53 protein-coding genes, 3 tRNA genes and 1 pseudogene (2 of these 57 cut by a window edge) are annotated in these 55,109 nt (G+C 66.7%); 24 read left to right on the forward strand and 33 right to left on the reverse strand.

Annotation, left to right across the window (positions count from 1 at the left end):
• Positions 1–585, reverse strand: partial view of an IclR family transcriptional regulator gene (locus tag ACR65K_RS14710; protein WP_440153631.1) — the 5' portion only. 210 nt of this gene lie to the left of the window's left edge; 585 of the gene's 795 nt are visible here — the first part of the coding sequence; its start codon is at positions 583–585; the stop codon falls past the left edge of the window.
• 164 nt (positions 586–749) lie between these two features.
• On the opposite strand from ACR65K_RS14710, the gene ACR65K_RS14715 reads away from it, so the two are divergent.
• The 4 genes from ACR65K_RS14715 to ACR65K_RS14730 are packed head-to-tail and all read left to right on the forward strand — an operon-like array spanning position 750 to position 4,857.
• Positions 750–1,466, forward strand: a complete 717-nt coding sequence (locus ACR65K_RS14715) for a CoA transferase subunit A (protein ID WP_440153632.1) — start codon at positions 750–752, stop codon at positions 1,464–1,466.
• Between the two features lie 59 nt (positions 1,467–1,525).
• Positions 1,526–2,965: a short-chain fatty acid transporter gene (locus tag ACR65K_RS14720; protein ID WP_440153634.1), complete on the forward strand. Its 1,440-nt coding sequence runs from the start codon at positions 1,526–1,528 to the stop codon at positions 2,963–2,965.
• Between the two features lie 30 nt (positions 2,966–2,995).
• On the forward strand, positions 2,996–3,667 hold the full coding sequence (locus ACR65K_RS14725) for a CoA transferase subunit B (RefSeq protein WP_440153635.1): 672 nt from the start codon (positions 2,996–2,998) through the stop codon (positions 3,665–3,667).
• Positions 3,664–4,857, forward strand: coding sequence for an acetyl-CoA acetyltransferase (locus ACR65K_RS14730; protein ID WP_440153636.1), 1,194 nt, complete (start codon positions 3,664–3,666; stop codon positions 4,855–4,857). The genes ACR65K_RS14725 and ACR65K_RS14730 overlap by 4 nt, the downstream gene beginning before the upstream one ends.
• A gap of 120 nt (positions 4,858–4,977) precedes the next feature.
• Here ACR65K_RS14730 and ACR65K_RS14735 read toward each other — a convergent pair whose 3' ends face one another.
• Positions 4,978–5,694, reverse strand: coding sequence for an ankyrin repeat domain-containing protein (locus ACR65K_RS14735; RefSeq protein ID WP_440153638.1), 717 nt, complete (start codon positions 5,692–5,694; stop codon positions 4,978–4,980).
• A gap of 9 nt (positions 5,695–5,703) precedes the next feature.
• Entirely contained in the window at positions 5,704–6,288 is a 585-nt protein-coding gene (locus ACR65K_RS14740) for a GlcG/HbpS family heme-binding protein (RefSeq protein WP_056337129.1), read from the reverse strand.
• Positions 6,289–6,484: 196 nt separating this feature from the next.
• Here ACR65K_RS14740 and ACR65K_RS14745 point away from each other — a divergent pair, with 196 nt between their 5' ends.
• The 3 genes and pseudogenes from ACR65K_RS14745 to ACR65K_RS14755 all read left to right on the forward strand — a co-directional run.
• Entirely contained in the window at positions 6,485–7,711 is a 1,227-nt protein-coding gene (locus tag ACR65K_RS14745) for a sensor histidine kinase (protein WP_440153640.1), read from the forward strand.
• On the forward strand, positions 7,708–8,334 hold the full coding sequence (locus ACR65K_RS14750; protein WP_056337126.1) for a response regulator: 627 nt from the start codon (positions 7,708–7,710) through the stop codon (positions 8,332–8,334). Before ACR65K_RS14745 ends, ACR65K_RS14750 begins: the two co-directional genes overlap by 4 nt.
• A gap of 131 nt (positions 8,335–8,465) precedes the next feature.
• Positions 8,466–8,540 (forward strand): annotated as a pseudogene (locus tag ACR65K_RS14755) (cold-shock protein); the annotation flags it as partial.
• Here the strand turns inward: ACR65K_RS14755 and ACR65K_RS14760 are convergent.
• Complete coding sequence (locus tag ACR65K_RS14760) at positions 8,515–9,804, reverse strand: ABC transporter substrate-binding protein (RefSeq protein ID WP_440153642.1); 1,290 nt, start codon at positions 9,802–9,804, stop codon at positions 8,515–8,517. The pseudogene ACR65K_RS14755 and the gene ACR65K_RS14760 sit on opposite strands and share 26 nt — an antisense overlap.
• Before the next feature lie 140 nt (positions 9,805–9,944).
• Here ACR65K_RS14760 and ACR65K_RS14765 point away from each other — a divergent pair, with 140 nt between their 5' ends.
• The gene (locus tag ACR65K_RS14765) at positions 9,945–11,750 is read left to right on the forward strand and encodes a glycoside hydrolase family 13 protein (protein WP_440153644.1); all 1,806 of its coding nucleotides are present in this window, start codon (positions 9,945–9,947) and stop codon (positions 11,748–11,750) included.
• A gap of 13 nt (positions 11,751–11,763) precedes the next feature.
• Here the strand turns inward: ACR65K_RS14765 and ACR65K_RS14770 are convergent, their stop codons facing one another.
• The 9 genes from ACR65K_RS14770 to ACR65K_RS14810 all read right to left on the reverse strand — a co-directional run bounded on the left by ACR65K_RS14770 (position 11,764) and on the right by ACR65K_RS14810 (position 16,814).
• A complete protein-coding gene (locus ACR65K_RS14770) occupies positions 11,764–12,375 on the reverse strand; it encodes a hypothetical protein (RefSeq protein ID WP_440153645.1) in 612 nt (203 codons plus the stop codon).
• On the reverse strand, positions 12,372–13,010 hold the full coding sequence (locus ACR65K_RS14775; protein ID WP_440153646.1) for a hypothetical protein: 639 nt from the start codon (positions 13,008–13,010) through the stop codon (positions 12,372–12,374). Before ACR65K_RS14775 ends, ACR65K_RS14770 begins: the two co-directional genes overlap by 4 nt.
• Positions 13,007–13,387 carry a hypothetical protein gene (locus ACR65K_RS14780; RefSeq protein WP_056337071.1) on the reverse strand — a complete coding sequence of 127 codons (381 nt, stop codon included), beginning with the start codon at positions 13,385–13,387 and terminating at the stop codon, positions 13,007–13,009. The genes ACR65K_RS14775 and ACR65K_RS14780 overlap by 4 nt, the downstream gene beginning before the upstream one ends.
• Positions 13,384–13,575: a hypothetical protein gene (locus tag ACR65K_RS14785; protein ID WP_056337068.1), complete on the reverse strand. Its 192-nt coding sequence runs from the start codon at positions 13,573–13,575 to the stop codon at positions 13,384–13,386. Before ACR65K_RS14785 ends, ACR65K_RS14780 begins: the two co-directional genes overlap by 4 nt.
• Complete coding sequence (locus ACR65K_RS14790) at positions 13,572–14,021, reverse strand: Asp23/Gls24 family envelope stress response protein (protein ID WP_056337066.1); 450 nt, start codon at positions 14,019–14,021, stop codon at positions 13,572–13,574. The genes ACR65K_RS14785 and ACR65K_RS14790 overlap by 4 nt, the downstream gene beginning before the upstream one ends.
• Positions 14,022–14,231: 210 nt before the next feature.
• A complete protein-coding gene (locus ACR65K_RS14795; RefSeq protein WP_440153648.1) occupies positions 14,232–15,824 on the reverse strand; it encodes a glycoside hydrolase family 68 protein in 1,593 nt (530 codons plus the stop codon).
• A 628-nt stretch (positions 15,825–16,452) separates the two neighbouring features.
• Positions 16,453–16,528, reverse strand: a tRNA-Phe gene (locus ACR65K_RS14800).
• 48 nt (positions 16,529–16,576) lie between these two features.
• Positions 16,577–16,650: transfer RNA gene (locus ACR65K_RS14805), tRNA-Asp, on the reverse strand.
• Between the two features lie 91 nt (positions 16,651–16,741).
• A tRNA-Glu gene (locus ACR65K_RS14810) sits at positions 16,742–16,814 on the reverse strand.
• Positions 16,815–16,978: 164 nt separating this feature from the next.
• Here ACR65K_RS14810 and ACR65K_RS14815 point away from each other — a divergent pair.
• Complete coding sequence (locus tag ACR65K_RS14815; protein ID WP_440153650.1) at positions 16,979–17,995, forward strand: PHP domain-containing protein; 1,017 nt, start codon at positions 16,979–16,981, stop codon at positions 17,993–17,995.
• A 44-nt stretch (positions 17,996–18,039) separates the two neighbouring features.
• Here the strand turns inward: ACR65K_RS14815 and ACR65K_RS14820 are convergent, their stop codons facing one another.
• Positions 18,040–18,723, reverse strand: a complete 684-nt coding sequence (locus ACR65K_RS14820) for a DsbA family protein (protein WP_440153652.1) — start codon at positions 18,721–18,723, stop codon at positions 18,040–18,042.
• A gap of 78 nt (positions 18,724–18,801) precedes the next feature.
• On the opposite strand from ACR65K_RS14820, the gene ACR65K_RS14825 reads away from it, so the two are divergent.
• The 4 genes from ACR65K_RS14825 (at position 18,802) to ACR65K_RS14840 (ending at position 22,819) form a co-directional block, all read left to right on the forward strand.
• Positions 18,802–19,773, forward strand: a complete 972-nt coding sequence (locus tag ACR65K_RS14825; RefSeq protein WP_440153654.1) for a DMT family transporter — start codon at positions 18,802–18,804, stop codon at positions 19,771–19,773.
• 9 nt (positions 19,774–19,782) lie between these two features.
• Positions 19,783–20,211: a metallopeptidase family protein gene (locus ACR65K_RS14830; protein ID WP_440153655.1), complete on the forward strand. Its 429-nt coding sequence runs from the start codon at positions 19,783–19,785 to the stop codon at positions 20,209–20,211.
• Positions 20,212–20,221: 10 nt separating this feature from the next.
• Positions 20,222–21,142 carry a cation diffusion facilitator family transporter gene (locus ACR65K_RS14835; protein ID WP_440153656.1) on the forward strand — a complete coding sequence of 307 codons (921 nt, stop codon included), beginning with the start codon at positions 20,222–20,224 and terminating at the stop codon, positions 21,140–21,142.
• Between the two features lie 183 nt (positions 21,143–21,325).
• A complete protein-coding gene (locus ACR65K_RS14840; protein WP_440153657.1) occupies positions 21,326–22,819 on the forward strand; it encodes a C40 family peptidase in 1,494 nt (497 codons plus the stop codon).
• Between the two features lie 66 nt (positions 22,820–22,885).
• Here ACR65K_RS14840 and ACR65K_RS14845 read toward each other — a convergent pair whose 3' ends face one another.
• From ACR65K_RS14845 to ACR65K_RS14865, 5 genes are all read right to left on the reverse strand, one after another.
• Entirely contained in the window at positions 22,886–23,692 is an 807-nt protein-coding gene (locus tag ACR65K_RS14845) for an ABC transporter permease (protein ID WP_440153716.1), read from the reverse strand.
• Between the two features lie 67 nt (positions 23,693–23,759).
• Complete coding sequence (locus ACR65K_RS14850; protein WP_440153659.1) at positions 23,760–24,749, reverse strand: ABC transporter ATP-binding protein; 990 nt, start codon at positions 24,747–24,749, stop codon at positions 23,760–23,762.
• Between the two features lie 45 nt (positions 24,750–24,794).
• On the reverse strand, positions 24,795–25,898 hold the full coding sequence (locus ACR65K_RS14855; protein ID WP_440153717.1) for a LolA family protein: 1,104 nt from the start codon (positions 25,896–25,898) through the stop codon (positions 24,795–24,797).
• 87 nt (positions 25,899–25,985) lie between these two features.
• The gene (locus tag ACR65K_RS14860) at positions 25,986–28,874 is read right to left on the reverse strand and encodes a PEP/pyruvate-binding domain-containing protein (RefSeq protein ID WP_440153660.1); all 2,889 of its coding nucleotides are present in this window, start codon (positions 28,872–28,874) and stop codon (positions 25,986–25,988) included.
• Between the two features lie 64 nt (positions 28,875–28,938).
• Positions 28,939–29,979, reverse strand: a complete 1,041-nt coding sequence (locus ACR65K_RS14865) for a universal stress protein (protein ID WP_440153661.1) — start codon at positions 29,977–29,979, stop codon at positions 28,939–28,941.
• 427 nt (positions 29,980–30,406) lie between these two features.
• On the opposite strand from ACR65K_RS14865, the gene ACR65K_RS14870 reads away from it, so the two are divergent.
• Positions 30,407–31,045 carry an NAD(P)-binding protein gene (locus ACR65K_RS14870; RefSeq protein WP_440153719.1) on the forward strand — a complete coding sequence of 213 codons (639 nt, stop codon included), beginning with the start codon at positions 30,407–30,409 and terminating at the stop codon, positions 31,043–31,045.
• 55 nt (positions 31,046–31,100) lie between these two features.
• Here the strand turns inward: ACR65K_RS14870 and ACR65K_RS14875 are convergent, their stop codons facing one another.
• On the reverse strand, positions 31,101–31,754 hold the full coding sequence (locus tag ACR65K_RS14875) for a copper resistance CopC family protein (protein ID WP_440153721.1): 654 nt from the start codon (positions 31,752–31,754) through the stop codon (positions 31,101–31,103).
• 111 nt (positions 31,755–31,865) lie between these two features.
• Here ACR65K_RS14875 and ACR65K_RS14880 point away from each other — a divergent pair, with 111 nt between their 5' ends.
• A complete protein-coding gene (locus ACR65K_RS14880) occupies positions 31,866–33,305 on the forward strand; it encodes an NCS2 family permease (RefSeq protein WP_440153662.1) in 1,440 nt (479 codons plus the stop codon).
• A gap of 55 nt (positions 33,306–33,360) precedes the next feature.
• Here the strand turns inward: ACR65K_RS14880 and ACR65K_RS14885 are convergent, their stop codons facing one another.
• The gene (locus ACR65K_RS14885; protein ID WP_440153663.1) at positions 33,361–34,665 is read right to left on the reverse strand and encodes a cation:proton antiporter; all 1,305 of its coding nucleotides are present in this window, start codon (positions 34,663–34,665) and stop codon (positions 33,361–33,363) included.
• A 189-nt stretch (positions 34,666–34,854) separates the two neighbouring features.
• On the opposite strand from ACR65K_RS14885, the gene hutG reads away from it, so the two are divergent.
• Positions 34,855–35,835 (forward strand): formimidoylglutamase, encoded by a 981-nt coding sequence (hutG, locus tag ACR65K_RS14890; protein ID WP_440153665.1) that lies wholly within the window; start codon positions 34,855–34,857, stop codon positions 35,833–35,835.
• Between the two features lie 19 nt (positions 35,836–35,854).
• Here hutG and ACR65K_RS14895 read toward each other — a convergent pair whose 3' ends face one another.
• On the reverse strand, positions 35,855–36,523 hold the full coding sequence (locus tag ACR65K_RS14895; RefSeq protein ID WP_440153666.1) for a response regulator: 669 nt from the start codon (positions 36,521–36,523) through the stop codon (positions 35,855–35,857).
• On the reverse strand, positions 36,520–38,109 hold the full coding sequence (locus ACR65K_RS14900; protein ID WP_440153723.1) for a sensor histidine kinase: 1,590 nt from the start codon (positions 38,107–38,109) through the stop codon (positions 36,520–36,522). Before ACR65K_RS14900 ends, ACR65K_RS14895 begins: the two co-directional genes overlap by 4 nt.
• Positions 38,110–38,405: 296 nt before the next feature.
• Here ACR65K_RS14900 and ACR65K_RS14905 point away from each other — a divergent pair, with 296 nt between their 5' ends.
• The 4 genes from ACR65K_RS14905 to ACR65K_RS14920 are packed head-to-tail and all read left to right on the forward strand — an operon-like array spanning position 38,406 to position 41,907.
• Complete coding sequence (locus ACR65K_RS14905) at positions 38,406–39,416, forward strand: Bug family tripartite tricarboxylate transporter substrate binding protein (protein WP_056337012.1); 1,011 nt, start codon at positions 38,406–38,408, stop codon at positions 39,414–39,416.
• Positions 39,413–39,916 (forward strand): tripartite tricarboxylate transporter TctB family protein, encoded by a 504-nt coding sequence (locus ACR65K_RS14910; RefSeq protein WP_440153667.1) that lies wholly within the window; start codon positions 39,413–39,415, stop codon positions 39,914–39,916. Before ACR65K_RS14905 ends, ACR65K_RS14910 begins: the two co-directional genes overlap by 4 nt.
• Positions 39,917–41,455, forward strand: coding sequence for a tripartite tricarboxylate transporter permease (locus ACR65K_RS14915; protein ID WP_056337006.1), 1,539 nt, complete (start codon positions 39,917–39,919; stop codon positions 41,453–41,455).
• Positions 41,456–41,514: 59 nt separating this feature from the next.
• The gene (locus ACR65K_RS14920; RefSeq protein WP_056337001.1) at positions 41,515–41,907 is read left to right on the forward strand and encodes a universal stress protein; all 393 of its coding nucleotides are present in this window, start codon (positions 41,515–41,517) and stop codon (positions 41,905–41,907) included.
• On the opposite strand, the gene ACR65K_RS14925 is transcribed toward ACR65K_RS14920, so the two are convergent.
• On the reverse strand, positions 41,904–42,785 hold the full coding sequence (locus ACR65K_RS14925; RefSeq protein WP_440153670.1) for a fumarylacetoacetate hydrolase family protein: 882 nt from the start codon (positions 42,783–42,785) through the stop codon (positions 41,904–41,906). The two genes, ACR65K_RS14920 and ACR65K_RS14925, sit on opposite strands and share 4 nt — an antisense overlap.
• Before the next feature lie 207 nt (positions 42,786–42,992).
• Here ACR65K_RS14925 and ACR65K_RS14930 point away from each other — a divergent pair, with 207 nt between their 5' ends.
• A complete protein-coding gene (locus ACR65K_RS14930) occupies positions 42,993–43,253 on the forward strand; it encodes a hypothetical protein (protein ID WP_440153672.1) in 261 nt (86 codons plus the stop codon).
• A gap of 117 nt (positions 43,254–43,370) precedes the next feature.
• On the opposite strand, the gene ACR65K_RS14935 is transcribed toward ACR65K_RS14930, so the two are convergent.
• The 6 genes from ACR65K_RS14935 to ACR65K_RS14960 form a co-directional block, all read right to left on the reverse strand.
• Positions 43,371–43,607, reverse strand: a complete 237-nt coding sequence (locus ACR65K_RS14935) for a hypothetical protein (protein ID WP_142030029.1) — start codon at positions 43,605–43,607, stop codon at positions 43,371–43,373.
• Positions 43,608–43,769: 162 nt separating this feature from the next.
• Positions 43,770–45,473 (reverse strand): histidine ammonia-lyase, encoded by a 1,704-nt coding sequence (gene hutH, locus ACR65K_RS14940; protein ID WP_440153674.1) that lies wholly within the window; start codon positions 45,471–45,473, stop codon positions 43,770–43,772.
• A gap of 100 nt (positions 45,474–45,573) precedes the next feature.
• Complete coding sequence (hutU, locus tag ACR65K_RS14945) at positions 45,574–47,340, reverse strand: urocanate hydratase (RefSeq protein ID WP_440153675.1); 1,767 nt, start codon at positions 47,338–47,340, stop codon at positions 45,574–45,576.
• A gap of 140 nt (positions 47,341–47,480) precedes the next feature.
• Entirely contained in the window at positions 47,481–48,305 is an 825-nt protein-coding gene (locus ACR65K_RS14950) for an IclR family transcriptional regulator (RefSeq protein ID WP_056336985.1), read from the reverse strand.
• 132 nt (positions 48,306–48,437) lie between these two features.
• Positions 48,438–48,683: a hypothetical protein gene (locus ACR65K_RS14955; RefSeq protein WP_440153677.1), complete on the reverse strand. Its 246-nt coding sequence runs from the start codon at positions 48,681–48,683 to the stop codon at positions 48,438–48,440.
• Between the two features lie 71 nt (positions 48,684–48,754).
• Positions 48,755–49,729, reverse strand: a complete 975-nt coding sequence (locus tag ACR65K_RS14960) for an NAD(P)-dependent alcohol dehydrogenase (RefSeq protein WP_440153679.1) — start codon at positions 49,727–49,729, stop codon at positions 48,755–48,757.
• A 240-nt stretch (positions 49,730–49,969) separates the two neighbouring features.
• Here ACR65K_RS14960 and ACR65K_RS14965 point away from each other — a divergent pair, with 240 nt between their 5' ends.
• The gene (locus tag ACR65K_RS14965) at positions 49,970–51,460 is read left to right on the forward strand and encodes an amino acid permease (protein ID WP_440153680.1); all 1,491 of its coding nucleotides are present in this window, start codon (positions 49,970–49,972) and stop codon (positions 51,458–51,460) included.
• A gap of 65 nt (positions 51,461–51,525) precedes the next feature.
• On the opposite strand, the gene ACR65K_RS14970 is transcribed toward ACR65K_RS14965, so the two are convergent.
• Positions 51,526–52,389 carry an SDR family oxidoreductase gene (locus tag ACR65K_RS14970; RefSeq protein ID WP_440153682.1) on the reverse strand — a complete coding sequence of 288 codons (864 nt, stop codon included), beginning with the start codon at positions 52,387–52,389 and terminating at the stop codon, positions 51,526–51,528.
• Between the two features lie 140 nt (positions 52,390–52,529).
• On the opposite strand from ACR65K_RS14970, the gene ACR65K_RS14975 reads away from it, so the two are divergent.
• On the forward strand, positions 52,530–52,916 hold the full coding sequence (locus tag ACR65K_RS14975) for a winged helix-turn-helix transcriptional regulator (RefSeq protein ID WP_440153683.1): 387 nt from the start codon (positions 52,530–52,532) through the stop codon (positions 52,914–52,916).
• Positions 52,917–53,084: 168 nt separating this feature from the next.
• Positions 53,085–53,351: a hypothetical protein gene (locus ACR65K_RS14980; protein ID WP_440153684.1), complete on the forward strand. Its 267-nt coding sequence runs from the start codon at positions 53,085–53,087 to the stop codon at positions 53,349–53,351.
• Between the two features lie 28 nt (positions 53,352–53,379).
• Here ACR65K_RS14980 and ACR65K_RS14985 read toward each other — a convergent pair whose 3' ends face one another.
• Both ACR65K_RS14985 and ACR65K_RS14990 read right to left on the reverse strand, forming a co-directional pair.
• Positions 53,380–54,129, reverse strand: a complete 750-nt coding sequence (locus ACR65K_RS14985; RefSeq protein ID WP_440153685.1) for a 3-hydroxybutyrate dehydrogenase — start codon at positions 54,127–54,129, stop codon at positions 53,380–53,382.
• A gap of 94 nt (positions 54,130–54,223) precedes the next feature.
• On the reverse strand, positions 54,224–55,109 hold the 3' portion of the coding sequence (locus ACR65K_RS14990) for an MFS transporter (protein WP_440153687.1). Its footprint extends 494 nt past the window's final position; the window shows 886 of its 1,380 coding nt (coding positions 495–1,380); its start codon lies off the right edge, out of view; its stop codon occupies positions 54,224–54,226.

Raw genomic sequence — 55,109 nt, forward strand, 5'->3', positions numbered from 1 at the left:
CACCGAATAGCCGGCCAGCCGGGTGCGGGCCAGGTTCTCCCGCACCAGTTCGGGCGTGTGGTTCCCGGCAAACTCGCCTGCGTGTTCGCCCCAGCGGTCCAGCAACTCCTCCTGCTCGCTTTCGGGAAGGAAGGCCATGATGGCCGTCCCGGCCGATGCGACTCCCAGCGGGAACCGGACACCCTCGTGCAGGACGAAGGACCGGACCGGAAAGCTCCCCTCCTCACGCAGCAGGCAGACCGTCCCGCCGCCACGGCGGATGGAGAAGAAAGCGCTCTCGCCGGTGGCCTGCGCCAGCCGGCGGAGGCTGGGCCGGGCGATGTCCTCCATGGGGAACCGCGCCGAGGCGACCGAGCCCATGAGCAGGATTTCCGGGCCCAGCACCCAGTTGCCCGTGACGGGATCATGGTCCAGCAAACCTTCCGCGGCAAGGGATGTCAGGAGCCGGTGGACGGTGGGACGCGTGAGGCCCGATTCGCGCACGAGGTCCACCAGCGGCATCCCCTCCGCGCTCCGGCCGACCAGCCTCATCAGCCCGGCGATCCGCGTCACCACCTGCGCTCCCTGCACCGGCATGACCGACATAAACCCTCCTAATGTCCACATTATGGATAGGTGCAATGCTACTGTCCACACTGTAAATGCGCCATCGTCGATCCTTGACAGGCCCGCTGGCCGGCCCGTAGTCTCCAAACTCAGATCCCCGGTATCCACTTAGTGGACACCGCCGCGCTCAATGAGGAGACGACATGAAGAAACTCCAGGCTTCTGCCGCCGGCGCCCTGGAAGGGGCACTGCAGGACGGCATGACCCTCGCTGTAGGAGGCTTTGGCCTGAGCGGCATTCCTGCCGACCTGATTGAAGCTGTCCGTGATTCGGGCGTCCGCGACCTCACCGTGGTGTCCAACAACATGGGCGTGGACGGCAAGGGGCTGGGCATCCTGATCGAGGCAGGCCAGGTCCGCAAAGTCATTGCGTCCTACGTGGGCGAAAACAAGCTGTTCGCCGAGCAGTACCTTGCCGGGAGGCTTGAGGTGGAATTCACCCCGCAGGGCACCCTGGCTGAGCGGCTCCGCGCCGGCGGCGCCGGCATCCCGGCCTTCTACACCAAGACCGGGGTGGGCACCCTGGTTGCCGACGGCAAGCCACACGAAGTGTTCGACGGCGAAACGTACGTCCAGGAACGTGCCATCAGGGCCGACGTCGCGCTGGTCCACGCGCACACCGCTGACACGGATGGCAACCTCATTTACCGCTACACCGCCCGGAACTTCAACCCCGTGGTGGCCACCGCCGGCAAACTGACCATCGCAGAGGCGGAAGTGATCGTGGAGCCCGGCCACCTGGACCCGAACCACATTGTGACCCCCGGCGTTTTTGTCCAGCGGCTGGTGCAGGCCACGGACCGGGTCAAGGACATCGAGCAGCGGACCGTCCGGCAGCGCGCCGGCCTGGTCTCCGCCTGACCGCCGCGCCGTCCACCCCACCCCCGGAAGAACATCACTCAATGGAGAGAAACGCCGCAATGACCACTACGCAGTTCAACCACCAGGACGTCCGCCAGAAGGGTTTGGCCCTGATGGCTGAAAAGTTGGCCGGATGGACGCAGAAGTGGTTCCCGGACGCGTACATTTTTGCCCTGGCGGGCGTGCTGCTGGTGGCCGTCGCAGCCTTGGCCATCGGCGCCTCGCCCAAGGCAGTGGTGGATTCGTTCGGCAACGGCTTCTGGGACCTCACCGCCTTCACCCTGCAGATGGCCATGGTGGTGCTGACCGGCTACGTCGTGGCAACCTCGCCGCCCGTGGCCCGGCTGATTGACCGGCTGGCACAGGTGCCAAACTCCGCCCGCACCGCTGTCAGCTTCGTGGCCGTGCTGTCCATGTCGGTGTCGTTCGTGAACTGGGGCCTGAGCCTGATCTTCGGCGGGCTCCTGGCGCGCGCTGTGGCCCGCCGGGCGGACCTGCACGTCGACTACCGGGCTCTGGGCGCGGCTGCCTTCATGGGGCTGGGCGCAGTCTGGGCTTTGGGCATGTCCTCCTCCGCGGCCCAGCTCCAGGCGACAAAGGCCTCCATCCCCCCGGCGCTGCTGAAGATCACCGGCGTCCTGGACTTCGGCACCACCATTTTCACCTGGCAGTCCCTGCTGACCCTGGTCATCCTGATGCTGCTGACCACCGTCATCGCCCACTTCTCAGCCCCCACCGGCGGTGCCGTCAAAACCGCGGCCGATCTCGGCGTCGACCTTGATGACCAGCCCGAGCCGCCGGCCGAAAAGTCGCGGCCCGGCGAGTGGCTCGAATACAGCAGGGTCCTGCCCATCCTGGCCGGGGTACTGACCCTGGGCTGGCTGGTGTCGCAGCTGCTGACCCTGCCCATCCTGAGCGTGGTCAGCTCGCTGAACGGGTACCTGCTGGTGTTCCTGATGCTGGGGCTGGTGCTGCATGGAACCCCGCGCAAGTTCCTCCAGTCCGTGACCAAGGCTGTACCCGCCACGGCAGGAATTTTGGTCCAGTTCCCGCTCTATGCCGCGATGGCGGCCATCCTTACCAAGGCCACCGGCGCGGGCGGGCTCTCGGTCTCCGAGCACCTGGCACACTTCTTCACCAGCATCGGCGGCAACGGGGCGTTCGCAGTCATCATCGCCATCTACACAGCGCTCCTTGGGATGTTCGTGCCCTCCGGCGGCGGAAAGTGGCTGGTGGAGGCGCCATACGTCATGCAGTCAGCCACCGACGTGAACATGAACCTGGGCTGGACCGTGCAGATCTACAACATGGCCGAGGCCCTGCCCAACCTCATCAACCCGTTCTTCATGCTGCCGCTGCTGGCCGTCCTGGGCCTGCGCGCCAGGGACCTGGTGGGCTTCACGTTCCAGCAGTTCCTGTTCCACCTGCCGGTGGTGCTGCTGCTCGCCTGGCTGCTGGGGATGACGTTCGATTTCGTGCCGCCGGTAATACCCAACTAAGTAGAGCCAAGACCACTTAAGGAGAACCCCATGGGATGGACCAGGGATGAAATGGCTGCGATCGCGGCCGAAGAATTGAACGACGGCGACTACGTGAACCTGGGGATCGGCATCCCCACGCTGGTGGCCAATAACCTGCCCGAGGGCGTGCGGGTGGTCCTGCAGAGCGAGAACGGGCTGCTGGGCATGGGTCCGTTCCCGTACGAGGGCGAGGAGGACGCTGACCTCATCAATGCCGGCAAGCAGACCGTCACGGTGCTGCCCGGCGGAAGTATTTTCGACTCCGCCACTTCCTTCGGGATGATTCGCGGCGGGCACGTCAAGGTGGCCATCCTCGGCGCCATGCAGGTGTCCGGCAACGGCGACCTGGCCAACTGGACCATCCCGGGCAAGATGGTCAAGGGCATGGGTGGCGCCATGGACCTGGTGGCCGGAACCCCGCGCGTGGTGGTCCTCACGGAGCACAACGCCAAGGACGGCACGGCCAAGATCGTGCGCGAATGCACGCTGCCTTTGACAGGGCTCAGCTGCGTGGACCGGATCATCAGCGACCTCGCGGTCTTTGACCTGGTGAAGGACGACGACGGCGGGCGGCAACTCACGCTGGCCCGCCTGGCGCCAGGGGTCACGGTGGAGGAGATCCGGGAGAAGACGGAGGCGGACTTCGAGGTCCGCCTTGAGAACGAGGAAGTGGCGGCATGAGCCTCAAGGAACAGTTCGGCAAGGACGTCCTGATCACCGGCTGGGGGCACAGCAAATTCGGGAAACTCAGCGACGATACCCTGGAATCCCTGATCGTGCAGGTTGCCACGGACGCCATCAGTGGCGCAGGCATCGAACCGGGCCAGATCGACGAGGTCTATGTGGGCCAGTTCAACTCCGGCATGATGCCGCTGGCCTTCCCGTCCTCGCTGGCCCTGCAGGTCTCGCCCGATCTGGCCAATGTCCCGGCCACCCGTGTGGAGAACGCCTGCGCCTCCGGTTCGGCCGCCTTCCAGCAGGGCACCAAATCACTGCTGGCCGGCACCGCCAGGACTGTCCTGGTGATCGGCGCCGAGAAGATGACCCACGCGGGAGCGGATGTGGTGGGCGCCGGACTGCTGGGCGCGGACTATGACATGGCCGGCAAGCCTTCCACCACCGGCTTCACCGGGCTCTTCGCCGAGGTCGCGAAGCACTACGCCAAACGCTACGACGCCGACGGGAACCTGGGCGACGTCCTGGGCACCATCGCGGCGAAGAACCACCGCAACGGTGTGGACAACCCGTACGCCCAGCTCCGCAAGGACCTCGGCGAGGAGTTCTGCCAAACCGTTTCAGACAAGAACCCGATGGTGGCCGATCCCCTGCGCCGCACGGACTGTTCCCCTGTCTCCGACGGAGCGGCCGCCGTCGTGCTGTCCGTTTCACCCACCGGCGGCGCCACGGCCCCCGTTCGGCTTGCCGGCTTCGGCCAGGCCAACGATTTCTTCCCCGCCGCACGCCGCGACCCCACCGCCTTCGAAGCCACCCGCGTCTCGTGGCAGCGCGCCCTGGCGATGGCCGGCGTCGGGCTGGAAGACCTGGACTTCGCCGAGGTGCACGACTGCTTCACCATCGCCGAACTGCTCATGTACGAGGCCATGGGCCTGACCGAACCCGGCCAGGGCTCCCGCGCGCTGAAGGAAGGCTGGGTCTTCAGGGACGGCAAGCTGCCCATCAACGTCTCCGGCGGCCTTAAGTCCAAGGGCCACCCCGTGGGTGCCACCGGTGTTTCCCAGCACGTCCTGGCAGCCATGCAGCTGACCGGGACAGCCGGGGACATGCAGCTGGCCGCCCCGCGCCGGGCTGCCGTCCAAAACATGGGCGGCGTGGGCATCGCCAACTACGTGAGCATCCTCGAAGCCGTCTAGCATCCTGCGGTGGGGCCCGCCATCGTGGGGCACTTTGACGCCGCCGGCGGCCCTTCCCGGCAATAACGACGGCGTGTCCGTGCCAAAGTGCCCCACGACGGCCAGTGGGGCCCGGATAGGTTAGGCAGCGCCCCGGATCACCGCCGCGAGCTCCTTGAAACCGAGCCGCTCCGCGTTCTGCAGAGCGGTCCGCCCTTCCGGATCGCGGATGGCAGGGTCCGCCCCGGCTTCCAGGAGGAGCCGAACTACCTCCTGCTGCCGGGGGCCGCCGTTGTTGAGCAGCACCGCCTCCTGCATGGCGGTCCACCCCAGGTTGTTCACGTGGTTGACGGGGACGCCGGCCGCAATGAGCATCCTGACCGTCTCCACGTGCCCGTGCTCGCTGGCGGGGATCAGGGCAGTGCCGCCGTAGCGGTTGGTTGCGGCCACGTCCGCCCCGGCCGCCAGGGTCAGCTGCAGCACCTCATTGAAGCCCTCGGCACCCGCATACAGGAATGCCGAATCCTGGATGGAGTCCTTGGCGTTGACGTCCCCTCCGCGGCTGATGAGTTGGGCTACCAAGGGCGCATTGTTGGCTTTCGCGGCAGCAATCAACTCCTGGTCGAGCTGCGACTGCTCAGCGGTTGAAAGGGCAGCAGCGGAGGTGGCGGGAGCCGACGTCGGGGAAGTGCCGTCACGAGATGGCACGGCGGTGCCCGGGCCGCCGGGACTTACAGAGACAACGGATGGCGGAGAGTCTACTTCTTGAGGTTCACCGGGGCTGGCCTGGCAGCCGGCCAGGAACATGGCCAGGCCCATGCCGGTAATGAGCAATGCCCCGGTGCGGTTCCGCCCCATAAGCGCAGCCTACTTTGCAGTTCCGGCGGCGGCGATGGCGTCCGCCCCGGCGGTGGCGCAGGCTTCATCCAGGGCACCGTCGGGCGCTCCACCCACACCGATGCCGGCCACGGAAACGCCGTTGACCTTCAGCGGGACGCCGCCGGCCAAAAAGAGGGTTCCCGGCAGGTCCGCGATCGAGGGGCCGTTGCCGTTGACGCGCTTGGCCAGCTCGCTGGTGGGGGTGCCGAAGGCCGCGGCGGTGTAGGCCTTTTGCTTGGCGGCCTCAATGGTGTGGGCAGCGGCGTTGTCTCCCCGCAGCAGTGCCTGGACGGTGCCAAAGCGGTCAACGAGTGCAACGGTGACGAACGGCAGTTTGTCCGCCTGGCACTTGGCGAGCGCCGCTGAGACAGCCTGGGCGGAGGCTGTGGCAGAGATGCGGTTCTGCTGCACCACCGTCTCCGGCGCCGGCTGGACATCAACGGCAGGTACGACGGCGGGTGTTTCAGGGCCGCTGACACGGCCAGTACCGGCGTTGGCGGCTGCGGTGGCTCCGGCCGTCACCAGGATTGCCCCGGCTGCTGCGGCGGCGAGTACTTTGTGGGACTTGTTCATGATGCGTTCCTTGGGTTGGGTGGTCCTTGTTGCCGGTTTCCATCCTTCAGGGCCGCGGTTGGCGCCGCATCGGGCGTTCGTCTGTCCCTGGCTGGCCCGAAAGGCCAGCCGTATCAGCCAAAAGGCTGAGGGACCGGACCGCCCTGGAGCCCTAGCATGGAAGGCAGTGAATCCAACCATGAGATCCGGACCCCGCATGCCTGGCAGAGACACCATCCCAACCACGGGCCCCGCGGCCGCCGTTGCAGCCGACGGCAACGGGTCCCGTCCGGCGCCGCCCACGTCCAAGGAACGGCTGGGCGGCATCGAGGCCGCAGTCCATCTCGGCTTCGCAGTGCTCCTGGTGGCATCGGTGGTGCGGTACGTCATGAGGCACTCCCCGGCGGACAACCTTGTGGTCCTGGGACTCGCCGCCGCCGCCTGCCTGCTGTACGCCGTCGTGGCCCTGCTCCCGCTGCGGGACCGGCACCCTGCCCCGTGGATGGTTGCGCTGGTGGCGGTCTGGGCGGTCCTGGTAGTGGCAGCTCCGAGCTTCGCGTGGTGTTCCTTCGCCCTTTTCTTCCTGTGCAGGAGTGTGCTGCGCGGGGCCGCGTCCTACGTCCTGGCGGGTGCCATCACCGTGGCAACCGCGGCCGGACTGTTTCGGTTGGGCAACGGCACAGACGTAGCCATGCTGCTGGGACCTGTGGCAGTCGGAGTGATGCTGACGCTTATCTACGACCGGATACAGCACGACGCCGAGGAGCAGCGCCGCCTGAACGCGGAGGTTTCGCTTGCCCAGGGCCAGCTGGCGGCGAGTGAACGCCGTGCGGGCACCATCGCTGAACGGGAAAGGGTGTCCCGTGAAATCCACGACACCGTCACCCAGGGCCTGGCCAGCAGCCTGCTCCTGCTCGAAGCGGCGGGCCGTGGGTGGCCGGGCGCGGCAGCGCAGGAGGATCTTCACCAGGCCGCCGGCCTGCTCCGCACCAACCTGGCGGAAACCCGGAGCCTGGTACACGAGCTTGCCTCCCCCGGGCTGGAATCAACGCCGTTGCCGGAGGCGCTGCTGCTTGCTGCCCGGCAGTACGTGCCGGCAGCCACCCTCACGGTGACGGGCGCGCCGGGGCCGGTCCCGCCGGACGTACGGCACGCGCTGCTGCGGGTGGTTCAGAGCGCGGCCTCCAACATCGCGCTGCACGCTTCGGCAACAGTTGCGGCCCTGACGGTGGGCTTCCTGCCCGACTCCGTCACTTTGGACATATATGACGACGGCGCCGGTTTTGACCCAGCGGCGGCCGCTCCGCCGTCGAGCGCCGGAGGGTACGGCCTGCGGGCCATGCGGCAGCGGGTGGAGCAGCTGGGTGGCCTTTTCTCAGTGCAAAGCACTCCCGGCGAAGGGACCATCGTGGCCGCGCAACTGCCGTTGGAGGTTGGTAAATGAGCAGAATCACGGTCCTGCTGGTGGACGACCACCTGGTGGTCCGGAGCGGCCTGCGTGCGCTGCTGGGAACCCAGCCTGACATGGAAGTCGTTGCCGAGGCATCTTCGGGCGGGGAGGCGTTGGAGCTGGTGCGCGTGCACTCCCCGGCGGTGGTGGTGATGGACCTTGCCATGGGCCCGGGCATGGATGGAATCGAAGCGATCAGGCGGATCCGGGATCTCGACAGCAGGCAGGCGATCCTGGTTTTTACCACCTACGACTCGGATGCCGATATTGTCCGGGCGGTGGACTCAGGGGCCATGGGCTACCTCTTGAAGGATGCCGCCCCGGAGGAGATTTTTGCCGCCATCCGGGGCGCGGTGCAGGGCAGGAGCGTGATGAGCCCGCCGGTGGCCTCGCGGTTGTTCCAGCAGCTGCGCAACCCGGACGAGGTGCTCACCCCCCGTGAGGCCGAACTGCTCAGTCTGCTCACCGAGGGCCTGAGCAACCGCGAACTCGGGCGGCGGCTCTTTATCTCCGAGGCCACCGTCAAAACCCATCTGGCGCACATCTACGCCAAGCTCGGTGTGGATACCCGGGCGGCCGCGATTGCCACCGCGATCCGCCGCGAGGGGATGCGGTAACAGGGCTTTATGGCCAATACCCTTGCACCATGGCCCCGCGCCCCGTACGTTGGGGACTGCGGGGGACGTTCTCCGCACACTCCGGGATGATCCCCGGAGAGAGAATCAGAGTCACATGAAGGAATGCAGCCATGGCAACAGGCACAGTTAAATGGTTCAACGCCGAAAAGGGTTTTGGCTTCATTGCCCCCGATGACGGGTCCGCTGGGACTTCTGCATATCAGTAAGCGCGCTTTCCACTGACTTTTCTCCCTTGATGGCCGGGTATGCGTTGTCTTGGATTGCCTTGGTGACTGCCGGGTAGAACGGCGTCACGGGACGCGGTACGGCGTTCTGGATCGAGGTCTGGAGAACAGACAGATAAGGCAGCTTGGCCACAAGTGCCTGGTCTTCGTACAGCGACGTCAGGATCGGAGCCAGCGAGGCCTGGTTCGCAAAGAACTTCTGGTTTTCCTCGGTCTCAATGAACTTGATGAAATCCAAGGCCGTGGCCTTGTTCTTGGAATACACACTGATGGCTGCGTTGTGCCCGCCAAGGGCGGAAGCGCCGGGGCCGTCCTTGCCCGGCAGGGGCGCCATGCCGAACTTGTCCTTGACGGCAGAAGAGCCTTCAGTGCTCATCAGGCTGTAGACGTAGGGCCAGTTGCGGAGGAACAGCAGCTTGCCGCTCTGGAAAGCCTGGCGGCTGTCCTCTTCCTTGAAGGTGATGGCTTCCTTGGGGATGTTGCCGTCCGCGTATGCTTTGGCCAGGTTCTCCAGGCCGGCCTTGGCTTCCGGCGTGTTCAGGTTCGGCTTGCCGTCCTTGTTGAGAACCGAACCGCCGGCAGAGTTGATGGCCTCGGAAGCGTTAACGGTGAGGCCTTCGTACTTACTGAACTGGCCGGAGTAGCACCCGATGTTGTTTTGCTTGGCGATGGAGCACATGCCCATCATCTCGTCCCAGGTCTTGGGCGCGTTGGGGACCAGGTCCTTGCGGTAGAAGAGGATGCCACCGTCGGAATCCTTGGGCGCAGCGTAGAGCGTGCCCTTGTACGATGCCGCTTCCACCGGTGCCTTGAGCATCTTGGAAGTGTCGATAGCCATTTTGTCCTTCAACGGCTGCAGCCAGCCCTTGGCCGCAAACTCCGCGGTCCAGATAACGTCCACGCTGACCACGTCATAGTCGGACTGCTTGGCCTGGAAGTGCTGGACGAGGTCGTCGTGCTGCTGGTCCGCCTGGTCGGTCTGCTCTTTGAACGTGACCTTTTCATCAGGGTGGGCCGCGTTCCACTTCTCAATGAAGGGGCGCACAACGTTGTTGTTGTCCTTGCCCTGGACGTAGGTGATGGGGCCGCGGCCGTCGAGGTTGGCTTCAGCGTCGCTGCCACCACCGCCCGTGGTGCCGCCTCCACCTCCACCACCGCAGGCGGTCAACGTAAGGGCCAGAATGCCGGCAGTGGCAGCCGGAAGCAGGAATCTCGGGGTTTTCATTAGCTTGAAGCTCCTCGCTGAGTGACAAGTAAGTCGACAGTGCGCTTGCTAGGTGAGGTTGATGTGGTGACCATCACACTAGTAAGGTTGCTGTCGGGAATGCAAGCGTTTACATCAAAAAGTTATCAGAGGGGAACCAAATGCCCGACATATCCGTTCCGGCGCCCCAACCACAGCCATCACCCTGGTGGGCCGACGCCGTGGTCTACCAGATCTACCCGCGATCCTTTGCCGACGGCAACGGTGATGGAATGGGCGACCTGCGCGGCGTCCGGGACCGGCTCCCCTATCTCGAAGGGCTGGGCGTGGACGCCATCTGGCTGTCGCCGTTCTACAAGTCGCCGCAGGCCGACGGCGGCTACGACGTTGCGGACTACCGGCAGGTGGACCCGCTTTTCGGTTCGCTGGCGGACTTCGATGCCATGTTGCAGGAAGCTCACCGCCGTGGGCTGAAGGTCATCGTTGACCTGGTGCCCAACCACACTTCGGACGAGCATGCCTGGTTCCGGGAGGCGCTGGCGGCAGCGCCGGGAAGTCCTGAACGCGACCGCTACATCTTCCGGGACGGCAAGGATGAGATCCCTGGATCCGGGGACGGCAGGAGGCCGCCCAACAACTGGAAGTCCATTTTTGGCGGCCCGGCCTGGACCCGTGTGACCGCGGCGGATGGATCTTCCGGCCAGTGGTACCTGCACCTCTTCGACACCAAGCAGCCGGACCTGAACTGGGAGAACCCGGACGTGCACGAGGAGATGCGTTCGGTACTGCGCTTCTGGCTGGACCGCGGCGCGGACGGCTTCCGTGTGGATGTTGCCCACGGCCTGGTCAAGGAGCCAGGACTGCCGGACTGGGAGGGGGCAGCTGCGATGGTGGAAGGAACCTCCGCTCCGCGCCGGGAGAGCCACCTGCCCGGTGATGCACCCCACGCCCACACCGACGCCGAGGAACCGCACCGGGCTGTCTCCCCGATGTATCCGCCGTCACCGTTCTTCGACCAGGACGGCGTCCATGCCATCTACCGCGACTGGAACCGGGTCCTGGGAGAATATGGCGGGGACCGGATGATGGTGGCAGAGGCCTGGGTGGAACCAGCCGAACGGCTCGCCAGGTATGTCCGGGCCGATGAGATGCAGCAGGCCTTCAACTTCGATTTCCTGCTGGCCGGCTGGGACGCCGAACGCATGGCTGAGGCCATCGAGGCATCCCTGGCAGCCGCAGCATCCGTGGGGGCGCCCTGCACGTGGGTCCTCAGCAACCACGACACAGTCCGGCACAGCACCCGCTTTGGGCTCAAGGATCCCACCACTTTCCCCAAGGGCATTGGTGCCGCAGACGACCAGCCCGATGCAGCCCTGGGCCTTGCCCGCGCCCGGGCCGCCACCATGGTTGCGCTGGCGCTTCCGGGGTCGGCCTACCTTTACCAGGGCGAGGAGCTGGGTCTTCCGGAGCACACCACCCTTCCCGACTCCGCCAGGCAGGACCCCACCTTCTTCCGCACCCAAGGTGCGGAGATCGGCCGGGACGGCTGCCGCGTCCCGCTGCCGTGGGCTGCGGACCAACCCGGCTTTGGTTTCTCTGGAACACCGTCCGGAGACGCTCCCGGCCCGTGGCTCCCCCAGCCGGAAAGCTTCGGTCCCCTGGCCGCCGACCAGCAGGACGGCGAGGATGGCTCAACGCTGGAGCTGTATCGGGCCGCCCTGGCCTTCCGGTCAGCCCGGCAGCTGGGCCGCGGCGGCGTGGAGTGGACTGACGGGCACGCGCCGGACAGCGGTCTGCTGGCGTTCCGGAACGGCCAGGTGGTGGTGCTGTCCAACATGGGCTTCGCCTCGGCCCCCGTGCCCGAAGGTTACGCGGTGGTGCTGTCCAGCGGTCCCGAACCGGCCGAAGACTGGGCCGAAATGCGTGAGGTCCCGGTGGACTGCACGGTGTATCTGCAGAGGATGTAGCGGCAAAAAGACTTCAGCGGACCCGCTCGGCGTGGCCGAAGCGGGTCCGCGCCCCGGCCCCGATGTGGACAAGGACGGGGACCTCCTTGCCCACGACAGTTTCCAGGGCGTCCAGCAGCCCGGCGACCTCGGCTGCGAGCAGGTGCGGGGCCACGCCCTGGCGCGGCAGGAGGCGCACCTTCAACGCCGGCGAGCCTTTCACGTCGTATGTGGTGACGGTTGCACCGGCAAGGTCCGGTCGTCCCTCGAGGGCCTGCCTCAGCGCCTGTTCCGCTACCCCGCCGCCAATCCGGACATCGCCCGGGGTGTCGCCGGGATCGTATTCGGTGGCCAGCAGGTTTGACCGCCCTTTTCCTTGCTGGGCAATCCAGGCCACCATCAGCCCCATCAGTGCCAGAAGCGCCAGTGCCGCCACGATCCACAGCCAGCTTTCCGGGCGGCCGGGGAACCGGGTGGAGTCAAAGAGCCGGTTAATGCCGTTCCACGCCCCGGCGGACCAGGAGTGCCACCAGGAGGCCGCCGGCGGAAGGGTGGCCAGCAGCACAAGCAGGACGCCTGCCCCCAGCAGGATCAGGCCCAGCACGGTGAGCAGGATGCGGTTGAGCAGCGCCGGCGTGCTGTTCATGCTCCGATCACCCCGGAAGCAGTGACATTGATGCGGGGAACCGGTGCCGGTTCCAGCAGCATCTGGTCCAGCTCGTCGCGGACGGCTTCCAGCACCCTGCCCTGGTCCACGGGAACACCGGAGGTGGGCCGGACGTTGACCAGCACCTGTCGCTGGGAGACAACCACCATGACCTGTTCGGGAGTGACATTGGCGGCCAGCCTGGCGCGGCGGGCGAGGGAGGAGGCGATAACCTCGTCGTCCACCACCACGGCCGGGAGCCTCTCCCCCCGTCCGCCGCCAAGGAGATGGCGGGCCCGCTTTCCCGGGAGGATGCCATTAAGCAGGAAGATCAGGCCCACCATCGCCAGCACGGCTCCGAGCGAGGCAAGCAACAGCGGTGAGGTTCCGGCAGGAAGATCCACCATGCGCTGGGCCGCCACCTGCGGCTCAATCAGCCACGCCGGCTGGCCCACGGCGTGGACTCCCGCTTCGAGGACACCGTAGGCGGCCAGCACCAGGACAAAGACAGCGGCAACAACGGACACCGCGGCCCTTGCGGAATGGGTTTCGCGGAACACGATCCTGCGCATGTCCGGTCCGCTGCTTCTGCCCGGTGTGCCGTCCGCCCGGCGGTCTTCCACTGTGCTGCTCACCGCACCCGTCCTCCTGTGCTGATCCTTGCCCCGCTGATGCGGATGTCCACCCGGCTCAACCGGGAACCACTCAATGCCGAAACCGTGGCCAGGATGCTTGCCTTGGCCCTGACGGTACGGTCCCAGATGGACCCGCCGAACGCGTCCACCCTTGCGGGATCCAGTACCACGGACTGCAAAGGCGGGACGCTGATGGGGCTGACGAGGGACAAAGCCAGCAGGCCGTCGTCGTCCGCCCAGTCCGCCCTCACGTCCTCTGCGTCCACGCCGAGCGCCTGCGCCGCAGCCGCTTTGGCAAGGCTTGTCAGTGCCTGGGTGCTGATCCGGTTATGGCCGCTTTGCGCCTGCCCACGCACAACGGGCGCGGGCGAGCTCATGAGGACGAGCGCCGGCCGGTGATGGCATCGAACACCCCGCGCAGGTCAAGTTTCCCTTCGGCGGCACGGCCCAGGAGCGCGCCGATGGCCATGAAGAGCAGGGAGACCAGGAAGCCCCACAGGCCGAACTGCAGGGACATGAAGGCCACGAAGGCGCCCACGGCGGTGCCTGCCACGGTGAGGTTCACAGCAGCGCCTCCCGTTCGGGTGCAGCGGGCGCGATCGTCTTGACCGGTGGCGGCACGTAGACGTCGGTGATCTCGACATTCACTTCGATGACCTGCAGCCCCACGAGTTCCTCGACGGCGCGGTATACAGCGGCGCGGACATCGTTGGCCAGCGCATGAAGCGGTGTTCCGTAACTTGCCACCAGGGTGATATCAACAGCCACCTGCGTTTCGCCCACTTCCGCGTGGACGCCGGCAGCGTGGTCGGAACTTCCAACGGCGTCGCGGATGGCGCCCAAGGCACGGGACGGGCCCGAACCCAGGGAGTAGACGCCGGGAACCGAACGCGCGGCGATTCCCGCCACCTTGGCCACGGCAGTCTCTGAAATTACCGTCCGGCCCGGACCCGGAGCCGGGCTTGCCGCAGGACGGTTTGGCACCACGGGTTGTGGGTTCTGGTATTCCATCAGGCACTCCCCCTTCTGTTGTTTCCACCCTATCCCCAGGCCGCGGCACATGCGCTGGAAAGTCTGCGGCCTGCCGTCAAGGAATCGGGCCGCAGCCCGCGGGGAACAAACGGGTTGAAAAGGAACAGGCGGGGAGCCCCGAAGGACTCCCCGCCTGGATCAGTGCCGCATGGAGCTCAGTGCCCCATGGACCGGCAGGGACGGTGCGGCCTACTTGTAGAGGCCCTCGCCGCCAACCCTGACGTTGGTGGGCAGGTAGCCGAAGGGGCCGAGGCCGTTCCGGCCAAAGCTCCTGTCCACCTGGGATACGCCGTCACGGAAGTTGATCTTCACCGTCGGCGACAGGGAACCGCCGCGGACGCCGTTGACGTTGTCGATGAAGGACTGCACCAGGCCACCGGGCTGAACATAGTGCGAATATGCCTGGAACTGCCGGCCGTTCTGCTTGGCGGACGGGCTCTCCGGGGCGTTGGCGGGCAGGTTGAGGTCGGTGGGGGACCCCAGCGCCAGTCCGCTGTTGTTCATGGGCTGGTAGTCCGAGCGGACGCCATCGCCCACGAAGCCGTAGACGCCGTCGGGGCCGCGCATGCCGGCTGCGTAAGTGAACTGGTGGCTGATGGTGAACAGGTAGTACTTGTTCTTGCCGCCCTCATTCTGGATGAAGATCTGCGGACGCTCCGTCTGGTCGTTCACGCAGTTGGCGGAGAGGATGGGCGGCAGGAAGGACCACTTGGTGAGGTCCTTGTTGTCCGCCACGGCCAGGCCCACGTTTGCGGTCTGGTAGTACGCGCCGCTGCTCTGGACGTCGTTGACGTTCTCGGCGTGGGGGTCGCCCGGCTGGTAGCCGAGGTCCTCGCCCTTGCACTGGTAGTCGCCGCGGTTGCCGCCCGTGTTGCCTTCGAACACCATGAAGGTCTTGCCCGGGTGGGCCGGGTCGGCGAACGTGTAGGGGTCGCGGAAAGCGAAGCCGGGGTTCTGTGCCTTGGTCTGGTACATCTTTCCGTCCGGCTCCAGCAGCTTGGTGTGCTCGAAGCCGTCGAACGTGACGCCGTTCTGGTCCGCGTGGATATTGCCCAGCGCCTTGGCAATGGCTGCGTCAGGAGCAATTCCGCCGCCGCCTGCGTTCCGCTCGGCCACGTCATAGAAGGTGGTGGCCGTGTAGAAGACGTTTACGTGGTTGCCCTGCATGAGGCGGGTTGACCCGGACCACTCGGTGTTGCCGATGGAGGTGTTATCCAGGAACAGGTGGCCGCCGTAGTTCCACTTGTCCTTGGCCGGATCCGCGTTGGTCTTCCGGAAGAAGTAGCCGATCCTGGCGTTCCAGTGGCGCTGGTCGAAGCCGTAGCCGGCATGGCGGTCAGCCACCAGGGAGAAGATGACGTCCCAGCCCTTGTAGCTGATCTGGTTGGCGTTCTCGTCCGTCAGGGACCAGGTGTCCCAGACCCAGACGTCGTCGTTCATGGTGGGGAAATCCTCGGGGATTTCCGGCATGGTGACGTCCGGGCTCATGGAGTTCGTGCCCGGGGAGACCGATTCGTCGCTCTGCGCCATGATCTGCTTGGCGTCCGCGCGGGTCCACTTGGAGGTGAAGTCCGACGCCGGGTCGAGGGCCTGCTGGGTGTGTTGTGTCGGCAGGGGGAAGCCGGGAGTGGGGGCCGGCATCTGCTCGACGGCGGGCGGATCAGAGGGCTCGTTGGCCTGGGCCGAGGGGACGGCCAGGAAGGCCGAGGCCGCAACGGCTGCCGCCAGTGCCGCGGCGGCGGGGCGCCACCGCAGCAGCCGGTGTTGGGGGTGCTTGTGCATTTCTTGCTCTTCTCGCGGAGTTGTAACTGTTCGTGGAAGACGGGCGTATGCCCATGCCCCGGAACAACCGCGGACCCGGCAACACCGCAGGCGTCATCAGGGACGCCGTTGTGTTGGGGAATCAGGGCCTGGGTGCGGCCCTGGTGGCCGATGGAAAGCATGCTTCCCCTCTGCCGCGCTCCACGCTAGACGGGGCGCCGCGGGCAGTTCAAACCCTGTTTCGTGGGCCGGAACGGGCTACCGGCGAGTAGAGTGCAAGCGCTTACGCAACCCAACGCGCGCGCGTGCCACATCGGTTTGGCACTAATCAAATGTTTCACCGGCGGCTCAAAGATTTCCTTACCGGGAGCCCCCGTTGTTGCCGCGGTCACAACTGCCGCCCGCGGTTCAAGAGATCGGGAGCCTGGTCTGGGGCTTGGCGCTTCGGGTCATCGTTGGTGCACGGTGCAGGCGCGGGCCTCGACGGGGGCGAATAGCCGGCTAACCCGGTCGACTGTGACCCCGTCGACCGCCCGTCGATTGCTCCGTAGGTGTCGTTTAGGACCTCGAAAACGACACCTACGGAGCAATCGATGAAGAGGGGTTAAACGAAGAAAAGCACCAGTTCCGAAGAACTGATGCTTCCCAGTGGTGGCTCCGACCGGCGTCGATCCGGTGACCTTTCGATTTTCAGTCGAACGCTCTACCAACTGAGCTACAGAGCCTAGGTGACTAGTCACCATGACAGCCGGAATTTCTTCCAACAATCAGAGCGACCCTGACGGGACTTGAACCCGCGACCTCCGCCGTGACAGGGCGGCGCGCTAACCAACTGCGCTACAGGGCCTTGCGTTTCTTGCTTTCGCGGTATCTCTACCGCTTTTTTCAAGGCTTCCAGCCTACCAGACTTTTTCAGCCTGCTTGACCAGTTCCTTGCGTACCCCCAACGGGATTCGAACCCGTGCCGCCGCCGTGAAAGGGCGGTGTCCTAGGCCGCTAGACGATGGGGGCCAGAACCCGTTCGGAACAAAATAAAAGGCGTCAAGCGAGGCTTTCCGTCTTTGTCCTTTGCGTTTCTCCGAACTGGACTCTAAAACTATAGGGCCTCATCAGGAATTATCCAAAATCGGCGAAAAACCGCGCCGTTTGGCCGCCGTACAGGCCAAGATGGACGGATGGATGCCGTCGCAGCGCTCAATGAGATTGCTTTCTGGCTGGAGCGCGGACGCGCCGCCACCTTCAAGGTCCAGGCCTTCCGGAAAGCGGCGGCCGCCATCAGCCCGCTTGGCCCTGATGAAGTGGCCAGCAGGGCCCGGACCGGGCGGCTGAAGTCAATGAAGGGCATCGGCGACCGCACCTATGCAGTGATCAGGCAGGCGGTGGAAGGCGAGGTCCCCGACTACCTGGCGGACCTGCGGGAGAAGGGCGCCCAGCCGCTGGCCTCCGGGGGGACGGAAATCCGTGAGGCGCTCAGAGGGGACCTGCACAGCCACAGCGAATGGTCCGACGGCGGCTCCCCCATAGAGCTGATGGTGGCTGCGGCGGAGGTGCTGGGCCGGGAGTACCTGGCCCTGACGGACCACTCCCCCAACCTCACCATCGCCAACGGACTGTCGGCCGAACGCCTGCTGGACCAACTGGACGTGGTGGCGGCGGTCAACGGCAACGGCGGCAGCACCCGGCTCCTGACAGGAATCGAAGTGGACATCCTGGAGTCCGGCCAGCTGGACCAGGAACCGGAGCTGCTGGACCACCTGGACATCGTGGTGGCCAGCGTCCACTCAAAGCTGCGCGCGGACAGGAAGACCATGACCGCCCGGATGCTCGGCGGCATCCAGGATCCGCACACCAACGTTTTGGGCCACTGCACGGGCCGGCTGGTGGAGGGTTCACGCGGAACCCGGCCGCCGTCCGAATTCGACGCCAAGGAAGTGTTCGCCGCATGCGCGGAACATCACGTGGCCGTCGAGATCAACTCGCGCCCGGAACGGCAGGACCCGCCGGATGCCCTGATCCAGCTGGCACTGGAAGCCGGCTGCCTGTTCTCGATCGACAGCGACGCCCATGCACCCGGGCAGCTGGATTTCCTGCGGTACGGCGCCGAACGGGCCGCCCGCAACGGCGTGCCGGCCGAGCGGATTATCACCACCTGGCCGGTGGAAGAACTGCTTGCCTGGGCGGGCAAGGGATAGGGCCTGCGGCGGAGGCCCCCGGGTGATCCGCCGGGGAGTGCAGGCTACTTGACGGCGTCGGCCAGCTTCTGCCGGAAGTCCGCCTTGGTGCTCAATGTCAGCTTCTCCCCGTTGAGGAAGAAGGTGGGCGTGCCGCTGACGCCCAGGGCATTGCCGTCGGCGATATCGGCCAGGATGCGTTCTTCGGTTTTCGGGTCGGCGACGGCGGCATCGAACTCAGCGAGGTTGAGGCCCAACTGCCCGGCATAGGTCCGGAACAGGGGCGCCTGGGATTGCTGGTTTCCGGCCCACTGGGCCTGGCTGTCGAACAGTTTCCCTGCCATCTGCTGGTACTGGCCCTGTTGCGCGGCAGCCTCCGCTGCCAGTGCGGCCTGGCCGGAATTGGGGTGGGCAGACAACGGAAAGTACCTGTTGACGAAGGTGATCCTGTCACCGAACTCGGCTTTGAGCTCCTCCACGAAAGGATGGATGGCGCCGCAGGACGGGCACTCGAAATCCAGGAATTCCACCAACTGCGCCTTTTCCTCGCTTGGCGTGGTGAGCCTGTGGCTGTCCGCCCGGACCAACTGTTCCACCCCGGTGGCCGGGGCTGCGGCCTGCGGGGGTTTGGTGGCGGTGAAGAGGGCGTACCAGGCGACGCCGCCCACCACAATGACGGCCAGCAGGATCCAGATGATCTTCCTGACAAGGCGGGGGGTATTACGGGCAGGAGCCTGGGGGGAGGACATAGTGGGCATCCTAGCCGAGGACACCGGCGTGACCGATTTCCGCCAGCCAGCGGCCCGTTGCCGCCGTACATTTGTCTCATGCCGCAAACCAGTCCCCATGAACCGCTGACCACCGCACAAGCAGCAGTGAAGCCCGTGACGGCCCTTGGCCTGGCCGCCATGGTGGTCACGGTGGTCCTGTGGGCGTCGGCGTTCGTTGGAATTCGGGCCATTGGCCCCCACTTCTCCCCCGGCTCCCTGACCCTGGGCAGGCTGGCGATTGCCGCCGTCGTGCTTGCCTTCCTGGTGGTACCGCAACTGCTCAGGAGCCGGGTCCTGCCGCGGGGACGTGAATGGCTGCCCATTCTTGCTTATGGCGTGATGTGGTTCGGCGGCTACAACGTGGCCCTGAATGCCGCCGAGCACATCCTCGACGCCGGTACCAGCGCCCTGCTGATCAACGTCAACCCCATCCTGGTGGCAATCATGGCCGGCATCTTCCTCAAGGAAGGCTTCCCACGCTGGCTGCTCATCGGCAGCACCGTGGCATTCGCAGGCGTCGCGCTGATCGCCCTGGGGTCCGGGCAGCCACGTTCCGGGGAAAGTTCGACGGCGGACCTGGCCGGCGTGGCGCTTTGCCTCCTTGCCGCGGTGCTCGCCGCAGTCAGCGTCATCATCCAGAAGCCGGTGGTGCGGAAGTTCCCGGCGGCCCAGGCAACCTGGTTTGGCATCGTGGTGGGAGCTTTGTGCTGCCTGCCCTTCGCCGGCCAATTGGCGTCCGAAGTGCAGGCAGCCCCGCCACAGGCCACGCTGGGGCTGGTGTACCTGGGTGTCTTCCCCACCGCCATCGCCTTCACCACCTGGGCGTATGCGTTATCCCTGGTGGACGCAGGGAAGCTTGCCGCCACCACGTACCTGGTCCCCGGCACCACGGTCTTCATTTCCTGGCTCCTGCTTGGCGAGATCCCCACCGCCTGGGCACTGGTGGGCGGCCTGGTGTGCCTGGTGGGAGTGGGGCTCACCCGGCGCCGGAGCCGGGACCGCGGATGGCAGCGGCCACTTCGGCGCTAGAGTCGGAGTATGCCAGCCAGCCTTCCGCCGGGGCTTCCGATTGTGCCCTCCGGCCCGGGTGAGCCGTCCGGGTTCACCATGTCGCCTGACGAGTTCGAGGCCGCCGTCCAGGATGCCCTGCACAGCATTCCGGACCGACTGGCGCGCGCCATGGACAACGTGGCCGTCTTCATCGACGACGACTACGTGCCGGGACCGGGTGAAGACCCGGACACGGTGCTGCTGGGACTGTACGAAGGGGTCCCGCTGACGGAACGTGATTCCTGGTGGGAGGCCGGTTCCCTGCCGGACCGGATAACAATCTTCCGCGAACCCATCCTCGAGATCTGCGGGTCCAGGGACGACGTGATCCACGAAGTGGCCGTCACCGTGGTGCACGAAATTGCGCACCACTTCGGCATCTCCGATGACCGGCTGCACGAGCTGGGCTGGGGCTAGCCTTGTAGGCATGGGACACGACCACAGCCACAACCACGGAATCACCGCCACCGGGCGGCACCGGAAACGCCTCGTGGCCGTCCTGGGGATCACGCTTGGCGTGGTGGTCATCCAGATCATCGGCGCTGTACTGTCCGGATCGCTCTCGCTGCTCGCGGACGCAGGACATATGCTGTCGGACGCGGCCGGCGTCACCATCGCCCTCCTCGCCTCCTGGATTGCGGTCCGCCCGGCAAGCGCCCAGCGGACGTACGGCTATCAGCGCGCAGAAGTCCTCGCGGCCCTGGCCAATGCACTGATCCTGATCGTGATCTCCGTGGTCATCTTCACCGAAGCGGTCCGCCGGTTCGGTGCGCCGCCGGAAGTGCAGACGGACATCATGCTTTTTGCCGCCATCCTCGGCGCCGTGGCCAACCTGGTGTCGCTCGTCATCCTGCGCACGGCACAGGATGAGAGCCTGAACGTCCGCGGCGCCTACCTGGAAGTGCTGGGCGACCTCCTTGGTTCAGTGGCCGTCATCATCGCGGCGGCGGTGATCATGCTGACCGGCTTCCAGGCGGCGGACACCATTGCTTCTGTCCTGATTGCCCTGATGATCCTGCCGAGGGCCTGGAGCCTGCTGCGGGATGTGGTGGATGTGCTGCTGGAAGCCAGCCCGAAGGGAGTGGAGGTGCAGATGATCCGCGAGCACATCCTGTCGGTGGCCGGCGTGACGGACGTGCATGACATCCATATCTGGACCATCACGTCCGGTGTCCCCGTCTTCTCGGCCCACGTTGTTGTGGAGGACGGAGTGCTCAACGCACGGGGCGCCGACCAGTTGCTGGACAAGCTCATCACCTGTCTGGGCTCGCATTTTGATACCGACCACTGCACCTTCCAGCTGGAACCCGCCAGCCACTCCGAGCACGAGGCACACCAGCACGCCTAAGCGCGACACACCCCGCCGGCCAGGCTCCTAATGACACTGTTGTGGTTTATGTTATTGATGTGACTGCTGTTGCTAATGTGCATGTTGTCACGTAACCTCGGACTGCTGGGGAGCAGCTGAGGGGCATCGTCATGCCGCATCCAGAACCTCACTCCCGGCCTTACCGTTGCGAGGTCTCTGCAGATGGCTTTATCCGGATCCGGCCGCAGGACTGCGGTGCTCTGCGCCGCCGTCGTCCTTTTTGCATCCGTGGCAACACCGGCAGCCGCTGTACCGGCGCCATCTGCCCCGCTGGCCGCTCCGGCCTCGCCTGACATCCCATCGCCCGAGGACATTGCTGCAGCAAAGACCAGCGAGGCCGCGACGGCGGACCAGGTCAGTGCGATCGAGCGCATCCTTGCCGACGCATCCACCGCCCAGCAGGCAGCGTTCGCGGTGGCCATGCAGGCCAACAACTCGTACAGCGAGGCGCTGGTTGAGCTGCAGCAGAGGACGGAGGCAGCATCCGTTGCCTCTGCCAGGGCGTCGTCCGCCCGGGAACAGCAGGACAAGGCCCGGAAGCAGGTGGGGCAGCTCGCCGGGGACCTGTACTGCAACGGCGGCCTGAACCCCACCCTCGGAGCCCTTGCCAGCGGCGGGGAAAGCCTCCAGCAGGCAGCAACGCTCGAGGCCCTTTCAGCCAGCCGCAGCCGGGCCTTTGAAGCCGCGGACACCGCAGCCACCGCTTACCGTTCCCTCACCGCATCTGCCGAAGACGCCACCAAAGCCGCAGACGACGCCGCGAAGACCGCCGAACAACGCAAGTCCCAGGCGGAACAGGCCAACGCCGCGCAGGTCAAGGCCGTGGCCGACGCGAAAGCGCAGCGGACCATCCTGGTGGACCAGCTGGCACAACTCCGCAACACCACAGTGGCGCTCGAATCGGCGCGCGTTGACGCACTGGAGAAGCAGCGCGAAGAGGCACGGCTCGCGGCCTTGTCCGCCGCCGCCGACAAAGCCGCACAGGAAAAGGCGGCGAGGGATACCGCCGCACAAAATGAGGCAAGCCGGAACCAGGCTGCACAGAACCAGGCAGCGGGCCAGAACAGCCGTGCACAGGAAGCGGCACCTGCTGCTCCGGCACCCGTTGCTCCCGCGCCCGCACCGGCTGCTCCTGCTCCGGTTGCCCCGGCCCCGGCTGCACCGGCCGCCCCGGCTCCAGCTGCTCCTGCGCCGGCGGCCCCCGCCCCGGCCCCGGCACCAGCGGCTCCTGCACCCGCGCCTGCACCGGCCCCTGCGCCTGCTCCCGCCCCGTCCACCGGATCAGGCACCTATGAGGCAGCCATCTCCGTCGCTTTGGGTAAGGTGGGGGCCCCGTACTTTTACCAGTGGGGCGGTACCGGCCCCTATGGCTTTGACTGCTCCGGGCTGGTGCAGAACGCCTTTGCGGCAGCCGGCAAGAACCTCCCCCGCACGGCTTCACAGCAATACGCCGCCGCCCCGGTCCACGTCCCCCTTTCGCAGGCGCGCCGCGGCGACCTGCTCGTGTGGGGTTCGGCGCCTAATTTCTACCACGTGGCCATCTACCTGGGTAACGGCCAGGTGGTGCAGGCACTCAACCCGCAGGAGGGCATTACCGTTTCCACCATCAGCTCCATGGTGGGCATGGACCTCTACCCCTATGCCGCCCGCTACTGACCGGCACGGCTGACCTTACCCATTGCGGGTCCCGCCTGAAGGGCCTAACTTTTCGCGCCGCCGTCGTCAGCTCAAAATGTCCTTGGTGACGAACCGGCCGTAGGCGAGCGCCCCGAACACTGCCACGTAGCCGGCCTGCAGGAGGGCGTTGCTGGCGAAGGAATCCCACACCAGCGGCTGGCGCAGCATGTCCCCGAAACCAAGCCAGTAGTGGCTGAAGAGCCACGGATGCAGCCACTCCAGCTGCGGCAGCTGGTCCGCGATCTGGGACACCACCGAAACCACCACCGTGGCGGCCATCGCTCCCACCGGCACCACGGTGAGGGTGGACAGGAACAGCCCGATTGCGGAAAGTCCGGCGAGCGAGACAGCCAGGTACGCGGCAATCAGCACTATGCGCAGGGCGGCTTCGGAGGGCTGGACCACCCCGCCGGAGAGCAGTGTCACGGGACCTACCGGGAAAAGGGCCGCGCCGATGGCCGCGCCCGCAAGGCCAACGGTCAAGGGAGCGGCGATGCAGAAGGCCAGCGCGCCCGCGTATTTGACCAGGAGGAGCCGCACGCGTCCGGCCGGCGCCACCAGGAGGTACCGCAGGGTTCCCAGGCTTGCCTCCCCGGCGATGGTGTCGCCCGCAACCACACCTACCGTGAGTGGCATGAACAACGGCACGGAAACCAGCATGGCGGTGAAGGCCACGAACAGGCCGTTCTGGGTAATCCGGTCAAGGAAGGCGGGTCCCCGCCCGGGGGGAACCGCGGACGAGACCTTCACCGCAACGGCAATCAGGACCGGGATGGCGGCGAGCGCCAGGAGCAGCGCCCACGTCCGCCGCCGGCCGAACAGGACCCTGAGTTCCGACGCCAGGAGGGACATCCCCGAGCTGCGTGGCGTCGAGGCGGGGATGGCAGTTCCGGCAGCCTTCGGAATGTCCGCGGGCACACTACTGGGCAACGTCGAATCCTTCCCCGGTGAGGGCAACAAAGCGGTCCTCGAGGCTTTCACGCTCGACGGCGAATCCACGGACGCGGACGCCGGCCTGGACCAGGTGCGCCACAACGTCCTCGGGAAGCACTGCCGGGGACGGGGCGCCGCTTGGCAGCGCCGCCAGGATTGTCCCGCCATCCGGCTGTGCCGGTTCAGCCTGCCCGGGTTCAGCCTGTGCAGGTTCCGGTACGAGCCCCAGCCGTGCAAGGACCTGGCGGGCAGCGCCGGCGTCGGGCGTCACCAGCCGGAGCCGGGTGCTCCCGGCCTGCCGCAGCTCGGCAAGGGGCCCCTGCGCCACCAGTTTCCCGGCGCTCATGACGGCAGCGTGGGTGCACATCTGGTCCACTTCGGCCAGCAGGTGGCTGGACACAAAAACGGTGGTGCCCTCATGCGCCAGCGATCGCACCAGGTTGCGGACTTCCCGGGTGCCTTGCGGGTCCAGCCCGTTGGTGGGCTCATCCAGGACCAGCAGGTCCCGTGGCGAGAGCAACGCGTTGGCAATGCCCAGCCGCTGCTTCATTCCAAGGGAGTATGCGTGCACCCGCTTCCCGGCGGCATGCTCCAGGCCCACGCGCTCCAGCGCCTGCTGCACCCGCCTTCTGCGCGTGGCGGGGATGGTGTGGGGGCTTGCGCTGTCGAGCCGGTGCAGGTTGTCGGCGCCGGACAGAAAGGGATAGAAGGCGGGGCCTTCCACCAGCGCGCCCACGCGCGGCAGCACGTCATGGAGCTTGCCGGGCATTTCCTGTCCGAGCAGGTTCACCGTTCCCTCGGATGCGGCAGCCAGGCCGAGCAGCATGCGGATGGTGGTGGTCTTGCCGGAGCCGTTGGGCCCCAGGAAACCGAAGACAGTTCCGTGCGGGACGGCAAGGTCCACATGGTCGACGGCGGCCTGCCGGCCAAAGTGCTTGCTGAGCCCGCGCGTCTCGATCGCCAGGCCGGAGTTCACCGGGCCGGGCCCCGTCCCGCCACCACTCCCCCGTCGGTCCACCACTTACTGGGCCGCTGCTGCTGCGGCCTGCAGCCTCTCCGGCGGCACCATTCCGGCGAAGATCCGTCCGTCGTCCGTGACCAGGACGTTGAGCAGGGCGGTGGAGAGCAGCCGGCCGCCGGGGACGGCGACGGCGGCCTGGGACAGCAGCGGGTCCTGCAGCAGTGACTCGGCTGCCGCAGCGGACCCACGCGCCGTGCCCAGCACGGTCTCCCAGCCAGTGCCGGTCACAGACACGTCCTTCCTGGCGTCTGGATGCATGCCGCCTGGGCTGTGCACATCCGGGGCGTCACGGGGCTTGTCCGGAACGGGAAGTTCCTTGACCGTGCTGCCCGGGGGCGGGGTGAAGTTGAAGACGGACTGGTCCGGGGCGTCCAGCGAGAGGCTGGTGAACCCGAAGCGGAACGCGGGGTTGTCCGCCCCGCGTGCGGTCACCTGGACGGACAGGGGCATGCCGTTTTCACCGTCGACGGCGATGGCCACCTTGCCTACCAGGGTCGCGTCGGTGCGCGGTTCAATGAGCAGGTTGTAGGCGGCGCGTCCGGCAACGGAAACGTCCGGTCCCACCGAAACAGCGGTGGTGGGGTCAACCTTGGCCAGGAATTTTTGCGCGATTTCTGCCGGCGTGGGCATTACGCCCGCCATGTGGTGGTCCTTGGACAGCGACGGGTCCTGGGCATGCTGCGGCAGGGTCACGTGGGCGGCCGTGTTGTCTTTGGATGAATAGAACCAGACGTCGCTGCCGTGGCGGACTACGTCCCGTTCGGCCAGTTGGTCCATCACCTGCACGCGGGCATTGTCCTTGCCGTCCAGGTAAACGCGAGCGGTGTGCTTGCCTGACAGCAGCTCAATGACGGAGGCGGCGCTCCCGGCAGCGGCGGGAGCGGATGGCTTGCCGGCGGCCGGCAGCCCGGGAAGTCCCAACTCAGCGGACTGTTCCACCGTCCCGGAGAACGAGTGCACCTGGTGGCTTGCCGCCAGTTCCAGGACCTGCGCGGGCGTCTTGGCCGGGAGCGGGTTGCTGGCACCGGCCGGAAGGGAGCCGGCCAGGGCGCCGGCAGCGATCACCAGCGGGGCCGCGACGGCGGGCAGCCACCGCAGCCACATCCGGCGGCCGTCCGTGCCGTTCCGCCATGACCGTTTTTCCTGCGATCGTCCGCTGGAATCCAGCGTGTTGGAGCCCATAGGTAAAGACTACGCCGGTGCAGGTGGATGGGGGCCACCCGCAGCGCCCCCGTCCTGCACCGCGGGCCCTGGTGGCTCTGGCACCACGGTGCCCGCACCGCCGTCGACCGTTATTTTTTGGCCGGTGCTGATCAGGCCGGTGGCGTCTGCGACCCCAACGACCGCAGGGATCCCGTATTCCCTGGCCACCACGGCGCCGTGTGAATTGGCTCCGCCCATCTCCATCACTAGTCCTCCCGCCGTCAGGAAGAGCGGTGTCCAACCGGGGTCTGTTGACGGGGCTACCAGGATTTCACCCGGCTCAAGGCGCGCTCCGACCGGATCCAGGATGACGCGTGCCGCAGCAGTCACGGTTCCCGCCGAGGCAGGGCTGCCGGTGAGCGTATCTTCAGCCGAGATCCCGACGCCGGTCCGCACCGCTTCGGGTTCGGTCCCGTCCGAGAGCAGCACCCGGGGAATGTGCCGGCGCCTGAGCTCCTGGGCGTAATCCTGGCGGCGGCCGGCCACGAGCGCCCGGAAGTCCTGGACGGCCACTCCGTTGGCCGCGGCGGTCCCGGACAATGGGATCCCGGACAATGCCTGCCTGGCTTCAATGAAGTCCAGGAAGAACACGTCGTCCTGCCGTTCGATGGCTCCGGCCTGCGCCAGCTCGCTGCCCACCAGCAGCAGTTGCCGGCGGACTTCAGCAAGGCCTGCAACCAGCTGGTACTTTGGCAGCTCGCGCAGGCCGGCCAGCAGCCGTGCCCGGTGCAGTGCGGCACGCACCAGCCTTCCCCTGATCCAGCCGCGGGCGGCGGCGCGGGCAACGAGCCTGTCCACCTGCGCTTCCGCGTCTTCGATGGCCTTGCTGAACTGGGCATCGGGCGCCAGGGCAGGGTCCTCCAGCCGAAGGTAGTTGGCAAGGATTCCCAGGATGTGTGCCGGCTCGTCCGACCACCGCGGCAGGCCGACATCAATTTCAGCCACCGCGCGGTGTCCGTATCTGTCCAGGAACCGGGCCAGGCCGGCGTCGAGGCGAGCCGGCAGTTGCCCGGCCTGGAACGCGGCCGCCAGGAGGTTGGGGTCACCCGTCATCAGCGCGTCACGTGATTCACGGTCTTCCCGGATTTCCTTGGCAAGATGCCACAGTTCCAGGTCCATTTCGGTGGTGACGTTGTTGGGCAGGCCCCGGATCACGGGCTGCAGTTCGTCCCAGGCATTTCCGCCCACCAGCTTTCCCGCAACGCCGAGCATCGCAAAACCCACGGCGGGGAGGGGGAGAATGGCTGGAACAATCGGGAACAGGCGCCGCCGCAGGAGCAACTCGGCGTGGTCAAGGCGTGACAGCGCGCCCTCACCGCCGCCGAAATGCAGCGACGCCTCGAAGTCCTGCGTGAAGCGGTCCAGCCGCCGGAGGGCTGCCGCCGGCCGGAACAGCGCCCGGAGGAAGGTGGCGGGAACCTTGGCGCGGGCGGCTGCGGGGGCAACGTGACGCAGCAGCCCGAAGGGCGTCTTCGTAGTCACCGAAAAAGCGGGGTCCTCGAACAGCTGCCGCATGACCGTCGCGGTCCGGGCTTCCATGATGTCGAAAACCCGGGGAACCAGCCAGCGGCCCGCCGTGCTGCGGATGGGAGTGGTGAAGTCGACGTAGATCCGCTGCCCGGCTTCCGCGTAGGGGGATGGCCCGCCCCGGGGATCAGGAACCGGGAAGCCGGCAGCTGTTGCTATGGAGGAGGCGATGAGGCGCACCGCCGCGAGGCCCATGGGGGTAAGCGGCCGGGTAAGCCCCTGGGCCAGGCTGAAGCAGAGATAGGCCCTGGTCCCCCGGGTGGCGGACCGGCCCTCAGGGATCCTGCCGGCGGTGCCGTTGCTCCTGGGGACCGGGTACAAAGTGGTGATCGGCCTGGACTGCGTGAGCCACATGCCCCCGGAACGGTCGATGGCCCACTCCGTGTCCTGGGGGGCGCCGAAATGATCCTCGGCCTGCAGGCCGAGGCGTGCCAGACCTGCAATGTGCCAGTCCGTCAGGCAGGCAGCGCCAGTGGCCGAGGAAACATTCCGGGTCTGCGTCCCACCACCCGGCAGGGGCCGTACCTCCACGCCCTTGTCGCCCAGCGTCCGCTCCAGGACCTTGCCGCTCAAGGCATCCACCACGAAGTGGTCCGGATTGACGGCGCCTGAGACAACAGCCTCACCCAGGCCCGGGCTGGCATCGATGACGATCTGCCGCCTGCGGCCGGTCAGGGGGTTCGCCGTGAACATGACGCCGGCCGCGTCAGCGTCCACCATCCGCTGGACCACTACCGCGAGCGCCACGCCTGCGGGGTCGATCCCGAGGCTTGCCCGGTAGGCGGTTGCCCGGTCCGTCCACAGCGACGCCCAGCAATTGCGGACGGCTTCGAGCAGAGCGGGTACGCCGATGACGTTGAGGTAGGTGTCCTGCTGGCCGGCGAAGCTGGCGAACGGCAGATCTTCTGCGGTGGCCGAGGATCTGACCGCCACCGGAACATCAGGGCCGAGGGCCGCGTAGGCCTCTTCCACCGCCTGCGAAACGGCCGCCGGAATCGGCGTTGCCCGGATCGCGGCACGTGCCGCTCCAGACAGCCCGGCTATGTCGGGCGGTTCCGCAGCCCTGGTCTGTGCTGCGTCCCGTCGTGCGGCCGGCGCTGGTTCCACGAACGCCGCATGGACCGCGGCCAGCGCGGGAGGCAGGGATCCGGGGACGCCGAGTGCCTGCCGGTAGGCGTCGGTGGTGAGGCAGAAACCGTCCGGGACCGGCAGTCCGGCGGACAACAGCTCTCCGAGGTTGGCCGCCTTGCCGCCTGCCAGGGGCAGCATTCCGGCATTGAGCCGGCGCAGATCCAGGACCAGTCCGGCGTCCGTGCCGGTGCCGGCTGTCCGCAACCCTGCCTGCTCCATGTTCCAGATCCCTTATCCGAGGGGCCGGTATTCCGGTGGTGCCTTGCTGCCGGGCCGGTGCCGGCTAGGCGGCGTCGCCCAGGATGGGACCGAACCGCGCACGGTCCGCCAGGCGGGGGTCCTCCCGGTCCGGGACCACCATCACCGGTCCCTTGGCGTGGTGGAGCACCCCGTCCGATGTTGAGCCCAGGAGCATTCCGGTGAAGCCGCCGCGGCCGCGGGTACCCACCACCACCAGCTCCACGTGCCGGCCTTCCTCCACGAGCACGTCCACCGGCGAACCGTCCTTGAGTTCGTAGCCGGCCTGCAGGTGCGGGTAGTGGCTGCGGAGCCACGCCATGCCGGCTTCCAGGGTGACCCGGATATCGTCAAACAACGCTTTCCGGTCCATGGGTGCGGGAACCCACGCCAAGGAACCGCTGTACTGGGGGACGGCGCAGATCACGCGGAGCGAGGCACCGAGCCGTTCGGCCTGGTCGGCTGCTTCCAGGACCGCAACACGTGCCTGCTCGGAGCCATCGACGCCGACCACCACCACGTTCTCCACGGGCCTGTGCCCGGACTTGGCCTGCTCTGCCTTGACGCGGCGGTCCTCCGTGCTTTCGCCCAGCCGGTCGGAGCAGAACAACGGGACCGTCACCGTGGGGCATTTTGCATGGGCCGGCAGGGCGCTGCTGACGGATCCCAGGAGGCGGCCCACGAAGCCGCCGCGGCCGCGGGTGCCCACCACCAGGAGTTCGGCGGTTTCGGAGATTTCCAGCAGCACTCCTGCGGCGTCGCCGTTCTCCACCGCGGAACTGACGTCGATGTCGTAGGCGGAAACCTTTTCCATGGCCTGCTTGGCGATGGCTTCGGCACCCTCACGGATGACGGAATCGTCCACCGTGGCATAGCCTCCGTCCAGTCCGGAAGCGGCGAAGATCGGCACGGAATAGGCGGTGACGATATGGAGCGGACGACGACGGCGCTGGGCTTCCCGTGCGGCCCACACCAAGGCGCACTGGCCATGGTCCGAACCGTCGACGCCCACCACGATGCCGTGCGGAGCGGCAGAAGCACCACCACCGTCCCGGGCCGGGTCCGAGTGCAACTCTCGTGAGCCCATGGGGGCCGCCTCCTCGCGATACGCCTGATGTTGCGGCTATTCTGCCAGAAAACGGACCGCCCGCCGCGCACCCCGGTCTCCAGCGGTGCGGGCAGGAAAAGGGCCGTTCCCGTTTCCCACTATTCTCCGTCCCCCAAGGCTTAGCAAGCCTGTTCAGGGGCGGTAAGGCGGGGTTATCCACAGGCCCTCGCGCGCGGTCCGGAAAGCGCCTTCACGTCAGCGGGAATGTTTTCTTCATTGGGCTATCCACGGCCGCATTTGTTCTGTAGTCTTCAGGACATTGTTGGTCCGGGACGCCAACTGCAATTTTCTGCGCGGACTGTCCCGGCCATGCGCTGCGGCCGTACTTGGGGTAACGGGACGCGGGCCGGCGAGGATGCCGGCACCTGCCGAAAGCTTCGAAGGAGGGAAAACTGTGGTGTCAAGCATGCCCGGGGATGCCGGGACCGAACAGACCACCACTGTGGTCATTGGCACCGGCCTGTCCGGGCTGGCCGTCGCCGCAGAGCTGCGCCGCCGCGGCGTGGACGCCATCGTGGTGGACGGACTGGACATCCTCGGCGCCCGCCAGCCCGCAAACACCTCCTCACTGCAGCGCTGCGATGCCGCGGACAGCGACACTCTCCGGGAGCGCAACGAGATCCTGCGCCACCTGCGCAACTACGCGGCAAGCCACAGCGTGGATGTCCGGACTACAACCCGGGCGGTCCAGCTGACCATGCTGGAAGGCCCCGCGCATGGCGCCGCTCCGCAGTGGCAGGTGCACACACCCACCGGCATCCTGGTGGCCGACCACATCGTCCTGACCAGGTGCGCGCACAGCCAGCTGCGGCGCATGCTCAGTGACTTCGGGATTGCCGTTGGCCGGAACGTGGCAGCGGCCATGCGTGCCATCGGCATCTACCTGGTGGGGGTGGGCGAGCTGATTACGCCGTCCCCCAAGGAGGTACTGCGCCAGGCCAAGACGGTGGGCCAAGCCATCTCCGCCAAGGTCAACCCGGACAGCGGACCTTCATCCGGCGGCCCCTTCCCGGCAACGGGAAGCTTTGCGGTGCTGACCTGCTGACGGCCTTCCCGGTGCCCGCCGCCAGGCTGGACCCGTCCGGACCTGCCGCCCGGGGCTACCCCCGGCTGTCCTCGGCGCTGTTCCCGTCATCCCCTGCGTCCCCGTCGCCGGTGAGCCGGCGCCGGGCCATCACGCGGAGGGCCACCAGCAGCCCCACGGCGACGACTGCAAAAAGCACAATGCTCCACTGGAAGGGCTCGCCGGCATTGGCAGGCCCGGATGGTTCCTCCGTTACCCCGGGCTGTGCCGTTCCCATCCCTGGAACCGCGCCCGCCGCCGTCGGGCTTCCCGTTGCGGACGTTCCGGACGCCGGGGCGGCGCCTGACGCCGCAGTGAAGGTGAACGTGCCCTCGATGGGGTGGGAGTCCGAGCCCACCACGCGCCACGCCACGGTGTACTTCCCTGCCGGGGCGCCCGGCCGCAGCTTTTGCGTTGCCACGTTGTCCGCAATCCGCGCCGCCCCTTCTGCCCATTCGGTGCCGCCGGCGTCCTTGACAGAGAATGATGAGCCGATGCCCAGCGGCTTGTTGCTGAAGGTTACGGAAACCTCGGCGGGCGGGGTCGCCAGTGCAGCACCCTGGGCGGGACTGGTGGACTCCGCGGCGTCATGGGCGGAGGCCGGCCCGGCAAGGCCCAACAGTGCGGCCGCGAGGACCAGGGCAAGGAAACCGGGCACAAGGCCCGGCAACGGGCGGCGGACTTGGCGCATGGTGGGGCTGCTCCTGGTGTTGGCTTCCTTACAGACTAGGCGCATTTGCAGGCCCACTCCCTGCCGCACCCTTAGGATGCAGGTATTCCCACACACTTCCCCGGAGGACTAATGCTTAAGCAAGGCTCTGCCCTGGACCGGTATTTCAGGGTCACCGAGCGCGGTTCCAACCTTTCCCGTGAGATCCGGGGCGGGTTCGCCACGTTCTTCGCCATGAGCTACATCGTGGTGCTGAACCCACTGATCCTGTCCGGTCCGGACACGAACGGCACCACGCTGGGCTTCACCGCGGTGGCCGCTGTCACCGCGTTGGTGGCGGGCATCCTGACCATCCTCATGGGCGCCTGGGGCCGGCACCCCTTTGCTTTGGCCACCGGCCTGGGCGTGAATGCCTTCGTGGCTGTCACTGTAGCCACAAACCCGGGCCTCACCTGGCCGGACATGATGGGCCTGGTGGTTCTCTCCGGCGTCACCATGCTGATCCTGGTCCTCACCGGTTTCCGCACCGCCGTCTTCAAGGCGGTACCGGACGGCCTCAAGACGGCGATCGTGGTGGGCATCGGCCTGTTCATCGCCCTGATCGGTCTGGTCAATGCCGGGTTCGTGCGGCGCATCCCTGACGTTGCAGGCACCACGGTGCCCGTCGGGCTGGGCTTTGAAGGCAAGCTGCTGGGCTGGCCCACGGCCGTTTTCGTTTTCGGCCTGATCCTGACCATCGCCCTGGTGGTACGCAAGGTCAAGGGCGCCATCCTGATCGGCATCATCACCTCCACCGTGCTGTCCGTGATCCTTGAGCTGACCCTGCACATCGGGCCCAGCTTCGACGGCAAGAACTTCAACCCCCAGGGCTGGTCCCTGGTGGCACCGGCATTCTCCGGCTGGGCCGCCCCTGACCTCTCACTGATCGGCAAGGCCAACCCCTTCGGCGCCTTCGAGCACCTCGGCTTCGTGGCCGCAACACTGCTGGCCTTCGTGATCCTGCTCAGCATTTTCTTCGACGCCATGGGCACCATGGTGGGCCTGGCCAACGAAGCCGGCACGGTGGACGAGCACGGCAACATTCCCGACGTCGACCGCGTGCTCCAGGTGGACGCGCTCGGCGCCATCATCGGCGGCGGCGCTTCCGTCTCCTCCAACCAGATCTACGTCGAAGCCGGCGCCGGCATCGGCGAAGGCGCCCGCACCGGCGTCGCCTCGATCGTCACCGGCCTGCTGTTCCTGGTGGCCATGTTCTTCACCCCGCTGATCAACCTGGTGCCCTTCGAGGCTGTGGCCCCGGCCCTGGTGGTGGTTGGCTTCATGATGGTGTCCCAGGTGGGCAAGATCGACTGGCAGGACTGGGGCATCGCCATCCCGGCGTTCCTGACGTTCACCCTGATGCCGTTCACCTACTCCATCGCCAACGGCCTGGGTGCAGGCTTCATCGCCTACGTGCTGATCCGCACCGTCCAGGGCCGCGTCAGGGACATCCACCCGCTGATGTGGGCCGTTGCAGCTGCGTTCGCGCTGTTCTTCGCCATCGGCCCCATCGAGGCCGCACTGGGCATGTAACTCCCAAGGTATGGACACAGGGCTGGTGCGGCAGATGCCGCGCCAGCCCTTTTGTTTACACCGGCGTGTTCGGTGCCAGCCCCTCATCGCCGGACACCGCCAGGGCCTTCCTTTGGCGCAGCCGGTCCAGCCGGTTCATCAGCGGCGAAGTGGTGGCGCCATGGATCACGATGGACAGCGCCACCACCAGCCCAATGAAGGACCAGAGCCAGTGTGCCTGGTCCCCGAAACTACCTTCGCCCAGCGCGTACGCCAGGTAGTACAGCGACCCGATTCCGCGGATGCCGAAAAATGAGAGTGCCACGCGTTCCCGCGGGCCGGTCTTGCCGCCCAGCAGGCCCAGCCAGCCGGCCAGCGGCCGGACCACCAGCAGGAAGGCCAGGGCCACCAGCACCTCCGTCCAGCCGATCCCGGCGAGCAGCCCGCGGGCGATGGCGCCGCCGAGCAGGACCAGGATCACCACGGTCAGGAGCCGTTCCAGCTGCTCCACGTAGGAGTGGAGCACCCGGTGGTAGCCGTGGGTGCGTTCAGCGGCCCGGATGGTCACGGCACAGACAAACACCGCAATGAACCCGTAGCCCTGCACCATCTCCGTCAGTCCGTAGGCCAGGAACGTCGCCGCCAGGGCCACGAAACCTTCGGAATGGTTGGACAATCTGAGGCTTTCCGCCCGGGCGGAGAAGAACACCCGGGCGAGCAGCTTGCCGGTGAGGAAACCCGCCAGGAGCCCGATGGCCAGCCGCCACAGGACGTCCATCCCGAACCATTCGCCGAACCAGGCGGACGGGTTTGCCCCGGCGATGCTGATGGCAATGGCCAGGTACACGAACGGGAACGCCAGGCCGTCATTGAGTCCAGCTTCGGAGGTGAGGCCGAACCGGACTTCATCTTCCTTGTCGGTGTGTTCGTCCTGGTCCGCGGGTTCGCCCACCTGGACTTCGGACGCCAGGACAGGGTCCGTGGGGGCAAGGCTGGCGCCTACCAGCAACGCCGCGCCCAGCCCCAGGCCCAGGAACCACATGCCCAGCAGGGTCAGGGCAAGGATGCACAGCGGCATGGCGACGCCCAGGAGCCGCCATGTGGTGGACCATCGCTTGCGTCCCACCGGGCGGTCCAGGGCCAGTCCGGCGCCCATCAGCGAGATGATCACGCAGATCTCCGCGAGGTGCATGACGAAGTCGCCGTGTTCCACCGGGTCCGGGTCCGGCAGCGAGGGAATCAGCGCGAACGCTCCCATGCCGGCGCCCAGGAAGACCATGGGCATGGACAAGGGCATATCGCGCAGGAGCTTGGGCAGGACGGCGGCGATGAGAACGGCCAGGCCGGCGGCGGCAAAGAGGATATCTGGGGCTTCGAACATGGGAAAAGGCTCTCCAGCCTGGAATGGTGGCGTGGATCCGGAAGCGGACACACCACGCTTCGATGGGGCGGACTGCTCTCACCATATCCCCTGGACCAGGCATCTCCCCGGCGCACGGGTTCTTGGATCCCGGACAGCACGACGGCGGCGCTGCTGGTTTTCGTGCCCGGCATGCGGTGAGCTTGAGGCATGTCCCTCCAGCTTCCCGCCGTCGACGTCCCGCCCCAGCCCTGGACCGGAAGGTTCGACGGCGACGGCCCCGGCCACCGCCGCTGGTGGCAGGCCGTGAACCAGCCCGGCAACGCCACGGCGCGAGCCGCGGGCGCGGACGTTGAGGCGAGGGCGGCTGCCGGCAGGCCCGTGGCCCTGCTGGGCTTCGCCAGCGACGAGGGGGTGCGCCGGAACAAGGGCCGCACCGGCGCGTCCGCCGCCCCCGCAGCTTTGCGGAAGGCGCTGGGTCCGTTGGCTTTCCACCTGGACCGTCCGGTGTCTGACATCGGCGACGTAGCGGTAGCCGGGGAGGACCTGGAAGCCGGCCAGGAACGGCTTGGCCGGGCGGTGGCAGGCCTGCTCGATGCCGGCCACCAGACCGTTGTCCTGGGCGGCGGACATGAGACTGCCTACGCGAGCTATCTCGGCGTCAGTGCATCACCGGCTGTCCGGGACGGCCAGCGCCTTGGCGTCCTGAACCTTGATGCCCACTTCGATCTCCGCGACGAGCCCGTGCCCAGTTCGGGGACTCCGTTCCTGCAGATGGCCCGCGCCGAAGCGGACGCCGGGCGCGAATTCCGGTACGCCGTCGTCGGTATCTCGGAGCCGAACAACACCCGGGTCCTGTTCGACACCGCGGATAAGCTGGGCGTGCGGTACCTGCTGGACGAGGACTGCGACGCGGACCGGGTTCGGGACTTCGTGGCCGCGTTCCTGGCGGACATCGACGTGCTGTACCTGACCATCGACCTGGATGTGCTGCCCGCCGCGGTGGCGCCCGGTGTGAGCGCGCCTGCAGCCTACGGCGTGCCGCTGCCCGTCATTTCCGCGGTCTGCCGGCAGGTGGCGGAGAGCGGAAAGCTCCTGCACCTGGACGTGGCGGAGCTGAACCCTGCGTTCGACATTGACGGCCGGACCGCCAAAACCGCCGCGCGGCTGATCCACACCCTGCTGCGCTGAAAAACGCCGCCGCCTGGCCTCAGGATCCTTTGAGGACGTACCGCCGTTCCGGCCGGCCCACGCCGTACTTGAGCCGCACCTCCAGCGTGCCTTCGTCGTGCAGGTACTCCAGGTAGCGGCGCGCGCTGACGCGGGAAGTGCCCAGCTCCTGGGCTACTTCGGCGGCCGAGACGTCACCGGCGGCGGCGTTGACCGCCGCCTCCACCAGCCTCAGCGTCTCAATGCTGCAGCCCTTGGGAAGTGGACGTTCGCTGCGGTCAAGGCCGAACACGCGGTTGACGTCCGATTGCTCGGCCACGTCCTTTGAGGCATCCAGGCTTTGGTAGGCGTTGCGGTAGTGCTCCAGGCGCTCCTGCAGGTCTGTCTGCGAAAAAGGCTTGATCAGGTAATGCACAATGCCGCCCCGCAGCGCCTTCCGCACGGTTTCGACCTCCCGTGCGGCACTGATGACCAGCACATCCAGCTCCGGTGCCACGCTGCGCAGGCGCTGCATCAGGTCAAGGCCGTTGATATCCGGCAGGTGGATGTCCAGCAGCACCAGGTCCGGCTGGAGCCGTTCAGTCTCCGCCACGGCCTGGGCTCCGGTATGCGCGGCGCCCACCACCGCGAATCCGGGCGTGCGCTGGATAAAGCCGGCGTGCACCTTGGCCACCATGAAATCGTCATCGACGATCAGGACCTTGATCATGGCCGGGTACTCCCTTGTTTCAGCACGGCGGTAAAGACAGCCCCATTATCGTTGGCCACCGTCAGGTTCCCGCCACTGCGGCGGCACACCACCCGGGACAGCGCCAGTCCAAAGCCGCGGCTGCCGGCCGGACCGGGTTCTTTCGTGGTGAAGCCCTGGCGGAAGATGTGGTCCGCGGAGCCGCCGGAGCCGCCGGGAACGCCGGGGCCGTTGTCCCGCACTGTCACCACAACGTCTTGTCCGGCCTTGCCCTCCACCAGCACCCTGACGGCTGCCTGCGGAAGTCCGCTGACGGCGTCGAACGCGTTGTCCACCAGGTTCCCCACCACCGTGGTGAGGTCCCGGGACAGCTCGTCATCCACCTTGTCCAGTACGGAGTCGGGGTCCAGCTGCAGGGCAACGCCGCGTTCGGTGGCGAGGCTCGACTTGGCAATCAGCAGGGCAGCGAGCGCGGGATCCTTGATCCGGCCGGTCACTTCATCGTTGAGCCGGGTCCGGTCCACGGTGGCACCGTTGACGAACTGGACCACGGAATCGTACTCGCCGATCTGGATCAGGCCGGAAATGACGTGCAACTGGTTGGCGAACTCATGCGCCTGGGCCCGCAGGGTGTCGGTGGCGGTGCGGGTGGTGCCCAGTTCCTGCTCCAGTTCTGAGAGTTCCGTGCGGTCGCGAAGCGTGGTCACCGAGCCAATCACCTTGCCCCGGGACTGGATGGGCACGCGGTTCATCACCACCAGCCGGTCACCCACGAGCACCAGCTGGTCCGGCCCGGGCTGGTCACGGGTGAGGACTTCCTTGAGGGCGGGTTCGACGGCGAGGCCCGCCACCCGCTTGCCCACGCAGTCAGGCGGGAGTCCCAGGAGGGCACGCGCACTGTGGTTGGCCACCGTGATCCGCTCGTTCAGGTCCAGCGCCACCACCCCCTCCTTGAGGCCGTGCAGCATGGCTTCGCGGTTTTCAACCAGGCTGGTGATCTCGCTCGGTTCCATCCCCAGGGTCTGCCGCTTGACCCGCCGTGACAGCAGCAGGGAACCGGCGATGCCCAGGACGCTCGCAACGCCAAGGTAGGTGAGGAGATTGGGCACGGCATCGCCCAGCCGCTCGAGCACGGTGGGGTAGTTGCGGCTGATGGAGGCGATGCCGATCATCCGGCCGGTGTCGTCCAGGACCGGAACATGGGCAGACAGGAGCGGGGCGGGCGTCCCGCCTACCACTCCGGTCCAGGCCCTGCCTTCCATCACCCTGCTGGCGCCGAGTTCCAGCGGCTCTCCCAGCAGGCTGGGGTCCGAGGACGCCACCACGGTGCGGTCCAGTCTTGCCAGCGCCACCCGGGATGAACCGGACACGATCCGCACGGATTCCGCCACCGCCGGGAGCACGGCCCCGCCCCGCGGTTCAGCGTTCGGGAGGAGCTCGCGCACGGTCGGGTTGCCGCCCAGGGCCTCGGCGGCCGACAGGGCACGCCTGCCTTCGATCCGTTCAAAGGCCGCAGCGGACTGGGCCAGGGAAATGGCCACGACGCCCACCAGGACAGCCAGGACAATGAGCAACTGCAGCAGAAGGTACTGCCCCGCGAGGGACATTCCTCGTCGTCGAGTCACAATGGGCTTCCTGGTGTTTGCTGATGGGCCGGGGTTGTCCGGCGGCGCTGCCGGCGTCTTCTTATGCGCGCAAAAGTACGGGGTGCAGGGCCGCCGGTGGTACCGGGAACTATATCCCAAAGCCCGCGGCAGGGCGGATGTGGGGTTTTGGAAACGTGAACGCAATGAACACAACTTTCTCTGCGTACACAAGAGTGATCCCGGTCACGGACGCCCCTAGCATCGAAATCACAAGTCAGCTGCTGCTGATCAGATTTGTTTTGAGAGAAGAGGAACCCATGCGCCAGATCCGCGCATTGCGAATTGCCGCCGTTGCCGCCGGCATCGCCCTGATGGCCACCGGTTGCGGTGCCACCAGCAAGAGCTCCACCGGTGCCGAGAGCTCCGGCGCCGCTGCCGGACCCATCACCGGCCTGCAGATCATGGTCCCCAACACCCCCGGCGGCGGTTACGACACCACTGCCCGCGCCGCCGCAAAGGTCCTCGACGACGAGAAGATCTCCACCAACACGGAGGTCTTCAACCTTGCGGGCGCCGGCGGCACCGTTGGCCTGGCCCGCGTCGTGAACGAGAAGGGCAACGGCGACCTGGCGATGCTCATGGGCCTGGGCGTGGTGGGCGCCAGCTACACCAACAAGTCCGAGTCCAAGCTGACCGACACCACTCCCCTTGCCCGGCTTATCGAAGAGCCTGGCGCCATCATGGTGGGCAAGGATTCCCCGTACAAGACCATCGATGACCTGGTGAAGGCGTGGAAGGCTGATCCCGGCTCCATCGCCGTGGGCGGCGGCTCCTCCCCGGGCGGCCCCGACCACCTGCTGCCGATGCAGTTGGCCGGTGCCGTGGGCATCGACGCCACCAAGGTCAACTTTGTCTCCTACGACGGCGGCGGCGACCTCCTGCCCGCCATCCTGGGCAACAAGCTGGGCTTCGCCGCTTCCGGCGCCGGCGAGTTCCTGAAGCAGATCGAATCCGGTGAGGTCCGCGTCCTGGCCACCTCCGGCGAGAAGCGCCTGGAAGGCGTGGACGCACCCACGCTGAAGGAATCCAAGATCGACCTGGTGTTCACCAACTGGCGCGGCGTTGTGGCCCCTCCCGGAATCAGCGATAAGGACAAGGCTTCCCTGATCGCGGCCCTGGAGAAGATGCACGGCACGGCCGGCTGGAAGGAAGCGCTGAAGACCCACGGCTGGACCGATGCCTTCATCACCGGTGACCAGTTCAAGACCTTCCTCACCGAGCAGGACAAGCGGGTGGCGGACGTCCTCACCAAGCTTGGGTTGGCGTGACCTCCCTGACCACAGGTCTCAAAGGCCGCTCCGAGCTGGGAGTTGCACTCCTGCTCGGGGCGGCCGGCGTCATGGTCTTCCTGGACGCCAACGGCCTGGTAACCCCGTATTCCAAGTCCGACCCGGTCGGCCCCAAGACCGTGCCGTTCATCGTGGCCGGACTGCTGGTGGTTTGCGCCGTGCTGCTGGCCGTCAACGTCCTCCGCGGCGGCCAGGGCGAGGCTGAGGGCGGCGAAGACGTCGACCTCACGCACCCCGCCGACTGGAAGACCGTCCTGCCGCTGGCCGGCGCCTTCATCCTGAACATCCTGCTGATCGACTGGGCCGGCTGGGTGATCTCCGGAACCATCCTGTTCTGGGGCAGCGTCCTGGCCCTCGGCAGCCGCCGCTACGTCCGGGACGGGCTGATCTCCGTGGCCCTGTCCCTGCTGACCTTCTACGGCTTCTACCTCGGCCTGGGCATCGCGCTGCCGGCCGGCCTCCTGGAAGGAATCCTCTAAATGGACGTCTGGTCCTCCCTGATGGACGGCTTCGCCACCGCCCTGACCCCCATGAATTTCCTGTACGCCGTCATCGGCGTCATCCTGGGCACCGCCGTCGGCGTCCTCCCCGGCCTGGGCCCGGCCATGACCGTAGCCCTGCTGCTTCCCGTCACCTACGCCTTGGAACCCACAAGCGCCTTCATCATGTTCGCCGGCATCTACTACGGCGGCATGTACGGCGGTTCCACCACCTCGATCCTCCTCAACACCCCCGGCGAATCGTCCTCCGTGGTCACCGCCATTGAGGGCAACAAAATGGCAAAGGCGGGCAGGGCGGCGCAGGCGCTTGCGACGGCGGCAATCGGCTCGTTCGTCGCCGGCACCATTGGCACGGCCCTGCTGGCCGTCTGCGCACCGGTTGTGGTGAAGTTCGCCGTGAGCCTCGGCGCGCCCAGCTACTTCGCCATCATGGTTTTGGCCCTGCTGGCCGTCACGGCCGTGCTCGGCTCGTCGCGGCTGCGCGGTTTCGCTTCCCTGGGCCTCGGCCTGGCCATCGGCCTGGTGGGCATGGACTCCGTGACCGGCCAGCGCCGCCTGACCTTCGGCCAGCCGCTCCTGGCGGACGGCCTGGACATTGTTGTGGTGGCCGTGGCCATCTTCGCCGTGGGCGAGGCACTTTGGGTCGCCGCCCACCTGCGCCGCACTCCCCTGCATGCCATTCCCGTGGGCCAGCCTTGGATGGGCAAGTCCGACTGGAAGCGCTCATGGAAGCCGTGGCTGCGCGGTACCGCCTTCGGCTTCCCGTTCGGCGCACTGCCGGCTGGTGGCGCCGAGATCCCCACCTTCCTCTCCTACGTCACCGAAAAGCGGCTCAGCAAGCACCCCGAAGAGTTCGGCAAGGGTGCCATCGAAGGCGTGGCCGGCCCGGAAGCAGCCAACAACGCTGCTGCCGCCGGCACCCTGACCCCCATGCTGGCCCTGGGCCTGCCCACCAATGCCACCGCCGCCGTCATGCTGGCTGCCTTCACCTCATACGGCATCCAGCCGGGCCCGCAGCTCTTCGAAAGCCAGGGACCCCTGGTGTGGGCATTGATCGCCAGCCTCTTCATCGGCAACCTGCTGCTGCTCCTGATCAACCTGCCGCTGGCACCGATGTGGGCCAAGCTCCTGCAGCTTCCCCGGCCGTACCTGTACGCGGGCATCCTGTTCTTCGCCACGCTGGGCGCCTACTCGGTGAACCTGCAGGCGTTCGACCTGGTGATCCTGCTGGTCCTGGGCGCGCTCGGATTCATGATGCGGCGCTTCGGGCTTCCCGTCCTGCCGCTGATCCTCGGCGTCATCCTGGGCCCGCGGATCGAAGGGCAGCTCCGCAAGACCCTGCAGTTGAGTGCGGGTGACCCGGCAGGGCTCTTGAGCGAGCCGATCGCCGTCGGGATCTATGTCATCATTGGCCTCATCCTGGTCTGGCCCTTCGCCTACAAGCTGTTCCGCCGCAGCCGTCCGGAGCGCAAGCCCTTGGTTCCCGCCAATTCGGGCGCGGCGGATTACAGCGACTGAGCGGGCGTGCCACCCGGCAAACCCATCTACCCACATCGAGCAGAAACTAAGGAGACACCATGACCGTCGTTGTGGGCTACGTCCCGACCCCCGAGGGCGAAGCTGCCCTGACCCAGGCCATCACCGAAGCCCGGAAGAGCAACAGCACACTGGTGCTGATCAATTCCTCCAAGGGTGAGTCGACGGTGGACAGCCGTTTTGCCCCGGATGGCGAGATCCAGGACATCGAGCAGCGGCTGGCCGGCCAGGGCATCAAGTACGTGATCAAGCGGCCGGTCCGCGGCCATGATGCCGCGGCTGAGGTGCTGGACGCCGCCGAGGAACACAACGCCGAACTGATCGTGATTGGCCTTCGCCGCCGCACCCCCGTGGGCAAGCTGATCATGGGCAGCACGTCCCAGCGCATCCTGCTGGAGGCGGACTGTCCGGTCCTGGCCGTAAAGGCGGGCTAGGCCGGAACGGCCGCCGGTGCCCGGAACAGCTCCTGGCGCTGGCGGCCCAGGCCCTCCACCTCCGCCTCCACCACGTCGCCCGGCCGGAGGTAGGGGAAACGGCCGCTGAGGGCCACCCCCTGGGGCGTTCCGGTGAGGATCACGTCGCCCGGCTCCAGCCGCATGTACTGGCTGCAGTGGTGGACCAGCGTGGGCGCATCGAAGATGAGCTCCGACGACGAAGAATCCTGGCGCGGCTCACCATTCACCCAGCTGCGCAGCCTCAGGTTGCCGCCGTCGATCCCGTCTGCCGGTACCAGCCAGGGCCCCAGGGGCGTGGACCCGGGAAGGGACTTGCCCTTGGTCCATTGACCGGCCGCTCCGGGCAACTGGTATTCCCGCTCCGACAAGTCATTGGCCGTGACGTAGCCCGCAATGCACGCGGCGGCTTCTCCCACCGAGCCGAGGCAACTGGCTTCCCTGCCGATCACGATGCCCAGTTCCACTTCCCAGTCGTAGTGGGTGGATCGGGGAGGCAACGGGGCGGGGTCGCAGGGCCCCGTGACGGTGTTGCTGGGCTTGAGGAAGACGACGGGAATTGCGGGCGGCTCGGCCCCTGACTCTGCGGCATGGGCGGCATAGTTCATCCCGATCCCCACCACTGAGCCCGGCCGGGCTACGGGGGAACCAATCCGGAGTGCAGCCGCGCCTTCCAGGACGGGCAGTTCCCCGGCCTCCAGTGCTTTGCGCACGTTGGCCAGGCCGCCCGAGCCAAGGAACGCTCCATCCACATCAGCGGTAAGGGGCAGCAGGCTGAAGTACCGGTCGGTTCCGTCCGCCGAAGACACCAGCACGGCAGGCTGTTCACTGCCGCTTTCGCCCAGGCGCATGATCTTCATACCGGATTCTCCTCAAGCTGTATCGATCGGGGTGCTTCCGGGCCTTACGGGGCCCTAATCCATGGTCGTTGATACCCGGTGGACGCCGCGAACGAACGCAATATGACTGCACTTCCCCACCCGAGAAACGACAGTCATCTGACATCTAGCAGGAGCAGCCGGTAGAATGGTGGAGCCACCCCGGCACGAAACACAGAAAGTTCAGTAATGACTACAGCCACTTTGGAGCGGATCCCCGCCGCTGCCGAGCCCACCCAAGGACCTGCCGTCCGGTCCATCAGCCTGGAGTTCTCCAGCGCCAGCGAGGTCCATGCAGGACTGGAAGAGGCAGTGGCCGAAATGATTGAGGTGGCAGCAAAGGATGCCGAATGCGGCATCCTGGTCACCCGGCTTCATCCGGGACGCTACACGGTAGCCCTGGATGCATCAGTGCCTTTCGGCGAAACGTACGAATCCGTCGCCGCCTGACCTGCCCTCCGGGGCCGCCGCGGCCTTACCCGGGCCACAGCCGCCAGGGTGTCCGGCAACGAAAATCCCCGCCCTGCCGTATGGCAGAGCGGGGATTTCTTGCTGCTGGCGGAACGGCTAGCCGCGGCGGACCTGCACCCCGTCAGACTTCAAAAAGAGCTGTTTTTCAGTGGGACCGGCCGGCACAAGCCACAGAACGTTGCCGCTCTGGGACACTTCCTCCACCTCCCCGGCGGCTACAACGTGTGCCTGCTTGATAATCTCGACGTGATCGCCGGCCTGGAGGGACCTCCAGTCCGAAACCACGGCGGAATGGGCATTTCGCTTCGACAGGACTGCCCCACGTGCTTTCATGTGAACTTCTACCCCTTTGTATCGTTCTGCTGCCACAGCCTCTTTGATGTGACTTTCACTACATCTTCAGTTCTACTACACTCCCGGCGCCACGGTGGGCCGTGGCGCCGGAAATTCCACCTTTCGGACTCTCCGTCCAGAAGTGCTGAAGATTCTTCGCTGTCAGGCCAGCGGCCCGAGGGCGGATTCGGCCGCCCGGAGCACGTCACCTGAGGCCACCAGGCGGTCCGCCGCTTCCAGTTCCGGCGACAGGAACCTGTCCGTCCCGGGTCCCTCCACCACCTCGCGCAGCGCGGCCACCACAGCGGTACCCGCTGGCCCCGGCGTCAGGACCCCACCGGAGAGCTGGGTGCGGATATCCAGAGCGCGGGCAGAGGTCACGAGTTCAATGGCCAGGACGCGGCGGAGGTTCTCCACGGCCTTGCGCAGCTTACGCGCCGCGTGCCAGCCCATGGACACGTGGTCCTCCTGCATCGCGGAGCTGGGAATCGAGTCGACGGACGCCGGAACGGCAAGCCGCTTGTTGTCCGAGACCAGGCCGGCCTGCGTGTACTGGGCGATCATCAGCCCGGAGTCCACGCCGGGGTCGGCCGCGAGGAAGGCCGGCAGGCCATGCGAACGGGCAGGATCCAGCATGCGGTCGGTACGGCGTTCAGCGATGGAGCTGAGGTCCGCCACCGCGATGGCGAGGTAGTCCAGCACGTAAGCCACCGGAGCGCCGTGGAAGTTGCCGTTGGAGCTGACCCGGCCGTCGGGAAGGACCACGGGGTTGTCGATCGCTGCAGCCAGTTCCCGCGTGGCCACCAGTTCCGCATGGTCAACGGTGTCGCGGACGGCGCCGGCAACCTGCGGGGCGCAGCGCAGCGAGTAGGCATCCTGCACCCGGGAATCCCCCACTCGGTGCGAAGCAACGATGGGCGAATCTGACAGCACGCGCAGCATGTTGTCCGCACTGGCGGCCTGGCCGGGGTGCGGCCGAAGCGCGGCGTGCAGCTCGGGCAGGAACACCTGGTCGGTGCCCAGCAGCGCCTCAACGCTGAGCGCGGCGGTGATGTCCGCCGTCGTCAGCAGTTGCCGAAGGTCGGCGATGGCCATGAGGAGCATGCCCAGCATGCCCTCGGTGCCGTTGACCAGCGCCAGGCCTTCCTTTTCGGCCAGCGTTACCGGCTCGATGCCGTGTTCTGCCAGCAGCTCAGCGACCGTCCGCTCTCCCCGCCCGCCGTAGGTCACGCCGTCGGGCCCTTCCGCCTCCCCTTCGCCCATCAGGACCAGGGCGCAGTGGGACAGCGGCGCCAGGTCACCGGAGCAGCCCAGCGAGCCGAACTCGCGAACCACCGGGGTGATGCCGGCGTTGAGGACGTCCACCATGGTCTGCAGGACCACGGGGCGGACGCCGGTACGTCCGGAAGCCAGGGTCTTCGCGCGCAGGAACATGATGCCGCGGACCACTTCCCGTTCCACGGCCGGGCCCATGCCGGCGGCGTGGCTGCGGATCAGGCTTTTCTGGAGCTGGGTGCGCAGTTCGTTGGGGATGTGGCGGTTGGCCAGGGCGCCGAAGCCGGTGGAGATGCCGTAGGCGGGGACGTCGCTGGAGGCGAGGTCGTCAATGTGGGCGCGGACCCTGGCCACGGTGTCCAGGGCGTCCGGGGAGATGGCCACCTTGGCGTTATGGCGCGCGACGGCGAGCACATCCCCGGGCGTGACGCCGGCGGAGCCAAGGGTGACGGTCAGCGGTTCGTGGGTTGGGCCCACGCGGACAGGGTTCCCTGGCCGGGGGTCCCGGCCGGCGAGGGACCCGGCATGAGCTTGCGAAGGCTGGGAGCCGGCGGGGACTTGCGAGGTTAGGGAGTTCGTGGGGACGGTCATGGAAAGTTCCTTGTTTGTATTCCCATCGACTGCTCCGTACTTGTCGTTTTGGAGGCTCTAAACGACACCTACGGAGCAATCGATGAGGGGTGGTCCGGGGTCAGCGGGTTTCGGCGGGGCTCTCTGGGGCCACGCGGACAGGGTTCCCTCGCCGAGCTTGCGAGGCCAGGGAGTCCGTGGGGAGCATCGGGATGCGGACGCCGCGCTCTTTGGCAACGACGAGGGCGCGCTCATAGCCCGCGTCGGCGTGGCGGATGACGCCCATGCCGGGGTCGTTGGTGAGGAGGCGTTCGAGCTTCTGGGCGGCGAGGTCGGTGCCGTCGGCGACGGAGACCTGGCCGGCGTGGATGGAGCGGCCGATGCCGACGCCGCCGCCGTGGTGCAGGGACACCCAGGTGGCACCGGAGGCGGTGTTGAGCAGGGCGTTCAGCATGGGCCAGTCGGCGATGGCGTCCGAGCCGTCCTTCATGGCCTCGGTTTCGCGGTACGGCGAGGCGACCGAGCCCGAGTCCAGGTGGTCGCGGCCGATGACGATGGGCGCCTTGACCTTGCCGTCCTTGACCAGCTGGTTGAACAGGAGGCCGGCCTTGGCGCGTTCGCCGTAGCCGAGCCAGCAGATGCGTGCCGGCAGGCCTTCGAACTCGACGCGCTCCTGCGCGGCATCGATCCAGCGGTGCAGGTGCTTGTCCTCCGGGAACAGTTCCTTAATGGCTTCGTCGGTGACGCGGATGTCTTCCGGGTCACCGGACAGGGCCACCCAGCGGAACGGGCCAAGCCCTTCGCAAAACAGGGGCCGGATGTAGGCCGGGACGAAGCCCGGGAATTCGAAGGCGCGGGTGTAGCCGCCCTTGCGGGCCTCATCGCGGATGGAGTTTCCGTAGTCGAACACTTCGGCGCCGGCGTCCTGGAATTCCACCATTGCCTGCACGTGCCGGGCCATGGATGCCTGGGCCTTCTTGGTGAACCCTTCCGGATCCGCCTCGGCTTCGCGGTGCCACTCCTGCACCGAAATGCCTTCGGGCAGGTAGGACAGGGGGTCGTGGGCGGAGGTCTGGTCCGTGACGATGTCCACGGTGAGTTCGCCGGCTTTGTGGCGGCGCAGGATCTCGGGGAAGACTTCGGCGGCGTTGCCCACGTAGCCCACGGACCAGCCGCGGCGTTCCTCCTTGGCCTTGAGCACCTTGGCGATGGCGGCGTCGAGGTCGGTTTCCACCTCGTCCAGGTAGCGTTTGCCGGCGCGGCGGCGCAGGCGGGTTTCGTCGACGTCGACAATCAGGCAGGCGCCGTCGTTCAGGGTGACGGCGAGCGGCTGGGCACCGCCCATGCCGCCGCAGCCGCCGGTGAGGGTCAGCGTACCGGCGAGGGTGCCGTTGTCATCCCCGGTGAGCTTGCGGGCGATCGCGGCAAAGGTTTCGAAGGTGCCCTGCAGGATGCCCTGGGTGCCGATGTAGATCCACGAACCGGCGGTCATCTGTCCGTACATCATCAGGCCCTCGGCCTCGAGCCGGCGGAATTCAGGCCAGTTCGCCCAGTCGCCCACCAGGTTGGAGTTGGCCAGCAGCACGCGGGGAGCCCACTCGTTGGTGCGGAACACGCCCACCGGCTTGCCGGACTGGACCAGGAGGGTTTCGTCCTTTTCCATGGTTTCCAGCGTGCGGGTTATGGCATCAAAGGCGGCCCAGGAGCGGACGGCCCGGCCGGTGCCGCCGTAGACCACCAGATCGTCCGGGCGCTCTGCCACCTCCGGGTCCAGGTTGTTCATCAGCATGCGCAGCGGGGCTTCGGTCTGCCAGGACTTGGCGGTGAGCTCGGTGCCGCGGGCTGCTTTGACCGGGCGGGCACCGGTGGTGAAATCGGCGGGTGCCATGATGGGCTCCTTTTCTTGGTGTCTGAGATTTCGAAGAAGTTCTGTAACAACTAAAGCGCCTGGAGAAGGGGCTTCACAGGGCTTTCAAGGGGGTGGTGTCCGGAGTCCCAGACAAGCCCCTGCCTCGTTTTTAGACAGCCTTATTTGACCGGGCGTCCGTGGATTCGGACGGAGAGTTCGTCGGCCACTTTCTGCACCCGGGCGGCCAGCACCGGCCACTGGTCATGGGGCAGTTTGTCCTCCAGGAAGGTGACTGCGACGGCGGCGGTGGGCCACCCCAGATGGTCCGTGACGGCGGCGGCGATGGAGCCGAAACCGGGCGTCACCTCCCCGTGTTCGGTGGCATATCCACGCTGCCTCACCTGGTCGAGGTGCGAGGACAGCGCGGAATACTTCATGATGGCGCCCTCCACCTCGTGCCGGGCCGAGAAGGCCGCTGCATTCGGATACAAGGCGCGCACCTGGGACTTAGGCAGCGCTGCCAGGATGGCCCGGCCACTGGCGGTGAGGTGGCTGGGCAGCCGGACGCCGACGTCCGTCACCAGGGAAGGACGGTTCTTGGCGCGCTCCTCCACGATGTACAGGACGTCGCGGCCATGCAGGACGGCAAGGTGCGCACTCTCGCCAATGGTGTCCACCAAACCCGCCAGCAGGGGGCGTCCCAGGCGGGACAGCGGCTCCTGCCGGGAGTACGCCGAACTGAGTTCGAATGCGCTGATGCCCAGCCCGTACCGCTGCTCCTCATGGAGATGCAGGACGAAGCCATTGGCCTCCATCACCCCCAGCAGGTGGTAGACGCTGGACCTGGGCAGGTCAAGGCTGGACGCGATCTGGGATGCCGCCATGGGGCCACGCCGCGAAGCCAGCAGTTTGAGGATGCGCAGCGTGTTCTCGGCGGCAGGAACTTTTGACGCCTTGACCGCGGCGCGCGGCGCTTCGCTGTCTCTGCTTAGTACAGTGCTCATGGCCTGGAAGGTTCTTTCTGCGTAGCTATGTCCGGTATCCCGTACTTAAGCTTGCGCCCTCCGCAGGCTTTCGAAGTTCGGGTAACCGCACCCGTTGTCTGAGATACCAGACGCCTTCCAGTGAGCCGCGAGTTACGTCCCTGGATACCCCGCAGACAGCCTCACTTTCAAGACGTCAATCCTCGCCTGGATCCGCGCGATGTCTTCGAGCTGGCCCAGGTAAAAGCCCTTCCTGGCCACTGCATCCACGGTGCGGCCGTAGGACGATGGCGGGCCATTTTCCGTGGTTGCCCACCGTGCCAGGGCACCCCAGAGTGTCCATCGGATTACCTCAAGAGCTTGTCTGTTTGCGGCGTCCCAGTCCGCTTCGCTTTCCATGCCTCCAGCGTCACGGACGGGCCCGCCAGGATCATCCTGCCTTCGTGCCTATGTGGATAACCCGGCCGAGTTCAGATGCTGAGCACAACTTTGCCGCGTGCCCGCCCCTCGTGGAGGTACCGGACGGCGGCCGGCGCTTCGGCAAGGGGAAAGGCTTTGTCCACCGCGGGCTTGACGCTGCCGGCTTCCATCAGCGATGCAAGAGCCTCCAGGTCCAGGTGCGTTTCCTTTGCCACAAGCCCTTTGAACTTCCGGGCGGAAAACAGGGAGATCAGTGGGGCAACAAGGGACCGCTCAAATCCGCCGGTCAACTTGCTGCCCCCTTCGCCACCAATGATCACCAGGGTGCCCTTGCGTACGAGCAGGCGGCGCAGGAAAGACAGCGGGCGGTTTCCCGCCGCGTCCAGGATAAGGTCGTATACCTTTCCGGCGCCCGCGATATACGTCTTGGTGTAGTCCACCACGGCATCCGCCCCGAGGGAACGCACCAGCTCAACCTTGCCCGTGCTGCACACGCCTGTCACCTCTGCTCCGAAGGCCTTGGCCAGCTGGACCGCAAAGGAGCCCACTCCCCCGCCCGCGCCAAGGATGAGTACCTTCTGGCCGACGGTGACCTGGCCGGCGTCACGGACAGCCTGCAGGGCGGTGACGCCGGAAATTGGCGAAGCCGCCGCTTCTTCGAAGGTGAGGTGGGACGGCTTGCGGGCCACCTTGTCATCCTTGGCGCAGACATACTCGGCAAAAGATCCCTCGCAGGTCCCGAACACCTCGTCCCCAGGAGAAAAACGGGCCACCCCAGGCCCCACGGCTCCCACAACGCCGGCCACTTCCCGGCCGCGCACGGGAACTTTCGGCTTCTTCAGGCCGTAGCCGAAAAGCCGGACCAGATACGGCAGCCCGGTCATCAGATGCCACACGCCTTGGTCCACGCCCGCTGCCCGCACCCGGATCAGCACCTCACCGTCGGCGGGCTCCGGCCGGGCGATGTCCCGCAGCTCCAGCACGTCTGCCGATCCATAGACGTCCTGCACGATTGCTTTCATCATCGATCTCCTTCGGGCTGCTGGTCAGGGAGCACAAGGTGAAGCAGGGCATCCGCCCGGTTACCGGCGGCCCCTCACGGTATGGAATAGCCGGAGTCGAGTCAAGGGGTGTGCGGGGTGGTCGGGAAAAGAAACTGTTCGTCTGGAATGAAAGACACCAACCCGCCGTGAGCCCCATCACGGTGCTCCCGAAAATGGTCTGTTGGTTAGCGGCTCCCCTCCCAATGACGAGAAGGTATTTGCATGCAACCAGCTCCAACCCCAACCCGGAACGAAACCGCGGCGGAACAGCACAACCCTAGGGCCGTCGTCGGACACGTCCTCACCAGGGGCCTGAACGTGCGGCACATCCGCTTCATGGCCCTGGGATCGGCCATCGGCACCGGCCTCTTCTATGGCTCTGCGTCCGCCATCCAGAAAGCGGGCCCGGCCGTCCTGCTGGCCTACATCATTGGCGGCGCCGCGGTCTTCATGGTGATGCGGGCCCTCGGCGAGATGGCCGTCCGGCACCCGGTGTCCGGTTCCTTCGGCCAGTACGCCAGCCGCTACCTCGGCCCGCTGGCAGGCTTCATCACCGGCTGGACCTATGTGTTCGAAATGGCCATCGTAGCCATCGCGGATGTCACCGCCTTCAGTATCTACATGGGCTTCTGGTTCCCGCAGGTGGACCGCTGGATCTGGGTCCTGGCGATCATCTTCTTCCTGGCCGGACTAAACCTGCTGAGCGTCAAGGTCTTCGGCGAACTCGAGTTCTGGTTCTCGCTAATCAAGGTCGCGGCCATCATCGCCATGATCGCCGGCGGCGCTGCCATCATCGTCTTCGGCTTCCAGGCGGCCGATTCAACCGTTACCCCCGGCCTGGGCAACCTCGTGGAACATGGCGGGTTCCTCCCGTTCGGCTTCGAAGGGCTGCTCGCTTCCTTCGCCGTGGTCATGTTCGCCTTCGGCGGGATCGAAACCCTGGGCATCACCGCCGGCGAGGCCGCCGACCCCAAGAAGGTCATCCCCAAGGCAGTCAACACCGTCCCCGTGCGCGTCCTGCTGTTCTACGTCCTCACCCTGGGCGTCCTCATGAGCCTCTTTCCGTGGGACCAGATTGGCAGCAACGGCAGTCCCTTCGTCCAGATCTTCAGCGGCTTGGGCATCCCCGCGGCACCCCACATCCTGAACGCCGTGGTGATCACCGCCGCGCTCTCCGCCATCAACAGTGACATCTTCGGTGCCGGCCGCATCCTCTTCGGGCTTTCCAACCAGGGCCACGCGCCGGCTGCCTTCGGCAAGGTCTCCCGGCACGGCGTCCCCTGGATGACCGTGGTCATGATGGCGGGAATCCTGCTGGTGGGCGTGGTCCTCAATGCAGTCATTCCGGAGGACGTCTTCCTGGTGATTGCCTCGATCGCAACGTTCGCCACGGTCTGGGTATGGGTGATGATCCTCGCGTCCCATGTGGCGATGAAGCGGGAAATCGCACGCGGCGGACTGCCGGCGTCGGAATTCCCATCCCCGTGGTGGCCTGCCGCATCGGTCCTCACCATCGCGTTCATGGTGCTGGTGATCGCCGTCCTGGGTGCCTTCGAGGACACCCGCATTGCCCTGTACGTGGGCGCCGCCTGGCTGGGACTGCTGGTGGTGGCCTATCGCCTGTGGATCAAAGGTGACGGCCGACGCCGGGCCCACCTTGAGGACGAGACGTCGCCGCTGCCGGTGGTCAGGACTGCCCGGGACGGCGGGTAGGCACGTCCCGTAACGCCAAAAAGGTGCCCGGCCCCCACAAGGGGCCGGGCATTTGTTTTCAAGCCTTATGCCGTGGCTGCGGCGGACCGGACCGCCTGGCTGAGCGACGTCGTCGGACGCCCAATGAGCTTCCGGAGGTCGCCGGTGCTGACCAGGAGGTCACCGCGCGCAATGCCCAGATCCGAATCAGCGAGGATCTCCGCGAACGCCTCCGGCACCCCAACGCCGGTGAGCAGGCCAACGTAGTCGTCGGCGGGTAGGTCGTTGTAGCTGATGGTCTTTCCGGTGGCAGCGCTGATCTCGGAGGCGAGGTCCGCCATGCTGAAGGCCTCATCGCCGCCGAGCTCGTAAACCTTGCCGGCCTGGTCATCGGCCACGAGGACCGCGGCGGCGGCGTGGGCATAGTCGGCCCGTGCGGCCCCGCTGACCTTGCCCTCCCCGGCACTGCCCGCGAGCGCGCCCTGCGCGAGCGTTCCCGGGAGCTGCTCGGTGTAGTTTTCCAGGTACCAGCCGTTCCGCAGCAGGACGAAGGGGACACCGGATTCGCGCAGCAGCGCCTCCGTGGCCTTGTGTTCGCCGGCCAGTTTCATGGACGTGGTGTCCGCATTGGCGATGCTGGTGTAAGCCAGCAGCTCCACGTCTTCGGCCTTGGCGGCATTAATCACGGTGCGGTGCTGTTCCACCCGCTGCCCCACTTCGCTGCCGGAGATCAGCAGCACACGCCGGGCGCCACTGAGGGCGGCGGCCACGGAACCGGCATCGGCGTAGTCCATCTGCTGCACGCGGACCCCGCGTGCAGCGAAATCCGCCAGCTTTTCCACCGACCGGCCGGCAGCCACGATTTCCGCAGCCGGTACGCCCTGCTCGAGGAGGGCTTCAAGAACGTGGCGGCCCAGCTGTCCGGTGGCGCCTGTCACAACAATGCTCACGGTGGTTCCTTTCGGGAGTTTTACTCTGTCGAAGGGCACAACCACGGCGCGGCGGCAGAACTTCCCGATGGAGAGTACGCACTTTGAAGTAAGGTACTGACCCAAAAGTAAGTAACCATACTTCCGGTAAGCTGGTGGGCATGGAAACAGCGCCGCACGCGGCTCCCCTCCCCCAGGCCTTTGCCGACGGCGTGTTCCCGGCAGGTTGCCCCAGCCGGACCCTGCTGGACCACATCACCAGTAAATGGGGCGTGCTGATCCTGATTGCGCTGTCCGAGGGCGACCAGCGGTGGAGCGACCTGCGGCGGCGGGCCGAGGGCATCAGCGAGAAAATGCTGGCCCAGACGCTGAAGACGCTGGAGCGTGACGGCCTGGTCAGCAGGAGGGCCCAGCCGGTGATTCCCCCCCGGGTGGATTACAGCCTCACGGAGCGGGGCTACGAATTGAGCGCCCTCCTGGTGCCGCTCGTGGCCTGGGCGTTCGACAACGCCGAGGACATCATCAACGGAGTTCCCCAAAGCAAGTAATGCCCCTCCGGAAACTCGAGTACCTGTTACTGATGTTGCTGGTGTGATTAGCGCCTAGCGTGGGCGTACGGTGGCGGCCGGAATGGGAGGACCATCCTCTGCTGGGAGCGTTCCGGCCAACCAACACCGTTAGCGGGCGGCAGGCTGCCGCCTGGAGGAGTTGGTGACATGGCCAGGGACGACTACGCACCGGATCTTTCGCATTTGGGCCAGCCGCTCAGCGTCGGCGATGCCCTGGCCCGGGCCCTGCGCCGGACGCTGGACGCCTTCAGCCCGCGCTGCCCTTACCGGGTGGGTGACACGGTCATCGGCGACGACCCCTTCAGCGGCAGGCGCGAAGGGGTCGTCGTATGGCGGGACCGGCGTTCAGTGGGGGTGAAGACCACGTACGGCGTCTTCTTCTTCGACCACCGGCTGGTCAGATTGCTGGATTGAGGTTGGCGCGGGGCTGGCCCAGGCAGGCCTACCGCGCGGACCAGCCCCCATCCATCGTGTAGCTGGCGCCGGTGACCATGCCCGCGTCCGGGGATGCCAGCCATGACACCAGGGAGGCCACCTCTTCCGGCTCCACCAGGCGCTTGATGGCGGACTCGGTGAGCATCACCCTGGACAGGACCTCGGACTCGGGAATGCCGTGCACCTGGGCCTGGTCCGCGAGCTGCTTTTCCACCAGCGGCGTGCGAACGTACCCGGGGTTCACGCAGTTCGAAGTGACACCGTGCTCCCCGCCCTCCAGCGCCGCCACCTTGCTCAGCCCTTCCAGGCCGTGCTTGGCGGAGACATACGCGCTCTTGAACGGGGAGGCACGGATACCGTGCACCGAGGAGATATTGATGATGCGGCCGAACTTGTTGGCGTACATGTGCGGCAGTGCCGCCCGGATCAACAGGAACGGGGCCTCCAGCATCAGGGCGATGATCCTGCGGAACTCTGCGGGGTCGAACTCCTCAATGGGGCTGATGCGCTGGATCCCGGCATTGTTGACCAGGATGTCGCAGTCCAGGCTGAGGGTGGACAGGGCGTCAACGTCCAGCAGGTCCACACTCCACGCGGTGCCGCCCACCTCATCGGCAAGCGTCGCCGCAGCGGCGGAGTCGACGTCGGCCACCACCACCTTCGCTCCCCGTGCGGCAAGTGCGCGCACGCACGCAGCGCCGATTCCGCTGGCACCGCCGGTGACCAGCGCCTTCCGTCCATTCAACGTGTTGTCCATGGCAGTTCTCCTTTGTGCGCCCGAATGGTCCATCATCAGCTCAAAAATTCAGGAGGCGTCACGGCCGGCCCCGGCCGTGCCGCCCAGCAGCGGCTCAGCTGCGCGTGGCGCTGAGCAGTCCCTCGCGGGCGGCGTCTTCCTTGTCCACGTCCTCCAGGGCAATGCCCTTGGTTTCGTTCAGGCTCAGGACGGCCACGCAGGTGATGGCGCAGGCCACAACCAGATAGATGGCGGTGGGCACCCATGAGCCGGTGTCCTTGAGCCACTGGGTGGCCAGCAGCGGCGCCAGCGAGCCGGCGAAGATGGAGGTGACCTGGGAACCGAGGGAGGCGCCGGAGTACCGCATGCGGGTGGGGAACATCTCGGCCATGATGGCCGGCTGCCCGGCGTACATGAGGCCGTGCAGGCAAAGGCCGATGGTGACGGCAAGGACGATGACCAGGGCGTTCCGCGTATCGAACATGGGGAAGGCGAAGAACGGCCAGGTGGCACCCAGGATGGCGCCGGCCAGGTAGACGGGCTTGCGGCCGATCCGGTCCGCCAGGCGGCCGTACTGCGGGATGACGGCGAAGTGGATGACGTGCGCGATCAGCAGTGCCAGCAGCAGCGATGAGGTGTCGTATTTGTGCACGCTCTTGAGGTAGACAATCGCGAAGCTGACCACCAGGTAGTACATGATGTTCTCCGCGAACCGCAGGCCCATGGCCTGGAAGATGCCCTTGGGGTACTTGCGGAGCACCTCGAACACGCCGTAACTGACGGCCTGTTCCTTTTCGACCAGTTCCTTGGCTTCGAGGAAGATGGGCGCTTCGCTGACGTTGGTGCGGATGTAGTAGCCCACGAAGACGATCACGGCGGAGAGCCAGAAGGCCACGCGCCAGCCCCAGCCAAGGAAGGCTTCGCTAGTCAGGGTGGTGGACATGATGTACAGCACCAGGGTGGCCAGCAGGTTGCCCACCGGAACGGCGGCCTGGGGCCAG

This window comes from Arthrobacter sp. SAFR-179, from assembly GCF_059414945.1.

Coding starts and splice junctions, on each gene's coding strand:
- ACR65K_RS14715 (WP_440153632.1), top strand. CDS start 750: ATGAAGAAACTCCAGGCTTCTGCCGCCGGCGCCCTGGAAGGGGCACTG.
- ACR65K_RS14720 (WP_440153634.1), top strand. CDS start 1,526: ATGACCACTACGCAGTTCAACCACCAGGACGTCCGCCAGAAGGGTTTG.
- ACR65K_RS14725 (WP_440153635.1), top strand. CDS start 2,996: ATGGGATGGACCAGGGATGAAATGGCTGCGATCGCGGCCGAAGAATTG.
- ACR65K_RS14730 (WP_440153636.1), top strand. CDS start 3,664: ATGAGCCTCAAGGAACAGTTCGGCAAGGACGTCCTGATCACCGGCTGG.
- ACR65K_RS14735 (WP_440153638.1), bottom strand. CDS start 5,694: ATGGGGCGGAACCGCACCGGGGCATTGCTCATTACCGGCATGGGCCTG.
- ACR65K_RS14740 (WP_056337129.1), bottom strand. CDS start 6,288: ATGAACAAGTCCCACAAAGTACTCGCCGCCGCAGCAGCCGGGGCAATC.
- ACR65K_RS14745 (WP_440153640.1), top strand. CDS start 6,485: ATGCCTGGCAGAGACACCATCCCAACCACGGGCCCCGCGGCCGCCGTT.
- ACR65K_RS14750 (WP_056337126.1), top strand. CDS start 7,708: ATGAGCAGAATCACGGTCCTGCTGGTGGACGACCACCTGGTGGTCCGG.
- ACR65K_RS14760 (WP_440153642.1), bottom strand. CDS start 9,804: ATGAAAACCCCGAGATTCCTGCTTCCGGCTGCCACTGCCGGCATTCTG.
- ACR65K_RS14765 (WP_440153644.1), top strand. CDS start 9,945: ATGCCCGACATATCCGTTCCGGCGCCCCAACCACAGCCATCACCCTGG.
- ACR65K_RS14770 (WP_440153645.1), bottom strand. CDS start 12,375: ATGAACAGCACGCCGGCGCTGCTCAACCGCATCCTGCTCACCGTGCTG.
- ACR65K_RS14780 (WP_056337071.1), bottom strand. CDS start 13,387: ATGAGCTCGCCCGCGCCCGTTGTGCGTGGGCAGGCGCAAAGCGGCCAT.
- ACR65K_RS14790 (WP_056337066.1), bottom strand. CDS start 14,021: ATGGAATACCAGAACCCACAACCCGTGGTGCCAAACCGTCCTGCGGCA.
- ACR65K_RS14795 (WP_440153648.1), bottom strand. CDS start 15,824: ATGCACAAGCACCCCCAACACCGGCTGCTGCGGTGGCGCCCCGCCGCC.
- ACR65K_RS14815 (WP_440153650.1), top strand. CDS start 16,979: ATGGATGCCGTCGCAGCGCTCAATGAGATTGCTTTCTGGCTGGAGCGC.
- ACR65K_RS14820 (WP_440153652.1), bottom strand. CDS start 18,723: ATGTCCTCCCCCCAGGCTCCTGCCCGTAATACCCCCCGCCTTGTCAGG.
- ACR65K_RS14825 (WP_440153654.1), top strand. CDS start 18,802: ATGCCGCAAACCAGTCCCCATGAACCGCTGACCACCGCACAAGCAGCA.
- ACR65K_RS14830 (WP_440153655.1), top strand. CDS start 19,783: ATGCCAGCCAGCCTTCCGCCGGGGCTTCCGATTGTGCCCTCCGGCCCG.
- ACR65K_RS14835 (WP_440153656.1), top strand. CDS start 20,222: ATGGGACACGACCACAGCCACAACCACGGAATCACCGCCACCGGGCGG.
- ACR65K_RS14840 (WP_440153657.1), top strand. CDS start 21,326: ATGGCTTTATCCGGATCCGGCCGCAGGACTGCGGTGCTCTGCGCCGCC.
- ACR65K_RS14845 (WP_440153716.1), bottom strand. CDS start 23,692: ATGTCCCTCCTGGCGTCGGAACTCAGGGTCCTGTTCGGCCGGCGGCGG.
- ACR65K_RS14855 (WP_440153717.1), bottom strand. CDS start 25,898: ATGTGGCTGCGGTGGCTGCCCGCCGTCGCGGCCCCGCTGGTGATCGCT.
- ACR65K_RS14860 (WP_440153660.1), bottom strand. CDS start 28,874: ATGGAGCAGGCAGGGTTGCGGACAGCCGGCACCGGCACGGACGCCGGA.
- ACR65K_RS14865 (WP_440153661.1), bottom strand. CDS start 29,979: ATGGGCTCACGAGAGTTGCACTCGGACCCGGCCCGGGACGGTGGTGGT.
- ACR65K_RS14870 (WP_440153719.1), top strand. CDS start 30,407: ATGCCCGGGGATGCCGGGACCGAACAGACCACCACTGTGGTCATTGGC.
- ACR65K_RS14875 (WP_440153721.1), bottom strand. CDS start 31,754: ATGCGCCAAGTCCGCCGCCCGTTGCCGGGCCTTGTGCCCGGTTTCCTT.
- ACR65K_RS14880 (WP_440153662.1), top strand. CDS start 31,866: ATGCTTAAGCAAGGCTCTGCCCTGGACCGGTATTTCAGGGTCACCGAG.
- ACR65K_RS14885 (WP_440153663.1), bottom strand. CDS start 34,665: ATGTTCGAAGCCCCAGATATCCTCTTTGCCGCCGCCGGCCTGGCCGTT.
- hutG (WP_440153665.1), top strand. CDS start 34,855: ATGTCCCTCCAGCTTCCCGCCGTCGACGTCCCGCCCCAGCCCTGGACC.
- ACR65K_RS14895 (WP_440153666.1), bottom strand. CDS start 36,523: ATGATCAAGGTCCTGATCGTCGATGACGATTTCATGGTGGCCAAGGTG.
- ACR65K_RS14900 (WP_440153723.1), bottom strand. CDS start 38,109: ATGTCCCTCGCGGGGCAGTACCTTCTGCTGCAGTTGCTCATTGTCCTG.
- ACR65K_RS14905 (WP_056337012.1), top strand. CDS start 38,406: ATGCGCCAGATCCGCGCATTGCGAATTGCCGCCGTTGCCGCCGGCATC.
- ACR65K_RS14915 (WP_056337006.1), top strand. CDS start 39,917: ATGGACGTCTGGTCCTCCCTGATGGACGGCTTCGCCACCGCCCTGACC.
- ACR65K_RS14920 (WP_056337001.1), top strand. CDS start 41,515: ATGACCGTCGTTGTGGGCTACGTCCCGACCCCCGAGGGCGAAGCTGCC.
- ACR65K_RS14925 (WP_440153670.1), bottom strand. CDS start 42,785: ATGAAGATCATGCGCCTGGGCGAAAGCGGCAGTGAACAGCCTGCCGTG.
- ACR65K_RS14930 (WP_440153672.1), top strand. CDS start 42,993: ATGACTACAGCCACTTTGGAGCGGATCCCCGCCGCTGCCGAGCCCACC.
- ACR65K_RS14935 (WP_142030029.1), bottom strand. CDS start 43,607: ATGAAAGCACGTGGGGCAGTCCTGTCGAAGCGAAATGCCCATTCCGCC.
- hutH (WP_440153674.1), bottom strand. CDS start 45,473: ATGACCGTCCCCACGAACTCCCTAACCTCGCAAGTCCCCGCCGGCTCC.
- hutU (WP_440153675.1), bottom strand. CDS start 47,340: ATGGCACCCGCCGATTTCACCACCGGTGCCCGCCCGGTCAAAGCAGCC.
- ACR65K_RS14950 (WP_056336985.1), bottom strand. CDS start 48,305: ATGAGCACTGTACTAAGCAGAGACAGCGAAGCGCCGCGCGCCGCGGTC.
- ACR65K_RS14955 (WP_440153677.1), bottom strand. CDS start 48,683: ATGGAAAGCGAAGCGGACTGGGACGCCGCAAACAGACAAGCTCTTGAG.
- ACR65K_RS14960 (WP_440153679.1), bottom strand. CDS start 49,729: ATGATGAAAGCAATCGTGCAGGACGTCTATGGATCGGCAGACGTGCTG.
- ACR65K_RS14965 (WP_440153680.1), top strand. CDS start 49,970: ATGCAACCAGCTCCAACCCCAACCCGGAACGAAACCGCGGCGGAACAG.
- ACR65K_RS14975 (WP_440153683.1), top strand. CDS start 52,530: ATGGAAACAGCGCCGCACGCGGCTCCCCTCCCCCAGGCCTTTGCCGAC.
- ACR65K_RS14980 (WP_440153684.1), top strand. CDS start 53,085: ATGGCCAGGGACGACTACGCACCGGATCTTTCGCATTTGGGCCAGCCG.
- ACR65K_RS14985 (WP_440153685.1), bottom strand. CDS start 54,129: ATGGACAACACGTTGAATGGACGGAAGGCGCTGGTCACCGGCGGTGCC.